General features: G+C 61.4%; 55 protein-coding genes (1 of these 55 cut by a window edge). 29 read left to right on the top strand and 26 right to left on the bottom strand.

Features of this window, described 5'->3' with window-relative positions:
- Window positions 1–32: 32 nt before the first annotated feature.
- The 5 genes from ATY76_RS10610 to hutH all read left to right on the top strand — a co-directional run bounded on the left by ATY76_RS10610 (window position 33) and on the right by hutH (window position 4710).
- Window positions 33–875, top strand: coding sequence for a transporter substrate-binding domain-containing protein (locus ATY76_RS10610; RefSeq protein ID WP_088674720.1), 843 nt, complete (start codon window positions 33–35; stop codon window positions 873–875).
- 105 nt (window positions 876–980) lie between these two features.
- Entirely contained in the window at window positions 981–1706 is a 726-nt protein-coding gene (locus ATY76_RS10605; RefSeq protein ID WP_088674719.1) for an ABC transporter permease subunit, read from the top strand.
- A gap of 10 nt (window positions 1707–1716) precedes the next feature.
- Window positions 1717–2421, top strand: a complete 705-nt coding sequence (locus tag ATY76_RS10600) for an ABC transporter permease subunit (protein WP_088674718.1) — start codon at window positions 1717–1719, stop codon at window positions 2419–2421.
- A gap of 25 nt (window positions 2422–2446) precedes the next feature.
- The gene (locus ATY76_RS10595) at window positions 2447–3223 is read left to right on the top strand and encodes an ATP-binding cassette domain-containing protein (protein WP_088674717.1); all 777 of its coding nucleotides are present in this window, start codon (window positions 2447–2449) and stop codon (window positions 3221–3223) included.
- Window positions 3220–4710, top strand: a complete 1491-nt coding sequence (hutH, locus tag ATY76_RS10590) for a histidine ammonia-lyase (protein ID WP_088674716.1) — start codon at window positions 3220–3222, stop codon at window positions 4708–4710. Before ATY76_RS10595 ends, hutH begins: the two co-directional genes overlap by 4 nt.
- Window positions 4711–4718: 8 nt before the next feature.
- Here hutH and ATY76_RS10585 read toward each other — a convergent pair whose 3' ends face one another.
- A complete protein-coding gene (locus ATY76_RS10585; RefSeq protein WP_088674715.1) occupies window positions 4719–5264 on the bottom strand; it encodes a hypothetical protein in 546 nt (181 codons plus the stop codon).
- A gap of 190 nt (window positions 5265–5454) precedes the next feature.
- On the opposite strand from ATY76_RS10585, the gene ATY76_RS10580 reads away from it, so the two are divergent.
- Entirely contained in the window at window positions 5455–6192 is a 738-nt protein-coding gene (locus tag ATY76_RS10580; RefSeq protein ID WP_088674714.1) for a phosphatase PAP2 family protein, read from the top strand.
- Window positions 6193–6293: 101 nt separating this feature from the next.
- Here ATY76_RS10580 and ATY76_RS10575 read toward each other — a convergent pair whose 3' ends face one another.
- From ATY76_RS10575 to ATY76_RS10560, 4 genes are all read right to left on the bottom strand, one after another.
- Complete coding sequence (locus tag ATY76_RS10575) at window positions 6294–8855, bottom strand: FAD-dependent oxidoreductase (protein ID WP_088674713.1); 2562 nt, start codon at window positions 8853–8855, stop codon at window positions 6294–6296.
- 258 nt (window positions 8856–9113) lie between these two features.
- On the bottom strand, window positions 9114–9353 hold the full coding sequence (locus ATY76_RS10570) for a hypothetical protein (protein WP_088674712.1): 240 nt from the start codon (window positions 9351–9353) through the stop codon (window positions 9114–9116).
- A gap of 11 nt (window positions 9354–9364) precedes the next feature.
- A complete protein-coding gene (locus tag ATY76_RS10565) occupies window positions 9365–9625 on the bottom strand; it encodes a hypothetical protein (protein WP_088674711.1) in 261 nt (86 codons plus the stop codon).
- Window positions 9626–9946 carry a helix-turn-helix transcriptional regulator gene (locus ATY76_RS10560; RefSeq protein ID WP_088674740.1) on the bottom strand — a complete coding sequence of 107 codons (321 nt, stop codon included), beginning with the start codon at window positions 9944–9946 and terminating at the stop codon, window positions 9626–9628. It abuts the gene before it with no gap.
- Window positions 9947–10223: 277 nt separating this feature from the next.
- Between ATY76_RS10560 and ATY76_RS10555 the strand changes: the two genes are divergently transcribed.
- Complete coding sequence (locus tag ATY76_RS10555) at window positions 10224–11285, top strand: class I SAM-dependent methyltransferase (protein WP_088674710.1); 1062 nt, start codon at window positions 10224–10226, stop codon at window positions 11283–11285.
- Here the strand turns inward: ATY76_RS10555 and ATY76_RS10550 are convergent, their stop codons facing one another.
- Window positions 11286–12128, bottom strand: coding sequence for an AraC family transcriptional regulator (locus ATY76_RS10550; RefSeq protein ID WP_088674739.1), 843 nt, complete (start codon window positions 12126–12128; stop codon window positions 11286–11288).
- Between the two features lie 246 nt (window positions 12129–12374).
- On the opposite strand from ATY76_RS10550, the gene ATY76_RS10545 reads away from it, so the two are divergent.
- From ATY76_RS10545 to ATY76_RS10520, 6 genes are all read left to right on the top strand, one after another.
- Window positions 12375–13841 carry an alpha-glucosidase/alpha-galactosidase gene (locus tag ATY76_RS10545; RefSeq protein WP_088674709.1) on the top strand — a complete coding sequence of 489 codons (1467 nt, stop codon included), beginning with the start codon at window positions 12375–12377 and terminating at the stop codon, window positions 13839–13841.
- A gap of 122 nt (window positions 13842–13963) precedes the next feature.
- Complete coding sequence (locus ATY76_RS10540; protein WP_088674708.1) at window positions 13964–16051, top strand: ABC transporter substrate-binding protein; 2088 nt, start codon at window positions 13964–13966, stop codon at window positions 16049–16051.
- A 173-nt stretch (window positions 16052–16224) separates the two neighbouring features.
- Window positions 16225–17232: an ABC transporter permease gene (locus tag ATY76_RS10535; RefSeq protein WP_088674707.1), complete on the top strand. Its 1008-nt coding sequence runs from the start codon at window positions 16225–16227 to the stop codon at window positions 17230–17232.
- A 1-nt stretch (window position 17233) separates the two neighbouring features.
- Window positions 17234–18370 (top strand): ABC transporter permease, encoded by a 1137-nt coding sequence (locus ATY76_RS10530; protein WP_088674706.1) that lies wholly within the window; start codon window positions 17234–17236, stop codon window positions 18368–18370.
- A gap of 10 nt (window positions 18371–18380) precedes the next feature.
- The gene (locus tag ATY76_RS10525) at window positions 18381–20048 is read left to right on the top strand and encodes an ABC transporter ATP-binding protein (RefSeq protein WP_088674705.1); all 1668 of its coding nucleotides are present in this window, start codon (window positions 18381–18383) and stop codon (window positions 20046–20048) included.
- Window positions 20049–20072: 24 nt separating this feature from the next.
- Window positions 20073–21443: an alpha-glucosidase/alpha-galactosidase gene (locus ATY76_RS10520; RefSeq protein WP_088674704.1), complete on the top strand. Its 1371-nt coding sequence runs from the start codon at window positions 20073–20075 to the stop codon at window positions 21441–21443.
- Window positions 21444–21542: 99 nt separating this feature from the next.
- On the opposite strand, the gene ATY76_RS10515 is transcribed toward ATY76_RS10520, so the two are convergent.
- Window positions 21543–21842, bottom strand: a complete 300-nt coding sequence (locus ATY76_RS10515; protein WP_088674703.1) for a hypothetical protein — start codon at window positions 21840–21842, stop codon at window positions 21543–21545.
- 203 nt (window positions 21843–22045) lie between these two features.
- On the opposite strand from ATY76_RS10515, the gene ATY76_RS10510 reads away from it, so the two are divergent.
- A complete protein-coding gene (locus ATY76_RS10510) occupies window positions 22046–22951 on the top strand; it encodes an HNH endonuclease (protein WP_088674702.1) in 906 nt (301 codons plus the stop codon).
- A 31-nt stretch (window positions 22952–22982) separates the two neighbouring features.
- Here the strand turns inward: ATY76_RS10510 and ATY76_RS10505 are convergent, their stop codons facing one another.
- Complete coding sequence (locus tag ATY76_RS10505) at window positions 22983–23744, bottom strand: endonuclease/exonuclease/phosphatase family protein (protein WP_088674701.1); 762 nt, start codon at window positions 23742–23744, stop codon at window positions 22983–22985.
- A 75-nt stretch (window positions 23745–23819) separates the two neighbouring features.
- On the opposite strand from ATY76_RS10505, the gene ATY76_RS10500 reads away from it, so the two are divergent.
- Window positions 23820–24725, top strand: a complete 906-nt coding sequence (locus ATY76_RS10500; protein ID WP_141104999.1) for a hypothetical protein — start codon at window positions 23820–23822, stop codon at window positions 24723–24725.
- A gap of 100 nt (window positions 24726–24825) precedes the next feature.
- Here ATY76_RS10500 and ATY76_RS10495 read toward each other — a convergent pair whose 3' ends face one another.
- From ATY76_RS10495 to ATY76_RS10460, 8 genes are all read right to left on the bottom strand, one after another.
- Window positions 24826–25638, bottom strand: coding sequence for an ABC transporter ATP-binding protein (locus tag ATY76_RS10495; RefSeq protein ID WP_088674699.1), 813 nt, complete (start codon window positions 25636–25638; stop codon window positions 24826–24828).
- Window positions 25635–26624 carry an ABC transporter ATP-binding protein gene (locus ATY76_RS10490; protein WP_088674698.1) on the bottom strand — a complete coding sequence of 330 codons (990 nt, stop codon included), beginning with the start codon at window positions 26622–26624 and terminating at the stop codon, window positions 25635–25637. The genes ATY76_RS10495 and ATY76_RS10490 overlap by 4 nt, the downstream gene beginning before the upstream one ends.
- Before the next feature lies 1 nt (window position 26625).
- Window positions 26626–27483 carry an ABC transporter permease gene (locus ATY76_RS10485; RefSeq protein ID WP_088674697.1) on the bottom strand — a complete coding sequence of 286 codons (858 nt, stop codon included), beginning with the start codon at window positions 27481–27483 and terminating at the stop codon, window positions 26626–26628.
- Window positions 27484–27486: 3 nt separating this feature from the next.
- Complete coding sequence (locus ATY76_RS10480; protein ID WP_088674696.1) at window positions 27487–28491, bottom strand: ABC transporter permease; 1005 nt, start codon at window positions 28489–28491, stop codon at window positions 27487–27489.
- A gap of 109 nt (window positions 28492–28600) precedes the next feature.
- Window positions 28601–30505 (bottom strand): ABC transporter substrate-binding protein, encoded by a 1905-nt coding sequence (locus tag ATY76_RS10475; RefSeq protein ID WP_088674695.1) that lies wholly within the window; start codon window positions 30503–30505, stop codon window positions 28601–28603.
- Between the two features lie 184 nt (window positions 30506–30689).
- Window positions 30690–32198, bottom strand: coding sequence for an alpha-N-arabinofuranosidase (locus tag ATY76_RS10470; protein WP_088674694.1), 1509 nt, complete (start codon window positions 32196–32198; stop codon window positions 30690–30692).
- 210 nt (window positions 32199–32408) lie between these two features.
- Window positions 32409–33335, bottom strand: coding sequence for an ArsR family transcriptional regulator (locus ATY76_RS10465; protein WP_190233628.1), 927 nt, complete (start codon window positions 33333–33335; stop codon window positions 32409–32411).
- A 135-nt stretch (window positions 33336–33470) separates the two neighbouring features.
- Window positions 33471–34229 (bottom strand): IclR family transcriptional regulator, encoded by a 759-nt coding sequence (locus ATY76_RS10460; protein WP_088674693.1) that lies wholly within the window; start codon window positions 34227–34229, stop codon window positions 33471–33473.
- Window positions 34230–34356: 127 nt separating this feature from the next.
- On the opposite strand from ATY76_RS10460, the gene ATY76_RS10455 reads away from it, so the two are divergent.
- From ATY76_RS10455 to ATY76_RS10440, 4 genes are read left to right on the top strand one after another with little or no spacing between them, the layout of a single operon-like run.
- On the top strand, window positions 34357–35064 hold the full coding sequence (locus tag ATY76_RS10455; protein ID WP_088674692.1) for a 3-oxoacid CoA-transferase subunit A: 708 nt from the start codon (window positions 34357–34359) through the stop codon (window positions 35062–35064).
- A complete protein-coding gene (locus ATY76_RS10450) occupies window positions 35061–35765 on the top strand; it encodes a CoA transferase subunit B (protein ID WP_088674691.1) in 705 nt (234 codons plus the stop codon). The genes ATY76_RS10455 and ATY76_RS10450 overlap by 4 nt, the downstream gene beginning before the upstream one ends.
- Before the next feature lie 10 nt (window positions 35766–35775).
- Window positions 35776–36981 carry a 3-oxoadipyl-CoA thiolase gene (pcaF, locus tag ATY76_RS10445; RefSeq protein ID WP_088674690.1) on the top strand — a complete coding sequence of 402 codons (1206 nt, stop codon included), beginning with the start codon at window positions 35776–35778 and terminating at the stop codon, window positions 36979–36981.
- Window positions 36982–37030: 49 nt separating this feature from the next.
- On the top strand, window positions 37031–37513 hold the full coding sequence (locus tag ATY76_RS10440; RefSeq protein WP_088674689.1) for an N-acetyltransferase: 483 nt from the start codon (window positions 37031–37033) through the stop codon (window positions 37511–37513).
- A gap of 1 nt (window position 37514) precedes the next feature.
- Here ATY76_RS10440 and ATY76_RS33670 read toward each other — a convergent pair whose 3' ends face one another.
- Both ATY76_RS33670 and ATY76_RS10430 read right to left on the bottom strand, forming a co-directional pair.
- Window positions 37515–37664: a hypothetical protein gene (locus ATY76_RS33670; RefSeq protein ID WP_190233627.1), complete on the bottom strand. Its 150-nt coding sequence runs from the start codon at window positions 37662–37664 to the stop codon at window positions 37515–37517.
- 38 nt (window positions 37665–37702) lie between these two features.
- Window positions 37703–39394, bottom strand: a complete 1692-nt coding sequence (locus tag ATY76_RS10430) for a caspase family protein (protein ID WP_088674687.1) — start codon at window positions 39392–39394, stop codon at window positions 37703–37705.
- Window positions 39395–39604: 210 nt separating this feature from the next.
- Between ATY76_RS10430 and ATY76_RS10425 the strand changes: the two genes are divergently transcribed.
- Window positions 39605–40819, top strand: a complete 1215-nt coding sequence (locus tag ATY76_RS10425; RefSeq protein WP_088674686.1) for an MFS transporter — start codon at window positions 39605–39607, stop codon at window positions 40817–40819.
- A gap of 74 nt (window positions 40820–40893) precedes the next feature.
- Here ATY76_RS10425 and ATY76_RS10420 read toward each other — a convergent pair whose 3' ends face one another.
- Window positions 40894–42168 carry an IS4 family transposase gene (locus tag ATY76_RS10420; protein ID WP_245309788.1) on the bottom strand — a complete coding sequence of 425 codons (1275 nt, stop codon included), beginning with the start codon at window positions 42166–42168 and terminating at the stop codon, window positions 40894–40896.
- Between the two features lie 390 nt (window positions 42169–42558).
- On the opposite strand from ATY76_RS10420, the gene ATY76_RS10415 reads away from it, so the two are divergent.
- The 4 genes from ATY76_RS10415 (at window position 42559) to ligD (ending at window position 47507) form a co-directional block, all read left to right on the top strand.
- Complete coding sequence (locus ATY76_RS10415) at window positions 42559–43353, top strand: SDR family oxidoreductase (protein ID WP_088674685.1); 795 nt, start codon at window positions 42559–42561, stop codon at window positions 43351–43353.
- A 99-nt stretch (window positions 43354–43452) separates the two neighbouring features.
- Window positions 43453–45609 (top strand): glycogen debranching protein GlgX, encoded by a 2157-nt coding sequence (gene glgX / locus ATY76_RS10410; RefSeq protein ID WP_088674684.1) that lies wholly within the window; start codon window positions 43453–43455, stop codon window positions 45607–45609.
- Window positions 45610–45624: 15 nt separating this feature from the next.
- Window positions 45625–46632, top strand: coding sequence for a DNA topoisomerase IB (locus ATY76_RS10405; protein WP_088674683.1), 1008 nt, complete (start codon window positions 45625–45627; stop codon window positions 46630–46632).
- On the top strand, window positions 46629–47507 hold the full coding sequence (gene ligD, locus ATY76_RS10400) for a non-homologous end-joining DNA ligase (protein WP_088674682.1): 879 nt from the start codon (window positions 46629–46631) through the stop codon (window positions 47505–47507). The genes ATY76_RS10405 and ligD overlap by 4 nt, the downstream gene beginning before the upstream one ends.
- A 12-nt stretch (window positions 47508–47519) precedes the next feature.
- On the opposite strand, the gene ATY76_RS10395 is transcribed toward ligD, so the two are convergent.
- The 6 genes from ATY76_RS10395 to ATY76_RS10365 form a co-directional block, all read right to left on the bottom strand.
- On the bottom strand, window positions 47520–48245 hold the full coding sequence (locus ATY76_RS10395; RefSeq protein WP_088674681.1) for a glutathione S-transferase: 726 nt from the start codon (window positions 48243–48245) through the stop codon (window positions 47520–47522).
- Between the two features lie 7 nt (window positions 48246–48252).
- Window positions 48253–48543 (bottom strand): DUF3175 domain-containing protein, encoded by a 291-nt coding sequence (locus ATY76_RS10390; protein ID WP_088674680.1) that lies wholly within the window; start codon window positions 48541–48543, stop codon window positions 48253–48255.
- Between the two features lie 29 nt (window positions 48544–48572).
- Window positions 48573–48887, bottom strand: coding sequence for a plasmid stabilization protein (locus tag ATY76_RS10385; RefSeq protein WP_088674679.1), 315 nt, complete (start codon window positions 48885–48887; stop codon window positions 48573–48575).
- 205 nt (window positions 48888–49092) lie between these two features.
- Complete coding sequence (locus tag ATY76_RS10380; protein ID WP_088674678.1) at window positions 49093–49272, bottom strand: hypothetical protein; 180 nt, start codon at window positions 49270–49272, stop codon at window positions 49093–49095.
- Window positions 49273–49593: 321 nt separating this feature from the next.
- Window positions 49594–49851: a DUF2934 domain-containing protein gene (locus tag ATY76_RS10370; RefSeq protein WP_088674677.1), complete on the bottom strand. Its 258-nt coding sequence runs from the start codon at window positions 49849–49851 to the stop codon at window positions 49594–49596.
- A 142-nt stretch (window positions 49852–49993) separates the two neighbouring features.
- Window positions 49994–50635 carry a UdgX family uracil-DNA binding protein gene (locus ATY76_RS10365; RefSeq protein ID WP_088674676.1) on the bottom strand — a complete coding sequence of 214 codons (642 nt, stop codon included), beginning with the start codon at window positions 50633–50635 and terminating at the stop codon, window positions 49994–49996.
- A 162-nt stretch (window positions 50636–50797) separates the two neighbouring features.
- Here ATY76_RS10365 and ATY76_RS10360 point away from each other — a divergent pair, with 162 nt between their 5' ends.
- Both ATY76_RS10360 and ATY76_RS10355 read left to right on the top strand, forming a co-directional pair.
- Window positions 50798–52261, top strand: a complete 1464-nt coding sequence (locus ATY76_RS10360; protein WP_088674736.1) for a phosphatidylserine/phosphatidylglycerophosphate/cardiolipin synthase family protein — start codon at window positions 50798–50800, stop codon at window positions 52259–52261.
- Window positions 52262–52356: 95 nt separating this feature from the next.
- Entirely contained in the window at window positions 52357–53175 is an 819-nt protein-coding gene (locus ATY76_RS10355; RefSeq protein ID WP_088674675.1) for an endonuclease/exonuclease/phosphatase family protein, read from the top strand.
- Between the two features lie 105 nt (window positions 53176–53280).
- On the opposite strand, the gene ATY76_RS10350 is transcribed toward ATY76_RS10355, so the two are convergent.
- Window positions 53281–53856 carry a hypothetical protein gene (locus ATY76_RS10350; protein ID WP_088674674.1) on the bottom strand — a complete coding sequence of 192 codons (576 nt, stop codon included), beginning with the start codon at window positions 53854–53856 and terminating at the stop codon, window positions 53281–53283.
- A 177-nt stretch (window positions 53857–54033) separates the two neighbouring features.
- Here ATY76_RS10350 and ATY76_RS10345 point away from each other — a divergent pair, with 177 nt between their 5' ends.
- From ATY76_RS10345 to ATY76_RS10335, 3 genes are all read left to right on the top strand, one after another.
- The gene (locus ATY76_RS10345) at window positions 54034–55143 is read left to right on the top strand and encodes an ABC transporter ATP-binding protein (protein WP_245309787.1); all 1110 of its coding nucleotides are present in this window, start codon (window positions 54034–54036) and stop codon (window positions 55141–55143) included.
- A gap of 187 nt (window positions 55144–55330) precedes the next feature.
- Window positions 55331–56302 (top strand): Fe(3+) ABC transporter substrate-binding protein, encoded by a 972-nt coding sequence (locus tag ATY76_RS10340; RefSeq protein ID WP_088674735.1) that lies wholly within the window; start codon window positions 55331–55333, stop codon window positions 56300–56302.
- A 55-nt stretch (window positions 56303–56357) separates the two neighbouring features.
- A protein-coding gene (locus ATY76_RS10335) for an iron ABC transporter permease (protein ID WP_088674672.1) crosses the window boundary here: on the top strand, window positions 56358–56880 show its 5' portion. 1136 nt of this gene lie beyond the right edge of the window; 523 of the gene's 1659 nt are visible here — the first part of the coding sequence; its start codon is at window positions 56358–56360; its stop codon lies beyond the right edge, outside the window.

Below are 56880 nucleotides of genomic sequence, written 5' to 3'. Positions count from 1 at the left end.
GGTCAGTTTCAACATCAGAGGAGAATTCATCGATGAAATTCAGCGCCATTTTGTTTTGCGGCGTCGCCGCTCTTTCTACCTTTGCAGCGCCTGCCTTCGCCAAGGACTGGACGAAGGCGACCATCACGCTCGAAGGCGCGTATGCGCCGTGGAACCTCACCAACGCCGACGGCACGCTCGGCGGCTTCGAGCCCGAGCTTGCCAAGGTGCTCTGCGAGCGCGCCAAGATCGAATGCACGCTCGTCGCTTCCGACTGGGACGGCATGATCCCGGCGCTCAACGCCGGCAAGTTCGACGTCATCATGGATGCGCTGTCGATTACCGAAGAGCGCAAGCAGATCATCGACTTCACCATTCCCTATGCCGCCACGCCCGCTGCCTTCGCCACGGCCAAGGACAGCCCGCTGGCCAGCGCCGCCGGCACCGGCGCCACGATCAAGATGACGACCGGCCAGACCGGCGTGAAGGAGATCGATGCGCTCAAGGAACTCTTCAAGGGCAAGACGATCGGCATCCAGGCGGCCACCGTCTACGCCAAGTTCGTCTATGACAATTTCGGCGACATCGCCGAGATCCGCGAATACAAGACCGGCGCCGACCGCGACCTCGACCTGCAGAACGGCCGCATCGACCTCGGCTTTGACGACGCCGTCTATTTCGCCAATGCCTTCCAGACCGCCAACGGCGCGCTTGCCTTCACCGGTCCGGAGATCGTCGGCCCGATCTGGGGCGAGGGCGAAGGCCTCGGACTGCGCAAGGCCGATACGGACCTGCGCGACAAGTTCAACGTGGCGATCAAGTCGGCGCTTGCCGACGGCACGGTCAAGGACCTCTCGATGAAGTGGTTCAAGATGGACGTCAGCCCGCAGCAATAAGCGTTTCGGCCTTTCGGCCGCAGACACGGGTCTCCGGCTTTATCGCCGGGGACTGCGTGTTATTGTCAATCCACAAAACACTGCCGCGGACGGGGAACGGACGATATGGCAAGTTTGGAACTGCTTGGCTTCGGCTCGACGGGGTGGGGCGCGCTGCTCATTTTCGCCGCCTTGATGACGCTGGCCGTCACCGCGACGGCGCTCGCGATCGGCGCGGTGCTGGGCGCGATCGTGGCAGGCGCGAAACTCTCCGGCAATCCCTTCCTCGTCGCGCTCGGCAATGTCTATACGACAGTGTTCCGCGGCGTACCTGAACTGCTGATCATCTATCTCATCTATTTCGGCGGCTCCTCGGCCGTCACCTCGATCGGCAAGGCGATGGGCTACGAAGGCTTCCTCGGCCTGCCGTCCTTTGCCGCCGGCGCGCTTGCCGTCGGCATCATCTCCGGCGCCTATCAGGCAGAAGTGTTCCGCGGTGCGTTCCTGGCCATTTCCAAGGGGGAGCTCGAAGCGGCCTCGGCGATCGGCATGCATCGCGCCATGCGCTTTCGCCGCATCATCATGCCGCAGGTGCTGCGGCTGGCCATTCCAGGCCTCGGCAATGTCTGGCAGCTCAGCCTTAAGGATTCGGCGCTAATCTCCGTTACCGGCCTTGCCGAACTGATGCGCACCAGCCAGGTGGCGGCGGGCTCGACGCGGCAATATTTCCTGTTCTTCATCGCCGGCGGCTGCCTTTATCTGATCCTGACCAGCCTTTCGGACCGCATCTTCAACGGCGCAGAAAGCCGCGCCAACCGCAGCATGCCGGCATCCGCCATGGGCCAGGCGTAAGGAGGCGACGATGGATTTCACCTTTCTCGCCTCGACCATGGTGACGCTGCTGAAGGCTGTGCCGACGACGCTGATCCTGTTTTCGCTGTCGATCTTCTTCGGCGGCCTGTTGGCGCTCGTCATCGTCACGATGCGGGTCAGCGGCAACCCACTGCTGTCGGGTTTCGCCAAGGGCTATATCTTCGTCTTCCGCGGTTCGCCGCTCTTGATCCAGATGTTCCTGGTGTTCTACGGCCTCGGCCAGTTCGGCGTCATCCGCTATTCCTTCCTCTGGCCCTTCCTGCGCGAGCCGATGGTCTGCGCCGTGCTGTCGCTGGCGCTCTGCACCGCCGGCTACACGGCGGAAATCTTCCGCGGCGGCATCCGCGCCGTGTCCCCGAAGGAGATCGAGGCGGCGCGCTCGATCGGCATGTCCGGCTTCCTGCTGGTGCGCCGCATCCTGGCGCCGATTGCCTTCCGCCACGCGCTGCCGGCCTATTCCACCGAAATCGTGCTGATGATGAAGTCGACGGCGCTCGCCAGCCTCGTCACCGTCTGGGAGGTCACCGGTGTGGCCCAGCGGCTGATCTCGCAGACCTACCGCACGATGGAAGTCTTCCTCTGCGCGGCGATCATCTATCTCGTTTTGAACTTCATCATCCTGCAGGGCATGGCCCTGCTCGAATATTCGCTGTCCCGGCACCGCCGTGCGATTCCGCAGGCGCTGAAGGTATAAGCGATTTGACCTGATTGGAGCTACCATGCCAGGCGTAACCCGACTTTCGGTCCGCAACATCCGCAAAAGCTTTGGCACGCACGAAGTGCTGCGCGGCATTTCCCTCGATGCCGAGGACGGCGATGTGATTTCGCTGCTCGGCGCCTCCGGCTCCGGCAAATCGACTTTTCTGCGCTGCATCAACATGCTCGAAACCGCCAGCGACGGCGAAATCTGGGTCGATGGCGAACACATCGAGATGGTTCATAAGAACGGCAAGACAAGGCCGGCGAGCCAGAAGCAGGTCGATCATATAAGATCCGAACTCGGCATGGTGTTCCAGTCCTTCAATCTCTGGTCCCACATGACGATCCTGCAGAATGTCATCGAAGGGCCGATCCATGTGCTGAAGCGGCCGCGCGCCGACTGCATCGCCGAGGCCGAAGCGCTGCTCGAAAAAGTCGGCATCGCGGATAAGCGCCATGCCTATCCCGCCCATCTTTCCGGCGGCCAGCAGCAGCGCGCGGCGATCGCCCGGGCGCTGGCGATGAAGCCGAAGGTCATGCTCTTCGACGAGCCGACGTCCGCACTCGATCCGGAACTGGTCGGCGAGGTGCTGCGCGTCATGCGCGCGCTTGCCGAGGAAGGCATGACCATGCTCGTCGTCACTCATGAGATGAGCTTTGCCCGCAACGTCTCGAACCGCGTCGTCTTCATGCGCGAGGGGCTGGTCGAAAGCAGCGGCAAGCCGGACGATATGTTCGGCGGCGGCGCGTCGCCGGCCTTCCGCCAGTTCATCGGCCATTTCGGAACAGGGCAATGACGATCACCATCGATAGAGTGCTGACCTGGCGCGATGTCGCACGCGTCGGGGCCGGGGAGGCGCTTGCGCTGTCGCCGGCCGCCTGGGCGCGGGTCGAGCAGGCAAGCCGCATCGTCGCCAGCATCGTCGAGACGGGCGTGCGCGCCTATGGCGTCAATACCGGCGTCGGGGCGCTGGCCGATACGGTGGTCGACCGTGCCTCGCAGAGCCTGTTGTCACGCAGTATCGTGCTCAGCCATGCCTGCGGTGTGGGACCGCTGCTGGCCGGGCGCGAAGTCCGCGCCATCATCGCCGCTCAGATCGCCAATTTCTCTCACGGCCATTCCGGCGTGCGCCGCGAGATCGTCCAGCATCTCGCGGCCATGCTGGAGCATGACTGCATTCCCGACGTGCCGTCGAAAGGCTCGGCCGGTTATCTCACCCACAATGCCCATACGGCGCTCGTTCTGATCGGCGAAGGCAGCGCGACGATTGCCGGCCGACGCATGAGCGGCCGCGAGGCGCTGGCGGCGATCGGCCTCGAGCCGCTGGTGCTCGGCGCCAAGGAAGGCCTGAGCCTCGTCAATGGCACGGCCTGCGCTACCGGCCTCATCGCCATGGCGCTCTCTCGCGCCGAACGGCTGCTTGATTGGGCCGATGCCACTGCGGCGCTGACGCTGGAAGCGGCTGGCTGCCAGATCGCCGCCTTCGACGAGGCTGTGCTCGCACTGCGCCCGTCTGCCGGAATCGAGAAGGTCGGAGCCTCACTGCGCGCCCGGCTGCACGGCAGCGGCTTGGTCGCCGCCGCCTTCGGCCGGCGCACCCAGGATGCCCTCAGCCTCCGCTCGGTGCCGCACGCCCATGGCGCCGCCCGCGATGTCTTCGACAACTCCGCCCGCATCGCCGATCAGGAACTTGCTTCGGTGACGGATAATCCCGCTGTGTCAGGCACGCCGGAGCAGCCGATCGTCTCCTCCGAGGCGCATGCGGTCGCCCCCGCGCTCGGGCAGGCGGCCGACAGCCTCGCCATTGCGCTGGCGCAGATCGGCGCGATCAGCGAACGGCGCATGGACAGGCTGGTCAATCCCTTGATAAGCGGCTTGCCGCCGTTCCTCGCGAGCGATGCCGGCAGCCATTCCGGTTTCATGATCGCCCAATATACAGCAGCCGCGCTCAGCAACGAGAACCGCCGGCTTGCCGCGCCTGCGGCCATGGATGGCGGCCTGACCTCCGGCCTGCAGGAGGATTTCCTCGCCCATCCGACGGCCGCCGCCGGCAAGCTGCTCGCCGTCATCGACAATGCCGAATATATCCTGGCGATCGAACTGATGGCCGCCGCGCAGGCCCATGATTTCCTGGCGGCGACGGCGCCGCGGGCGGCAGGCACCGACGTCATTTACAAGGCCGTGCGGGACCTTGTTCCTCACTACGGCGACGAGCGGCCGCTCAACGGGGATATCGAGGCGGTGCGCAACTTGGTCCGCGACACAGCGCCGCCGGCCGGCTGAGCCGAACGTCAGAAGGGCTTGCTGGTCGCTGAATCCTGCTTGGCCGTTTCGCCGGCTTCCAGCCTCTTGAGGCATTGGGAGAAGGTCGGGTAGAGCTGGTCCACTCTTGAGAGCGGCAGCGTCCAGTCGCCCTCGTCGCCGGCAAAGGTCAGTTGCACGTCGGGGGTTCCGGCAAAGGAATTCTTGATGATCTTTTTCAGGCCGGCGCTTCCCTTGCTGCCCATGGGCCAGAGGCGAAGCGTGGTCTTGTCGAAGAATTCGGCGGCGACCACTTTCGTCACGTCGCGATCGGTCAGCGTCACCTCGGTCTTGGTGCCGGCCGGAATGTCCCAGCTGTTCTTGGCGACCAGCCAGAAGGTCTCGGCCGCGCTCTGGCGGAACTCCATGGTCTTGCCAATCTCGCTGTCCCAGCGCAGGCGGCAATAGGACTGCGGGCCTTGGCCCTCAAAGCCGACCGACCATTGTCTCGCGCCGCCCATCCATTCGGTCTCGCCCAAAGCCGGGGCCGGCTGCAGGGCAGCCGCCATCAAAAGCATCGCGGTCAGAATTTTCATCGCTGAACCATCTCCAGGACAAATCGGTTCAAGCCATAGCAAAAGAAGGTTTAGCCTTTGCTACCGGGCGTTTCCGAGACCGGCCGCCGATGGCCGCAAGTTTCCTTGACCGACGCAAGGTCTTGAATTTGCGGCCCACCTTGCCGATTTGGCGAGGATCGGCATGATGTGAAGGGAGTTCGACGGCGGCATGAGCGAGATCCAACGACGCGGATTTTTGGCGCGACTCACGGCCTATGAGCCGTTGACGCTGATCACCATGGCATCGGTCGCAGGCGGGCTGTTCGTGCTGCAGCGGCTGACGAGCGAGGTTCTCGAAGGCGAGACCTTTCGTTTCGATGAGGCGATCCTGCTGGCGCTGCGCCAGCAGGGCAATCTTGCCGTGCCGATCGGTCCCGCTTGGCTGACGCATGCCGTCGATGATATCACCAGCCTCGGCGGCGTCACCGTGCTGACGCTGCTGACCGTCCTCATTACCGTCTATCTTCTGCTCGACCGGCGCTGGCAGATCGCGCTCTTCGTCTTTTCTTCGGTGCTGACTGGCTGGCTGGCAAGCACGCTGCTGAAAATCCTGGTCGCGCGACCGCGCCCGGATGTCGTGCCGCATCTCGTCGAGGTGAGCGATCTGAGCTTCCCCTCCGGACACGCCATGGTCTCAGCAGTGACCTATCTGACGCTGGGGGCGCTGGTGGCCCGCACGCAGCGTTACCGCTCGACCCGGATCTTCGTCATGGGCGCCGGCGTCTTCCTGGCCGTGATCGTCGGTCTCAGCCGGGTCTATCTCGGTGTCCACTACCCGACGGATGTTTTCGCCGGATGGTGCGCCGGCGCGCTCTGGGCGCTCGGCTGCTGGCTGATCTCGAAGCGGTTCATTCCAAGCCGCTCCTCTAGCGATGCCGCCGGAACCGGAAACGGCGACGACAGGTAAAATTGCAGCGCCGCGCATCCTTTCAGACGCGCGGCGCTGCAAAACTTTCAATCATCACTTCATGCATTGCGAAAATCGATTCCGATTTTCGGGCCGATGTATCAGGTGCGCGGCTTCAGATTTTCCGGGTCGTAGATCGGCTTGTAGCCGACGCCGACGACTTCCACCGGATAGGTCTCGTCAAAATACTCGACATTCAGCTTGCGTCCGACCTGGCAATGCGACCAGGGCAGGTAGGCCAGAGCAATGTTCTTGCCGACCGTCGGGCCGTAAGCGATCGAGGTCGTGTAGGACCGGCGGCCGAGCTCGTCGATCAGGACCTCTCCGGTGGCGGGATCGACGACCGGCAGGTTGCCGAGCGGATAACGCTTGACGCCCGCTTTGTCGGTATTCTCCGTCATCACAAGCGTGCAGAGCATGGCCGGCTGGTGTTCGCGCGCCTTGTATTCCAGATGCTTCGCCTTGCCCCGGAAATCGGCTTCCTTGACCTTCGGACGGGCGAGATCGGCTTCGATCAGGTTGTACTGGGTCAGCAGGTCGGCATTCTGCAGGCGCAGGCTCTTTTCCATGCGCCGAGAGTTTGCATAGGTCTCAACGCCGAAAGCCATCACGCCGGTCGAGCGCAGCGCATCCCAGACGGCGAGGCCGTCTTCGTACTTCATGTGCAGTTCCCAGCCCTGCTCGCCGACATAGGAGATGCGGAAGGCGGTGACAGTTTTACCGGCGATTTCGATCGGCTTGATGGCTGCGAAGGCGAAGTTTTCCTGATCGAGACCGGCGGGATCGGCCACGACCTTCTTCAGCGTGTCGCGGGCGTTCGGACCCCAGATGCCGACCGTTACGAATTTTTCCGAGACGTCGGTGATGGTGACGTCGAGGCCGCGGTCCTGGGCGACGCGCTTCATATAGTGCAGGTCGCGCGGGCCGGCATCGGCGCCGTTGACGAGACGGCAGCGGTCGGCCATGCGGAAGACCGTGAAGTCGGCGCGGACCATGCCTTCGTCGTCGAGGAAGTGGGTGTAGACGCCCTTGCCGATGTTGGCATCGCCCCCGACCTTGGCGGCGCACAGCCACTCCATCAGCTCGACATGATCAGGCCCCTCGATATCGACCATGTGGAAGTGGCTGAGATTGACGATGCCGCAATCCTCGCTCATCGCCAGATGCTCGGCATTCGACACGCGCCAGAAATGGCGGTTGTCCCATTCGTTCTCGCGAACCGGCACGCGGTCGCCGTATTTTTCCAGCAGGTGCTCGTTGGCGGCGTAGCCATGCGCACGCTCCCAGCCGCCCAGTTCCATGAAGTAGCCGCCCAGCTCCTTTTCGCGCTCGTAGAAGGGCGAGCGCTTGGCGTTGCGGCCGGATAGATAGGGTTCGCGGGTGTGAACGGCCGGGAAATAGATCTTCTGAGCAGCTTCGTAGCAGCGGCCTTCGATGAATTCTTCGGTCAACTGGTGCGGATAGAAGCGGGCATAATCGATGCTGTTGTGATCGATTTCGGTGCGTCCATCGGTCATCCAGTCGGCGATCAGCTTGCCGTAGCCCGGGCCGTCCTTGACCCAGATGGCAACGCAATACCAAAGACCGCGCACCTTCTGGCTTTCGCCGCAGGATGCGCCGCCGCCGGCGGAAACCTGCAGCAGGCCGTTGAAGGAGTGGCCTTCGTTATAGCCGAGTTCGCCGAGGATCGGCGTCAGTTCCATGGCACGCTCGAGCGGCTCGATGATCTGTTCCATCTCGAGATCGCGCTGCGAGGGCGAAAGGCGCGCTTCGTGTTTTTCGAGAAGCTCGCGCGGATGGCACATGCGCGGATTGGTGGCTTCGTAATAGCCCCACTCGATCTGGCCGCCCTCGGTCGTCGACGGGTCGCCGGTATCGCGCATATAGGCGGAGTTGCCCTGGTCGCGCAGCAGCGGGAAGCCGATTTCCTTGCCGGTGCCTTCGAACTCGTTATAGGGGCCGAAGAAGGTGAGGGGATGATCGACCGGCATGACCGGCAGGTCTTCGCCGACCATCTCGGCGATCAGGCGGCCCCAGAGGCCGGCGCAGACGATGACGTGGTCGGCCATGATGGTGCCGCGATGGGTGACGACGCCCTTGATGCGGCCGCCTTCGACGATCAGCGACTTCGCCGGCGTATTGCCGAAGACCTTGAGCTTGCCGGCCTTTTCGGCGGCATCGACCAGCTTGCCGGCAACGGTCTGCGAGCGCGGAATGACGAGGCCGGCATCCGGATCGTAAAGGCCGCCCATCACCTGATCTTCCTCGATCAGCGGGAACTTTTCCTTGATCTCGGAAGGGCTGACATAATGGGCGCGCGTGCCGAAAGCGCGGGCCGAGGAGAGCTTGCGCTTGATTTCCTCCATCCAGGCATGGTCGCCGGTGCGCGCCACTTCGAGGCCGCCGATGCGGGCGTAGTGGCCCATCTTCTCGTAGAAATCGATCGAATATTGCGTGGTCCAGACCGAGAGATAGTCGTGGCTCGTGGTGTAACAGAAGTCCGAGGCATGGGCTGTCGATCCGATATCGGTCGGTATGCCCGACTTGTCGATGCCGACGATATCGTCCCATCCACGCTCGACCAGATGGTGAGCGATGGAGGCTCCGACGATGCCGCCGAGCCCAATGATGACGACCTTTGCCTTTTCCGGAAATGCTGCCACGTGCTGTTCCTTCTACTTATGGCACGAATTAAAATAACCTAGCCGCGCTGGGTTGCGCTTCACGCATGAGATCCAGGAGCCATGTCAGCCTCGTAACGTGTCACGTTTACCGAAGCTGCAAACCCCCCAGGCCTCTTCGCATGGAAGCTGTGATGAGGGCATTATGCCTAAGGCTCATAATCGTCATTGGTCCTACGCCGCCGAGTAACGGCGCAATTACGCCAGTCCGGATCGCCGCTGAAGCAAAGTGCTTCATCGTCACGGCGCAGAAATCGCCTTGAGCCGGTCGATATCCACCAGCACGATCTCTTCCGAAACCGGCTCGCGATTGTGCAGGCGGAACCATTCCATCGCCTCCCGCACGCGCTCTCCATGAGGCGATGGATAGGCGCCCAGTCCGAGGACCCATTCGCGCACGGTTTCGCGCTCCATCCGCCCGGCCCGGTATCGGTCGCAGACGGTTTTCGCCGAGGCGACGAGATCATTGATGCTTTTCACGGGGCTGCCCCTCAATGCACGGAAGGCTCTTCATCTTCGAGAAAGGAACGGATGCCGTCGCGCGCCACCACAGCCAGGAATTCGTCGAAGGCCTCCCGATCGGTCGCAAAGGGCTCGTCCCAGCGGATCAGGTCCTCCGCCTGGGTGACGACTTCCATCGTCCAGTCCTCGTTGCTGCCGGAGGTTCGAAATATATCGACGAGCACCGTAACCCCGTCCTCGGTGAATTCCCCCGCCAGTTCGGAGTGCTCAATTTTCTGCTTCTTTGCCATTCATCCGCCAGCCCCGGGCGGGGCGTCGTTTTTGAGATGTTCTTCGTATTGAACCGTCTCGGTTTCGTTGGTGTCGATCGAGGCATTCGCGCGTTTCGCCAGGCGAACGCCGGCACCGCCGCCATTCTCCAGTATGAAAAGCACGCCCGCCGTTTCGAAGCTACGCTTCATATCCTGCAGGATTCGTTCGGGCGGGGAAAGTATCCCGGCCTCGAAATCGGCAATCGTCTGCGTGGAGATTTTCGAGGCGGAAGACAGCTCATCCAGAGACCATCCGATGAGAGCACGCGCGGCGCGGCACTGAGCTGGAAGTAGAGACAAGATAACCATCCGACATTGAAATTTCGATCTTTGCTGGGTCAGCACTATCAAGATGTGCCCGCAGGTGAAGAAGACAAGCAAACTGTCCTGCGCGATCCGGAATCGTGCTTGCTTGCCCGTTACTCACCCGTCAGGCCGGGTGAAAACCGGGCGCTGAACAGGCACGAAATTCCTGCGGCCTTGATATCTACCCTCTTTGGGCGATGGGCAGGGTTGATTGACTGAATATCATGAAGGCCTAATTTAAGGTCTCTTTGTCACGCGAGGGGAGGCTACGATGCGTGAGCCGGATATGCAGAAACTCGATGCGCTTGTCGGTCGTCTTGTCGGCGACGTCGGCGCAGCCATGTCGGGCGCCTTGGTCGTGCTCGGGGACAAGGTAGGTCTCTACAAGGCGATGGCTGACGGAAAGCCGATGAGCGTTGAGCAGCTTGCCGCCAAAACCGGGGTGAAGGAGCGTTACCTCAGGGAATGGCTGAGCGCCCAGGCGGCGGCCGATTATGTCACTTACGATGCGAAAACCGATCGTTTCAGCCTGACGGCGGAGCAGGCGATGGTGTTTGCCGAAGAAAACAGCCCGGCCTTCTTTGTGGGCGCCTTCGAGGTCGTGCAATCCATGTGGATGGACGAGCCGAAAGTGGCCGAAGCCTTCCGCACCGGCCAGGGTCTTGGCTGGCATGAGCACAGCACCTGTCTCTTCCGCGGCACCGAGCGCTTCTTCCGCCCAGGCTACAACAGCCATCTTGTCAACGAATGGATCCCGGCACTTGCCGGCATGGACGAAAAGCTGAAAGCCGGCGCCAGCGTCGCCGATGTCGGCTGCGGTCACGGTGCATCGACCATCCTGATGGCGCAGGCCTATCCCGCCTCCCGCTTTACCGGCTTCGATTATCACGGGCCATCGATCGAAAAAGCCAGGGAAGCCGCAAAAGAAGCGGGCGTTGGAGACCGCGTGACTTTCGAGCAGGGCAAGGCTGCCGAATTTCCGGGGCGCGGCTATGACATGGTCGCCATGTTCGATTGCCTCCACGATATGGGCGATCCCGTCGGCGCCGGCCGGCATGTCAGGGAAACGCTTGCGCCGAACGGCACGTGGCTGATCGTCGAGCCCTTCGCCCATGACCACCTCAAGGACAATCTCAATCCGGTGGGCCGCGTCTATTACGGCGCCTCGACGATGATCTGCACGCCGGCTTCGCTTTCCCAGGAGGTGGGACTGGGGCTCGGCGCCCAGGCGGGAGAAATGAAACTGCGGAAGGTCGCGCTCGACGCCGGATTCAAGCATTTCCGCCGGGCGACGGAGACGCCGTTCAACATGGTGTTCGAGGTGCGGGCGTGACTATCTCGGCTTGCCGATGCTGGCATACATGCCGGTCGTGCGGAATTCCGTCGGGTTGGTGCCATAGACACGGCGGAAGACCTTCGAGAAATAATTGGCGTCCTCGAAGCCGCACATGATGGCGACCTCCTTGACCGGCAGGAAGTCCGCCTTGGTCAGAAGCTTGACGGCGCGCTGCAGGCGCTGCTGCAGCACGAATTCGGCCGGCGGCACGCCTTCGCTTTCGGCGAAGCTGCGGGAGAAATGCGCGCGGCTGAGGCCGACGATGGCGGCGAGTTCGCCGACCGGCAGCGGTTTGTCGAGATTGGCGTTGATATGGTCGATCACCGGCTGCATGAGGCTGAGCTCGGCGGCAAAGGCCGGCGAGCCGAAGACATCGTCATAAAGCGCCATCGCCGCTTCATAGGCGATCGCCGAGGCAGCCCCCGGCGAGGTCGCGCCCTTGACGAGACGCAGACTGCAATCGGCGAGATGATCGACGGTCGAAGGCTGCAGCTTCAGGACCGGACCGGCTGTCGACAACACCAGCTGATGGATGCGCAGGGTTTCCTCGCCGTTCATCGAGATCCAGAAATATTCCCAGCGCTCGCCCTTCTCCAGCCAGTAACGGTGATTGTGCGGCACGAGCACCAGCAGCGTGTCGCCGCCCTGCAGGCGATAGTTACGGTTCTGGTAGCGCAGCCGGCCGTTGCCGCTGATCGTGTGCTGCAGCACGGTGAAAGGGGTCTGGCCACGCTTTCGGCCATCCCAGTCATACGGCTCGTTCTCGCGCACTTCATAGCCGGCGCTGGTCGGCATGGCGTGCAAACGCTGGCGGCCGCGGGGCAGAGAAACCGTCCTCATCGACTGTCCGTTGGCGATCAAATCCGGCAGCACAAAATTACCCCTGAAAGCATAATCCTTCTCTGGTCGGCCTGCCGAATTCGGGCATAATCCCGGTCGACAAGAAGAAGGGACGACGGCCGGGATGAGCGGCCGGGAGGAAAACAGGCAGGTTTTTCGGCTTTTTCAACCACATGCGCCGGCATGCGGCCTGATCCTCCATAACCCGTCTTTTCTCTAGCATTCCATTGGGTCGAGGTGAAGATCATGAGTTTCAAAATCGCTATCATCGGTGCGGGCAGCGTCGGTTTCACCAAGAAGCTGTTCACCGACATATTGTGCGTTCCGGAGTTCCGCGACATTGAATTCGCGCTGACCGATCTCAGCGAGCATAATCTCGAAATGATCAAGGCGATCCTCGACCGCGTCGTCGAGGCGAACGGGCTGCCGACCAAGGTGACGGCGACGACCGATCGGCGCCAGGCGCTGGCAGGCGCGCGTTACGTCATCAGCTGTGTCAGGGTCGGCGGGTTGGAGGCCTATGCCGACGACATCCGCATTCCGCTGAAATACGGCATCGACCAGTGCGTCGGCGATACGATCTGCGCCGGCGGCATCCTTTACGGTCAGCGCAACATCCCCGTCATACTCGATTTCTGCAAAGATATAAGAGAGGTCGCCGAGCCGGGTGCGAAATTCCTGAACTATGCCAACCCGATGGCGATGAACACCTGGGCCGCGATCGAATATGGCAAGGTCGATACGGTCGGCCTCTGCCACGGCGTCCAGCACGGGGCCGAACAGATCGCCGAGGTGCTCGGCGCCAAGTCGGTGCGGGAGCTCGACTATGTCTGCTCCGGCATCAACCACCAGACCTGGTTCATCGACCTGCGCCTCAACGGCCGCAAGATCGGCAAGGACGAGCTGGTCGCCGCCTTCGAGGCGCACCCCGTCTATTCCCAGCAGGAGAAGCTGCGCATCGACGTGCTGAAGCGTTTCGGCGTCTATTCGACCGAGAGCAACGGCCACCTTTCGGAATACCTGCCCTGGTATCGCAAGCGGCCGGAGGAAATTACCCGCTGGATCGATATGTCGGACTGGATCCACGGCGAAACCGGCGGCTATCTCCGCCATTCCACCGAGACGCGCAACTGGTTCGAGACCGAATTCCCGCAGTTCCTGGAATCCGCTTCGAAGCCGATCGATCCGGCCAAGCGCTCGAACGAACATGCGAGCCACATTCTGGAAGCCCTGGAGACCAACCGGGTCTATCGCGGCCACTTCAACGTCAAGAACAACGGCGTCATCACCAACCTGCCGTCCGATGCGATCATCGAATCGCCCGGCTTCGTCGACCGCTTCGGCATCAACATGGTCTCGGGCGTCACGCTGCCGGAAGCCTGTGCGGCCACTTGCATTGCCTCGATCAACGTCCAGCGCATGTCGGTGCATGCCGCCATAACGGGCGACATCGACCTGTTGAAGCTTGCCGTGCTGCATGATCCGCTGGTCGGCGCCGTCGCCACGCCGGAAGAGGTCTGGCAGATGGTGGACGAGATGGTCGTCGCCCAGGCCCGCTGGCTGCCGCAATATGCCGATGCCGTGCCGGCCGCCAAGGAGCGGCTGTCGAAATCGAAGGTGCAGACCCGCGACTGGGCAGGGGCTGCGCGGCGCAATGTCCGCTCCATCGAGGAGCTGCGCGCTGAAAAGGCGGCGCTGAAACAGGCCGTCTGAGTTCGTGGAGGACGGGCCGCCATGGCTTTCCGGGAGGGAAGGCCATGGCGCAAGCCCGCTTTCACGTCGTTCGAGGAGAAGGGAGCCGCGTGAGCCGCGCTCCGGAACAAGAGGGAGAAACGATGATGAATTTCCGCACAGCAGGCATTCTCGCCGGGCTGGCGTTCAGCGTCTCAGCCGCTGCGCTGAACGCCTATGCCTCTGAACCAACCAATCCGCCGGTGCCGCCGGAATTCCCGGCGGAAGGCAAGATCAATTACGTCGCGCGCGACTCCATTCTGGAGTTCAAGGCGCTGCCCGAATATCACGAGCCCGACTGGGTGACGAAGAATTTCGTCTCCACCGGCAAGCTGCCGCCGGTCAAGGATCGCCTGCCGAAGGAGCCGCTGGTCTTCAAGACGGGCAATATGCCTGACGGCATCGGGGTCTATGGCGATACGATGCGCCATGTCATCGGCGGCCGGCCGGAAGGCTGGAATTATGGCGCTGGCCAGACCCAGGGCTGGGGCGGCATCGATATCGGGCTTTCCGAATGCCTGACCCGCACCGCGCCACTCTTCCAGGTCGAAGCCAAGGATACCGAACCGCTGCCGAACCTCGCCAAGAGCTGGGATTGGTCCGAGGACGGCCACAAGCTGACCATGCATCTGATCGAGGGCGCCAAGTGGTCCGACGGCGCGCCGTTCAACGCCGACGACATCATGTTCTACTGGGACGACGAAGTCATCGATCCGAACGTTTCGCCGCTCGGCGGCGGCGCTTCGCCTGAGGCTTTCGGTGTCGGCACGACGCTGAAGAAGATCGACGACTATACCGTCGAATGGACCTTCAAGGAGGCCTTCCCGAAGCAATATCTCTATACGATGGCCTACCCGAACTTCTGCCCGGGTCCGTCGCATATCCTGAAACCCCAGCATCCGAAATATTCGAAGAACACCTACGACCAGTTCAAGAACGCCTTCCCGCCGGAATACATGAACATGCCGGTCATGGGCGCCTGGGTGCCGGTGGAATATCGCTCCGACGACATCATCGTGCTCCGCCGCAACCCCTACTACTGGAAGGTCGACGAGAAGGGCAACCAGCTGCCCTATCTCAACGAGTTGCACTATAAGCTCTCGACTTGGGCCGACCGCGACGTGCAGGCGGTGGCGGGCTCCGCCGACTTCTCGAACCTCGAGCAGCCGGAAAACTTCGTCGCCTCGCTGAAGCGCGCCGCTGAAAAGACCGCGCCCGCCCGTCTGGCTTTCGGCCCGCGCCTGATCGGCTATAACCTGCGCATGAACTTCTCAGCCAATGGCTGGGGCAACCCGGATGAGCGCGGCCAGGCGATCCGCGAGCTGAACCGCAACGAGGACTTCCGCAAGGCCGTCACCATGGCGCTCGACCGCAAGGCGATCGGCGACTCGCTGGTCAAGGGGCCGTTCACGGCGATCTATCCGGGCGGGCTTTCCTCCGGCACCAGTTTCTACGACCGCACCTCCACCATCTACTATCCCTTCGATCTCGAGGGCGCCAAGGCGGAGCTCGCCAAGGCCGGTCTCAAGGATACGGACGGCAATGGCATCGTGAACTTCCCGGCCGGCACGGCCGGCGGCAAGGATGTCGAAATCGTCATGCTGATCAACAATCAGTACACGACCGACAAGAGCCTTGCCGAAGGTGTCGTCGCTCAGATGGAGAAGCTCGGCCTCAAGATCGTCATCAATGCGCTCGACGGAGCCAAGCGTGACGATGCGCATTATGCCGGCCGCTTCGACTGGCTGATCCAGCGCAACACCACGGAACTGTCGTCGGTGGTGCAGAATACCGAGCAGCTTGCCCCGGTCGGCCCGCGTACCAGCTGGCAGCATCGCGCCGGCAAGGATGATCAGCTCGATCTGATGCCCTTCGAAAACGAGCTTGTCGATGTCGTCAACAAGTTCAGGACGAGCCAGGACAATGACGAGCGCGTCAATCTGATGAAGCAGTATCAGAAGATCTCGACGGAACACGTCAATACCGTCGGCCTGACGGAATATCCGGGCGCGCTGATCATCAACAAGCGCTTCTCGAATGTGCCGCAGGGAACGCCGATCATGATGTTCAACTGGGCTGAAGACTCGGTCATCCGCGAACGCCTGTGGGTGGCTGCCGACAAGCAGGGCAAATACGAGCTGTTCCCCGAGCAGCTGCCCGGCAAGCCCGGCGACAAAGGCCCGATAAACTGATGCATCGCATCAGGAAATAAAGAGCAAAAGCGTCGCATGTTATGCGACGCTCTGGAGAGCTCCCTCCCAGCTGAAGTGAGCTTCCGGCCGCGCGTGGCGCGCGGCCGGACAAGACCAACGAGCCGGCCGCGCTGACAAGGAGCGACTGGCGGCAAGGAGAAGCGAACCGTTCGATGTTACGATTCCTGCTCGTGCGCATAGCCTCCGCGATCCCCGTTCTCTTCATCCTGAGCGTGGTGACCTTCGCGATCATCCAGGCCCCGCCCGGCGACTACGCCGATTATATTAGATCGCAGCTGATCAACCAGGGCGGCGCATCTTACGCCCAGGCCGAAGCCCAGGCGCAGGCCTACAGGATCGAGCACGGGCTCGATAAGCCGCTGGTCGTCCAATACGTCAACTGGATCGGCGGGATCGTGACGCGCGGCGATTTCGGATACAGCATGTTCTACAACAAGCCGGTCGCCGACGTCGTCGCAGAGCGCCTGCCGCGGACCTTGCTTCTCGCGCTCGTCTGCCACATCTTCGCCTCGGTGCTCGGCATCGGCTTCGGCATCTGGGCGGCAACGCGCCAATACAGCTGGATCGACAGCGCGCTTTCAGCGGTTTCCTTTCTCGGCATGACGGTGCCGCGCTTCCTGATGGCGCTGATCATCGTCTATCTCCTGGTCTTCCAGTTCAACGTGACCGAAATCGGCAGCTTCTTCTCGCCGCAGTATGGCGGGGCGCCGTGGTCCTGGGCGAAATTCGTCGATCTCGTCAGCCATGTCTGGCCTGTTGTGGCGATCGCCACCTTCGGCGGGCTCGCCTACAACATGCGCGTCATGCGCGGCAATCTGCTCGATACTTTGAATGCGCAATATGTCGAGACGGCCAAGGCCAAGGGGCTGTCCGGCGGCGCCGTGGTGATGCGCCACGCCGTGCCGAATGCGCTGCATCCGCTGGTCATGTATCAGGGCGTCGTGCTGCCCTACATGCTGACCGGCGAGATCGAAACCGCGATCATCTTCGCGCTGCCGACCGTCGGCCCGGCCATCGTCGGCTCGATGGCGATCGGCGACGTCTATGTCACCGCCACTTTCATGATGGTGCTGTCGGCGACGCTGATCGTCGGCAATATCATCGCCGACATGCTGCTCGCCTTGCTCGATCCGCGCGTCCGTCAATTCGGAGGAGCCTGATATGCTTGCTTTCGACTCTTCCGACACGCCGCCGACGGCTGAACGCGCGATCAAGAAGCCGCCGCACGGCAACGAGAGCTATCTCGCGCTCGTCTGGCGCCGGCTGCGGCGCTCCTGGACCGGCATGGCCGGGCTCATCCTGGTCGGGCTGCTGCTCCTCATGGCGGTCTTTGCCGATTTCTTCGCGCCGATGGACCCGAAGGCGACCGATGTCGGTTTCGCGCCGCCGCAGGTGATGAGCTTCCACGACAAGGACGGCAACTTCGTCTTCCAGCCGCGCGTCTATGCGCTGTCGGATTCCGAGGAGCTCGATCCGGTCACCTTCCAGCCGATCGTCGGCATGGATTACGACAATCCCCGCCTGCTCGGCTTCTTCGTCAAGGGCGCGGAATACAAGCTGTTCGGCTTGATCCCCGCGAACAGGCATTTCTTCGGCTCGACCGATGGCCAGCCGGTGCATTTCCTCGGCACCGACAAGTTCGGCCGCGACGTGCTGTCACGCGCCATCATCGGCTCGCGCATCTCGCTGATGATCGCGTTGACCGTGGTCTTCATCGTCACACTCATCGGCACCACGGTCGGCATGGTTTCCGGCTATTTCGGCGGCACCTTCGATGTCTGGCTGCAGCGCTTCGTCGAGCTGGTGCTCGCCTTCCCGCAATTGCCGCTCTATCTGGCGCTGACCTCGCTCATTCCCGTGACCGCGCCGACCAACGTCTTCCTCGCCTTCGTCATCTTCGTCATGTCGGCGCTCGGCTGGGCGCAGATGTCGCGCGAGGTGCGCGGCAAGACGCTGGCGCTCGCGCGCATCGATTATGTCAGGGCGGCGATGGCGGTCGGCGCCACCGACCGGCGCATCATCATCCAGCATATCCTGCCGAATGTGATGAGCCACGTCATCGTCGCGGTGACGCTGCACATACCGAGCGTCGTGCTGCTCGAATCCTTCCTTGGTTTCCTCGGCTTTGCCGTCAAGCCGCCGCTGATTTCCTGGGGGCTGATGCTGCAGGATACGGCGACCTATTCGGTCATCGGCTCCTATCCCTGGATTCTCTCCCCCGTCGGCTTCGTGCTCGTCACCGTCTTCGCCTTCAATGCGCTCGGCGACGGACTGCGCGACGCGGTCGATCCTTATTGAGGTGATTGATATGGCTCTTGCATTGGTCAATTCCTTCGCCCCGCCCGTCCGCCATGATCATGATGGCCGCTCGGAGACGCCGATCATCGACGCCCGCAATGTGGCGGTGAATTTCAAGGTCGAGGACGGCATGGTCGAAGCCGTCAAGGATGTGTCCTTCCAGCTCTATCGCGGCGAGACCATTGCCATCGTCGGCGAATCCGGCTCCGGCAAATCGGTGACGGCGCGCACGGTGATGGGGCTTTTGTCGAAGCGCGCCGTCGTCTCGGAGAAATCGACGGTCTCCTATGACGGCAGCAATATCCTTAAATTCTCGGAGCGGGCGCGCCGCAAGCTGCGCGGCGACCGCATCTCGATGATCTTCCAGGAGCCGATGAGCTCGCTGAACCCGATCTATACGATCGGCAGCCAGATCGTCGAGGCGATCCGCGTGCATCGCCGCATGAGCCGCAGGGATGCCGAAAAGCGGGCGCTGGAACTGCTCGAACACGTGCAGATCCCTGATCCGGCCGCGCGGCTGAAGCAATATCCGCATCAGCTTTCCGGCGGCCAGCGCCAGCGCGTGATGATCGCCATGGCGCTCGCCAACGATCCCGACGTGCTGATCGCCGACGAGCCGACGACGGCGCTGGATGTCACCGTGCAGGCGCAGATCCTCAACCTGATCCGCAACCTGCAGAAAGAGCTGGGGATGGCCGTCATCCTCATCACCCACGATCTCACGGTCGTGCGGCAGTTTTCCGACTACGTCTATGTGATGCAGCATGGCGAGGTGCGCGAGCACAACGTGACCGAAGCGCTGTTCGCCAATCCGCAGCACGCCTATACAAGGCATCTGCTCGCCTCCGAACCGCGCGGCGAGGCCAATCCGCTGCCGGAGGGATCGGATATTATCCTCGATGCCAAGGGCGTGCGCGTCTCCTTCATGATGCGCCACGGCACATTCCTCAAGCCCGAGATGCGCGAGCTCGTCGCCGTCGACAGTCTCGGCCTGACGCTGCGCCGCCACGAGACGCTCGGTCTCGTCGGTGAATCCGGCTCCGGCAAGACGACCTTCGGCCAGGCGATCCTGCGGCTGAACAATGCCCAGGCCGGCGAAATCCATTTCGACCGCCAGCCGATCCATGGCCTCTCGCGCGCCGAGATGCGGCCGCTGCGCGCCCGCATGCAGGTAGTGTTCCAGGATCCGTTCTCATCGCTCAACCCGCGCATGACGATCGGCCAGATCATCGAGGAGGGGCTCGTCGTCAACCGGCTCGGCGCCACCCGTGGCGAGCGGCAGGACCGGGTGCGCGAGGCGCTTGTCGCCGCCGGCATGCCGGGCAATATCCTCTCGCGTTTCCCGCATGAATTTTCCGGCGGCCAGCGCCAGCGCATCGCGATCGCCCGCGCCGTCGCCCTGGAGCCGGAATTCATCCTGCTCGACGAGCCGACATCGGCCCTCGATCTTTCCGTCCAGGCCCAGATCATCGAGCTCCTGCGCAAGCTGCAGGACGAGCGGGGCCTGAGCTACCTCTTCATTTCCCACGATCTGAAGGTCGTGAGGGCGCTCTGCCATCGCGTCATCGTCATGCAGCATGGCAGGATCGTCGAAGAAGGACCCGTCAACGAAGTTCTCACCCATCCCAAGACCACCTACACCGAACGGCTCGTCAAGGCCGCTTTCGAGGTAGCGTGATTGACCCGCATGCCGGAGGTTATAATGGCAGCAAATCCCAAAATCACTTTCATCGGAGCTGGCTCCACCGTCTTCATGAAGAACATCATCGGCGACGTTCTGCAGCGTCCGGCGCTTTCGGGCGCCACCATCGCACTGATGGACCTCAACCCTCAGCGGCTTGAGGAAAGCGCCGTCGTCGTCAACAAGCTGATCTCGACGCTCGGCGTCAAGGCCAAGGCCGAGACCTATTCCGACCAGCGCAAGGCGCTCGCCGGCGCCGATTTCGTCGTTGTCGCCTTCCAGATCGGCGGCTATGAGCCCTGCACCGTCACCGATTTCGAGGTGCCGAAAAAGTATGGGCTGCGCCAGACGATCGCCGATACGCTCGGCGTCGGCGGCATCATGCGGGGCTTGCGCACCGTGCCGCATCTCTGGAAGGTCTGCGAGGATATGCTCGCCGTCTGCCCCGAGGCGATCATGCTGCAATATGTCAACCCGATGGCGATCAACACCTGGGCGATATCGGAGAAATATCCGACCATTCGCCAGGTCGGCCTCTGCCACTCGGTGCAGGGCACGGCGATGGAGCTGGCCCACGACCTCGAGATTCCCTACGAGGAAATCCGCTACCGCGCCGCCGGCATCAACCACATGGCCTTCTATCTCAAATTTGAGCATCGCCAGGCCGATGGTTCCTACCGCAACCTCTATCCCGATCTCCTGCGCGCCTATCGCGAGGGCAGGGCGCCGAAGCCCGGCTGGAACCCGCGCTGCCCGAACAAGGTGCGCTACGAGATGCTGACGCGACTCGGCTATTTCGTCACCGAAAGCTCGGAGCATTTCGCCGAATACACGCCCTATTTCATCAAGGAAGGTCGCGAGGACCTGATCGAGAAATTCGGCATCCCGCTCGATGAATATCCGAAGCGTTGCATCGAGCAGATCGAGCGCTGGAAGGGCCAGGCGGAAGCCTATCGCAGCGCCGACAAGATCGAGGTGCAGCCGTCGAAGGAATATGCCTCCTCGATCATCAACTCGGTCTGGACCGGCGAACCCTCCGTCATTTACGGCAACGTCCGCAACAATGGCTGCATCACCTCGCTGCCGGAAAATTGCGCCGCCGAAGTGCCCTGCCTCGTTGACGCCTCCGGCATCCAGCCGACCTTCATCGGCGACCTGCCGCCGCAGCTGACCGCGCTGATCCGCACCAATATCAACGTGCAGGAGCTGACGGTGCAGGCACTGATGACGGAAAATCGCGAGCACATCTACCACGCCGCGATGATGGACCCGCACACAGCAGCCGAACTCGATCTCGACCAGATCTGGTCGCTGGTCGACGACCTGCTCGCCACCCACGGCGACTGGCTGCCGGAATGGGCGCGCACATCCAAGAAAGTTCAGGCCGCCTGACCTCTTTCTCCCGGGTTAGGCATCAAGGAGCCCCGCGGTGTGGCAACGACCGCGGGGCTTTTGTTTGGGACAAATGCCAGCATTCAATTGCAGGAAATTCTAGATTCCGGAGCCATCGAGCTGCTGGGCGTCGTCGCCTTCCCAGGGTGAAGGCATCGAGGTGCGATTGGCCGAGGGCATCGGCATCCAACACTTCAATTCCGGCTCGGCATATTCGATGATGTGCCCAGGCGAGGAATCGGAGGCGCGCCAGCCTTCTCCAGCGAACTGATCGCCATGCGACCAATAGGCGAGATCGACCTCCGCCGGCCCCTGTTCGGACGCGCGGATCGTCACCAGAATCCGGCTGCCGTCTTTTGGTGCGCTTGCCATCTGGCGCCAGCGGTCTGGGTCGTCCATTGCTTCCTCCTGCCTTGCTGCGAGTTGAAGTGTCGCTTCGCTATCGGAAACGGTCAATTGAAACTTTGCGAACCCCCGTCGCTTGTTGATGCTCAACCGTGATGCATCCGATCGTTCCTCACCCAGCCATTGCTGATCAATTCTCTTCAAATGGAGGATGCAAGCGCGTATCTGAACCGAACTGGCCGTGCTACGCATCGGACATGGGATTCGGGGTTTTCATCCACCGCTCAGATTCGATCTATGACGACAGCCCGGCAGAACAATATCAGTTCCCGCGCCAGTATCTCGGTCGTGTGCAAGCCTGCCTCGGAGAATGGATCATTTACTACGAGCCGCGCAAGGTTGCGGCGAGCCGCGGCTATTTCGCCATCGCCAAGGTGGCCCAAGTCATTCCGGATCCGAAGGCGCCCGGCATGTATCTGGCACTTATCGAGCCAGGCAGCTACCTCGATTTCATCAACGCTGTTCCGTTCAGTGGGCCGGACGGTGTCATTGAGCGAGGCGTTTTGAATGAGGAGGGGCGGATTTCCGGTAGAGCACAAGCTGCGGTGCGCCCGTTATCCGTAGCGGATTTCAATCATATCGTGTCGATTGGGCTAGACGAGCGCGAGCTCGAACTGCCTCGGCTGCCGGGAGTAACGCTCCCTGCCTACGGATTTGCCGACGGTGCTCAAGCGCCGTTCACATTTGAGCAGGAGCGCGACCGGGTTACGCAACTCTCATCACGGATCGTTCGCAATCGACTATTTCGCCGGCTGGTTCTGCAGGCCTATGACAAGCGGTGTGCGATCACTGGTCTGAAGCTGATAAACGGTGGTGGGCGTGCTGAAGTTGATGCTGCGCATATCCGCCCCGTGGAGGCAAACGGACCTGATATCCTCACCAACGGCATTGCTCTGTCAGGCACCGCACACCGGATGTTCGACCGTGGACTAATCGGCCTCTCGGATGATCTCGATATCCTGATCTCGCGACAAGCCAACGATCCGGAGAGCATCCGAGGCCTGATCAACAAGGCTGGAAAGGCGATCGTGCCTTCACGGCCGTTCGAGCGACCCCATCCTCATTTTCTCCAGTGGCATCGCGAAAATTGCTTCAAGCATTAGATAGGAGCGGTCCGAAGCTGGTTAGCTGCGCCTAAACATCGCAGACGATATACTGGTGGTCAGAGACGCTTCCGGCGGGCTGGACGACGACCGTGGCGGGTCCTAGCCCCGGCGAGCAGATGGCATAGTCCAGCTTCGAATCGTGAGAAGGCAGTGTCGCTCCGTTGGGCGGGCAAATGGTGCCCGGCGGCGGCACGGGCCATGCCACCGCAGCTGGAGCGCGGTTGTAGTCACCAACGGCAATCCATGGGGGTGCCGCCGCAGCACCCGGGGGTAAAGGTGCAACTGATATAGCAGCCATAAGAGCGGGCGCGTCAGCTCCGCCGCCGCTCAGGGCATGTAACGTATAGATGCGGCCAATGGCGCCGCCCGCGAGCTTCACTTCAAACCCAATGGCGCCGCGCGACGATGCGACGCCCGCCCCGGGAATATAGATCATATGAGGGGTTGAGATGTCGTCGCGGATGCAGATGCACAGATTGCAGCGATGGCCTCCCGGATCAGTCTCTAGCCAAAAGACTTTGACGATCATGGGCTCTTTCCCAATCGCCCAGCTGCCAACGAACATCGGCACCGGGGGAAACGGCGCCACCCCTCCGAGCCAAGGCGGATAATTGGCGGGATTGTACGCGGTAAAGGAGCCACCAGTCGGCGGAGACGGCCCGGCTTCCTGAATGCAGACGATGTCGGCTGCGACCCTCTGGTCCAGGAAGAATTGCGAAATTACCCCAACGAACTTGCTTTGGCCCGTTCCGACATTCGAGCCTTGCATATTGATGCCGACGATCCTCATCGTTGCCAATCCAGGTAGTATTGCAATTAAATGCAATATATGGTTGTTTATTCAGAAAGGCAACGGAGGTGACGCATGCGCTCGCTCTATAGGAAAACGCTGTATAGCAGCTGGCCCGCACGACCGGCTGGTTTGCATTCGGATGGAACTCTGAATGATCCGGCGCCGCCAGTAATGGGTTTCACGGTCGTCAACGGCTTCGACATCCCCATTTATCTGAGCACAATGCTCTTGCCGATAAACAAGACATACGTCCTTCCGGGAGCTTTCGCGCAACTAACCTTTACTCAAGATGATGTCTGCATTGTACAAGCAGCCCAAACGGGTTCATTCATGTGCTCGATTGTCATGCAGACCGAAGGCGAAGCAATAACAGTCAACTACATGTTGCTGACGTCGCCTAATGACATCGGCCCGGTGCCGCAACCGACCGCAACCATGCTCGTACCGCCGGATTCCCCCCGTATATTGGTCGGCTGCTCGACGCTCGCTGACGGCAAGATCGTCGTGCGCGAACAATTCTGGGATCGGCAGGGAGATTCATGCACGCTGGCGCCAGGCGAGAAAAAGACGATCACCACCACAGTGACGACAGGCAGACAAGAAACCTCTACCCACGAAAGCACTTTAGCGGCGAGCCTTGGTATGAACGCGAACGTCGGTTTCGGACCGTTCTCGGCGAGCGTTTCGTCAAGCCTGAGCATGACTTCGCGCTCCTTCCAGCAGGTCACCGTGAGCGAGCAGAACACTGCCTATTTTGCCGACGAGCTGACCAATCCTTACACCGATCAGGCTTGCCTAGTGCTGCGCTGGCAATTGACCGACGTAATCACCATTTTTCAGCCTGAAGGCGCACCTTGCGGCTCGGTGATCATCGGAGAAAGCCCGATCATCACGGAAATCTACGGGATTAACGCTCTGCCGACGACGCTGCCGATGTTCGAACTTGCGGAAGAGGATCATGCCCTCATCTCCTATTAGGCGTGAATGGCGGGCGCTGCATTTGCCAAGTGCTGCCGGATTATGGCGCATGGCCTAGCGTCCTAGCGCCCGCAGGCATTTGCCACATCTTCCCCACCGCCTACACCGCCTCACCAAACTCCGCCGCCAGGACCGCATCCTTCAGCGCCCGTGAATACTCATGCTGCGGATCATCCAGCACCGCCCGCGCCTGCCCGCGCTCGACGATCTCGCCCTTCCTCATGATGATAATATTGTCGCTGACGTAATAAGCCGTCGCGAGATCATGGGTGATGTAGATGATCGAGAGGCCGAGTTCGTTTTTCAGGCGGCCGAAGAGGTTGACGATGGCCATGCGCAGCGATGCGTCGACCATAGAGACGGGTTCGTCGGCGACCAGCAGGCGGGGTTGGGGGATGAGGGCGCGGGCGATGGCGACGCGCTGGAGCTGGCCGCCGGAGAGTTCGTGGGGGAAGCGGCCTTTCACCTCTTCGAGGGTGAGGCCGACATGGACCAGGGCGGCGTCCGCCATGCGTTCGGCCTCCTGCTTGTCCGGCCGTTTTCCGGACGCCGAGAAATTGCGGGCGGTTTCGAAGAGGTAGCGGTCGACCCGCTTCAGCGGATTGAAGGCTTCGAAGGGGTTTTGCAGAACCGGCTGGACCTCTTTCATGAAGGCCTTGCGTTCGGCTCTGTTATGGATGGCGACGGTGCTGCCGGCGAATTGAAGCTCTCCTTCCGTCGGCTCGGTCTGGCCGAGGATCATCGCCGCGACCGTCGATTTTCCCGAGCCGGATTCGCCGACGATCGACAGGATCTCCGGCTCCTCGCCGAGTTCGAAGCTGACGTCTTTGGCCGCCGTGATCAGGCGCCGGCCGAGCATGCCGCCCTGGCGGTAGATTTTCGTGACATGCGAGAGGCTGAGCAGAGCGGTCAAACCTGATCTCCCGTAACGGCAAAACACGCCACCCGCCGCTGCGGCCCGACGGTGACGAGCGGCGGAACCTTCTGCGAGCAGATCTCCATGCGCTTCGGACAGCGCGGGTGAAACCGGCAGCCTTCCGGCGGCATGGCGAGGTTCGGCGGCCGGCCTTCCAGCGAGGGACGTGTCGTGGGGTCGCCGATCTTCGGCAGGCTGCCGACCAAATGCTGCGTATAGGGGTGGAGCGGCATGCTGAAGAGCTTGGCGGTCGGCGCTTCCTCGACGAGACGCCCGGCATAGACGATGCCGATGCGGTCGGAGACCGTCGCGTGAACCCCCATGTCATGGGTGACGAACAGGAAGGACGAGCCCATCTCGCGCTGGATGTCGCGGATCATCGTCAGCACATCGCGCTGCACGATGACGTCGAGCGCGGTCGTCGGCTCGTCGGCGATGATGAATTCCGGCGTCAGGATCGTCGCGAGCGCGATGGTCATGCGCTGGCGCATGCCGCCGGAGAGCTCGTGCGGATAGGCGTCGAGCAGCTGCGGATCGAGCTTCAGCCTCTGCAGGTGCGCGGCCACCTTTTCGAAGAAGATGCTCTTGCTCACCTTCATGTGGCGGAAGGCGAAATCGGTGAAGGAGTGGCGGATCCGGCGCACCGGATTGAGCACGTTCATCGAGCCCTGCATGATATAGGACAGATGCCGCCAGCGCAGCGCCATGCGCTCCTCCGGCTTCATCGCATAGATATCCTGGGTGCCGCCGGCAAAATGGAATTTCACGTTGCCCGAAACGACCCTAAGCGGCGGCCGGATCGCGCCGGCGATGGTCTTGATCAGGGTCGTCTTGCCGCTGCTCGATTCTCCGGCGACGCCGTAGACCTCGCCGCGGCCGATCGTCAGGCTGATGTCGTCGACGGCGCGCACCTCGCGATCGACGCCGTAAAGGAAGGCGCGGTAATAGGCTTTCAGATTCTGGATTTCGACCAAATTCTCCATGCTAACTTCCCATCCGGTTCAGCCGGCTGCGCGGATCATTGTATTCGTTCATCGACATCGACAGCAGGAAGAGCGCCAGGAAGAGGATGACGATGACGGCGACGGGGGCGGCCACCCACCACCATATTCCCGAGATCAGCGCCGAATGCGCATTGGCCCAGTAGATCATCATGCCCATGGTCGGCGTCTCGATATCGGTGAAGCCGAGCACCGAGAGCGTGATCTCCATGCCGATCGACCAGATCATGTTGTTCATGGTGGTGGCGAAGACGATCGGCAGCACATAGGGCAGGTGCTCTTCGACCAGGATCTTGCTCGTGCTCATGCCGGAATAGACGCTCTGGGTGGTGAACGGCCTGGTCTTCAGGCCGATCGCCACCGAGCGGATGAGGCGGGCATCATAGGACCAGCCGAGCGAGGCCATGATGACGATCAGCGTCACCCAGGTCATGTTATCCTTCAGCACGAAATAGAAAAGGATCAGCAGCGGAAATTGCGGGATGACCATGACGCTGTCGTTGATCGCCATCAGCACCCGGTCGACCGTCCCGCCGGCATAACCGGCGACGAGGCCGACGACCAGCGAGATGATGCGCGAGAGAAAGGCGACGCCGATGCCGAAATAGAGCGTGTTGCGCAGCCCCGTGGTCAGTTGCCAGAACACATCCTGGCCGCGCGATGTCGTGCCGAGCCAATATTCGCCGTCGGGCGGCATGTCGGGCGGCAGCAGATAGATGTCCGTCGCGCCATAAGGCGAGAAATAAGACAGGATCACCAGGCCGACGATGACGGCGAAGAGCAGCAGGCCACAGAGGAATTCCATGTTGTGGCGCGAGAGGTCGCGGACGATGGTAAACATGTTCTATTCCACCTTGATGCGCGGATCGATCAGCGGGCTGAGCACGTCGATGATGAAGACGGCGGCGGCGACGCCGACGATCGACAGGGCGCTGAGGCCGAGCACCAGGCTGTAGTCGCCGGCATGCACCGCTTCGATCAGCAGATTGCCGATGCCGGGATAACCGAAGACGATTTCGGTGATGACGGTGCCGTTGAAAATCGCGCCGAGCGACATGGCAAGGCCGGTGAACTGCGGCACCATGGCGTTGCGGGCGATGTAGGAGCGGAGAATTTTTCCCTTCGGCACGCCGCCGAGCTCGGCAAAGACGACATAGTCGTCGGTGATGATGTTGGAAACCAACGCGCGCATGCCGATCAGCCAGCTGCCGGCGCCGACCAGGATCAGCGACAAAGCCGGCAGGATGGAATGTTTGAGAATATCGAGGACGAGCGCGAAGGAGAGGTCCAGATTGGCGTTCATCTCATAGCCGCCATTGATCGGCAGCACCGGCCAGATGAAGCCGAAGACGATGAGAAGCACGAAGGCGAGGATATAGTAGGGGATGGGCAGCAGCGCGATGAAGACGAGGCTGACGGCCTTCAGCACCATATCCTTGCGGTAATAGCCGGCAAGCGCGCCGATGGCGTTGCCGAGCACGAAGGTGATCAGCGTCGACACCGTCATCAAGCCGATCGTCCAGGGGAGAGATCGCAGGATGATGGTGGAGACAGGGGTCGGAAAGGCCGAGAGCGAGGGGCCGAGATCGCCGGTCGCAAGCCGCAACCAAAAATGCAGATATTGCTCCCAGATCGAGCCCTGCATTCCATATAGCTCGCGCAGCGACTGGCGCATCAGTTCGATCGCATTCGGATCGGACTGGCCCATCTGGGTGATGGCGCCTATGCTTTCTTCGACCGGGTCGATCGGGGTCAGGTGGGTGACGAAGAAGGTGATCGTCACGCCGAGAAAAACGACGAGCAGAAACTGACCGAACCGCTTCAGCACAAAGATCAGATAGGGCGTCATAAGGCGTTGGTTCCTCTCAGGTTCCCTTTCAAAGCAAGGAAAGGATCGACGGGCATTTGCCCGTCGATAAGGGGGCCGGCGCGATGGCTGCGCGCCGGCTTTGGGAGGATTATTTCGGTTGTGCCGGCTTCAGCTTGACCATCATGAGCCTGGAATTCGCCCAATTTGGCACCGGATCGGTATAGGGATCCTTGATCGTCGGATAGCCGGTCCAATAGGTCGTATCCATCGAGGTGAAGACGTTATAGGACATCAGCGGGATCGTCGGCATTTCGCGGGCGACCAGCTTCAGATAATCCTTGCCGAGCTCGATGCCCTTGGGATCGTCGGCGCTGATGCCGCGGATGTTCTCGATGATCTTGTCGAGCTCCGGATTGGACCAGCGCTGCCAGTTGCGCGGCGGCTGAACGTCACCCTTCTTGGCGACGAACTGCGAGTGCCAGCTGTCGAGGAAGAAGGAGAGGTCGGGATCGCCGCCCCAGGTTTCGACGCTCCAGGCGATCGCTACCTGGAAATCGCCGGGCTGCAGCGCCGTCTGCCAAAGTTTCGCGGCGGGCACGGCTTTCGCGTCGATACCGAAGGCCGCCCATTGCTGGGCAATCAGCGTGCCGGCGCGGGTGAAGACCGACCGTGTGTCGCCTTCGACCGTCATCCGGATTTTGAAGGGCTGTCCATCAGGGGTCAGCCATTTGCCGCCGGATTTCTTGAAGCCTGCCTTTTCCAGAAGTTCGCCGGCCGCTTTCGGATCCGGTTTCCACCAGCCATAGCCGAAGGCACCGCTGATCGCCTGTGGGTCGGTCGGGATCTGGTCCTTGAACTTCGGCTGCTTGCGCAGGATATCGGCGATCTGCTGGCCGATGGTCGGGTCATAGGGCTTGATCTTGCTCTTGCCGGTATCGATCTCGAAGTCCTTCAGCCAATCCTGCATCGGCGCCTGATAGTCTTTCATCGTGGCCGCCGTCGGCGGCACGCCGAGCGCAGACAGCGTCGCCGCGCCGCGGTAGCTCGCCATGTCGACCGCCTTGATGTCGATCAGGAGCGCCAGCGCCCAGCGAACATCGGCATTGTCGAAGGGCGCATTCTGGGTGTTGAAGATGACGGCCGGCAGCGTCGGGTCCGGATGGGCGAAGGGGAAGCCCGGGAACCAGGTGTCGATCGTCTTCGACTTCTCCTTGAGGGTGAACATGCCCTCCGGCGTGTTGTCGTGAATGATATCGAGATTGTGCTCGAGCTGGGCGATCGTGCGCTTATCCGGCGGGCCGGGATCGGTATAGGTCACATATTTCGGGGCCGGCTCGCCGAAGCGGGCAAGCGAGGTGCGCTGCCAGTCGTCGCGCTTCTCCCAAGTATACCATTTGCCCAGAGGGTCATAGGCCTTCAGCTTATAGGCGCCGAGCGAGACCGGGTTTGCGAAATCGTAACGAAGCGGATCCTCCACCTTCTCGAACACGTGCTTCGGCATGATCCAGGCGCCGTTCCAGCGCACGGTGAAAATGGCATGGAAGCGCGAATTGGGCTTCTTCAGCTTGAACACGACCGTCTGGGGATCGGTCGCCTCGACGCTCGCCACCTGCACGGAGAAGGCCGCGCTCCAGACCATGCCGGGGTGGTCCATCTGCGTCTTGACGGTATAGACCACGTCGTCGGCCGTGAACTCGACGCCGTCGCTCCAGAAGAGCCCCTTGCGCAGTTTCACGGTCATCTCGGTGAAGTCGGCATTGTATTGCGGTTTGTCGGCGGCGAGCGAATTGTCCCAGGCCGCGCCGCCGAGCCCCTGTTCGGGGTCGATGTACCAGAGCGTATCCATGGTCAGCTGCTGCAGGCCGGTCGAAACACCGCCGCCGCCATTGACCCAGATATTGAACCAGCCGGGATTCTTGATCGTCCCTTCCGGATTTTCGACGATGAGCGTCTCCTTGCGCGGCAAGGAGGTGTAGTCATCGGCCTTGGCCGCCGCCGTCAGGCCGAGTGCGGCCAGCGCGACGCCAAATGCGAGCCTCTTCCACTGTTGCATGAACTCCTCCCTAGAAAGCGACGATCTGGCGGCCGCAAAGGCACGCGTGGGCACGTCGCGGTTGTCGGTTTGCGGAGGCATCGGGACCTTAAGTCCAGCGCTCCAGCGAACCATCCCTCCGGCCCGCCTGCCTCCTCGCAGGTGAGCCGAATCTCTCAGCCGGTCATCTATCCGGCGGCGGCTGTCACACGGACAGCCGGATGACGTTGTAGGACAGCGGCTTCAGCGCCGTCCGCAACCTTCCGTCCTCGATCTTGGCACTCTCGACATTGACGGGAGCGACCGTCTGCGGCCGTGCTGCCGTGTTGACGGCTTCGAGATCGCCATGGGTCATCTCCATCTGTTCGATCAGGCGGGCGGCGCCGAACCCTTCCAGCCGGACATCGAGGTCGAGTGCTGTCTGCGGATGGCGGTTGACGGCAAAGAAAGTGAGCGTCCTGCCGTCTTCGGAATGAACCGCCGATACGTCGAGATAGGGAACGTCGTTCTCTTCGTCGCCGTCATAGGTCGGGCTGTCGATGACCAGCTGCAGCGCCGCGCCGCGGCCATAGCGGGAGGCATAGTAGAACGGGTAATAGATGGTCTGCCGCCAGGCAGCGCCGCCATCCTCGGTCATGATCGGAGCGATGACATTGACGAGCTGGGCGATGCAGGCGATGCGCACCCGGTCGGAGCGGCGGATGAAGGTGTTCAGGATGCCGCCGACCTGCAGCACGTCCTCGAAATTATAGACGTCTTCCAGCAGATGCGGGGCATCCGGCCACTCGTCGCGCGCCAGGATCTCCTTGTCCTGCTGGTTTGAATGGTACCAGACGTTCCATTCGTCGAAGGAAATGCCGATCGTCTTTTTCGAGCGCTTCTTCGCCTTGATGTAATCGATCACGCCGCCGATCGTGGTGATGTAGCGGTCGAGCTTCGTCGCGCGGGCGAGGTAGTTCAGCGTATTCTTTTCGCGGTTGGCGAAATACATATGCAGCGAGATGTAATCGGCGCTGTCATAGCACTGCTCGAGAACCTGGGCCTCCCAATCGGGATAGGTCTTCATATCGGAATTGGACGAGCCGCAGACCACGAGTTCGAGCGACTTGTCGAAGCCGCGCATGGCCTTGGCCGTCTCATCCGCCAGCCGGCCATATTCATAGGCCGACTTGTGGCCGACCTGCCAGGGTCCGTCCATCTCGTTGCCGAGGCACCACAATTTGACGTCGTGCGGATTGGACCAGCCGTGCTTGCGGCGCAGATCCGACCAATAGGTACCGCCGGGATGATTGCAATATTCCAGGAAGTTGCGGGCGGCATCGAGGCCGCGGGAGCCGAGATTGACGGCGAGCATCGGCTTGGTATTGGCCTTCTTGCACCAGTCGACGAATTCGTTGACGCCGATCTGATTGGCTTCGCGGGTGCGCCAGGCAAGGTCGAGACGAACGGGGCGCTCGGAGCGCGGGCCGACGCCATCCTCCCAATTATAGGCCGAGACGAAGTTGCCGCCGGGATAACGGCAATAGGGCGTGTCGAGATCGCGGACCAGATCGAGCACGTCGCGGCGAAATCCGTCTTCGTCGGCCGTCGGATGTCCGGGCTCATAAATGCCCCCGTAGATCGCTCTGCCAAGATGCTCGAGGAATGAACTGTAGAGCCTGGCGTCAATGGTCGCGATGCGAAAATCGCGGTGGGCAACGACATTCGTCTTCAACGGATCCTCCCGTTTATATATCAAGATTTTTGTTTTCTTGCCTCTAACTTGATATCAGGAATGTCGTGCTGTCAACCGAGTCAGGCTTTTTATCATACTAATTTTAATTTCGATAAAAACAGTTCAATAACAATATGTTGGATCGATTTTTTCGCCGTTGAAACTTGATGGGATCGCTTTTTATAAATCAGAATTTCCGATAGTATGTGATCACACGTGCAGCCGCATGATGATATCACGGCCGTGATTTCCGAAGCCGCGGCCGAAAATATTGACGCCGCCGGTATGACCGGCATTCTCCGCGATGCCGACGCGGAGCCGAATGGACGAATGCTGACCGAGCGCGAGATCGGCGAGCGTAACATTCGACGCGGCGACACCGTCGATGAAGGTTCCGCGCGTCGAGATGCGCCAGGTCTTCATCGCCCCATATTGCGAACCTTCGAGCTTCCACCAGGCCGGCGTGAAGGCGCCGCGCTTGTCGCCGTAATCGCCGGGCGACGTCCAGGTGCCGATCGCCATGCCGTTGACCCAGAGCGTGATGTCGGACGGCCAGTCCGGATTGGTGCCGGGCACCTCAGACGACAGCTCCAGGGAAAACTCGATGGCGCGGATATCCTTGTTCAAGACCTTGGCATTGTTAGGAAATTTATACTCGACATAGCCTCTGCCGAACCAGACGAGTCCGGCCTGCATGCGCTGCGGATCAAGGAAATAGTCCGGCACATCAAGGGGACCGATGACACTCTCGGTGGAGCAAAGACCGCATGGCGCATGCACGTCGCAACTGGTGTACAGGCCCACCGGCATCTCGACTTCAATGATATTGTTGGCCCGCTGGGCGGCACTTTCCTCGAAGCTGATCAGGATTTCGCTGTAGATCGCCGAGCAGATCTTCTGGTTGCCTTTGCGGGCCTTGGCCAGTTGCGAGTCGACGAGCCGCGCATCTTCCAAAATCTGAATGCCGGTGGCGACCGTGGATTGGGGGAGGGACAGCGCGCGGGCGATATCGTTGATATTCATCGGCCCTTTGGCGCAGAGCAGCTTGAGAATCTCGATGCGCGCCGGGGCAGAAAGCGCGCGTATCGCGTCACTATTCTCGCCAGCGGCAATCGTCAAAAACGAACGTTCCATCATTTCCCCATCATTTCCGATGTTATGATGTATATCGAGAAATTTGATACATCAAGCCGTCTTCGATCGGCGCGAGGGATTCTTTTGTTATTGTCAGATCTCAAGCACCTTTTCGCTATGGCAGCGGAGCCGGCCCGGCTACCGCCGCAGCAGTGGCCGCAACGCAGCCTGCGTTTCTTTCAGCAACTTGAGATAACGCTCCTTCATCTCCGCAGCCGGGACGAGGGCGGCCGGCGCGCCGATATTGATTGCCGCAACCGTTTGGCCGCGGTCGTTTTCGACGGGCACGGCGATCGAGCAGAGGCCGATCTCCAGCTCCTGATCGATGATGGCGTAGCCCTCGGCGCGTACGCGCCGGAACTCGGCGATGAGTTCCTCAGGGTCGGTCTTGGTATTCGGTGTGTTTTGCTTCAGCCCGCTGCGGCCGAGGATGGCGCGCGCCTCGCTTTCGGGAAGGGCAGCGAGCAGCACCCGGCCCATCGAGGCGCAATAGGCGGGCAGGCGGCTGCCGGGCGTGAGATTGATCGACATGACGCGGCGCTGCGAGGCGCGGGCTATATAGACGATTTCGGTGTCGTCGAGCACCGAGGCCGAGGCGCTCTGGCCGGCCTTTTCCGAGAGAAGATCGAGATGCGGCTGCAACAGCGCCGGAAGCGGCGTCGCTGCGAGATAGGCATGGCCAAGGCGCAGGATCTTCGGCGTCAGCGTGAAGAACTTGCCGTCATAATCGGCATATCCGAGCTCGGCGAGCGTCAGCAGCGATCGGCGCACGGTGGCGCGGTCGAGCTCCGTCAGCTTCGAGGCCTCCGCAATCGAAAGCCGCTGCCGCGTCTCGCCGAAGGCTTCGATGACTTTCAGGCCGCGGGCGAAGCCGTTGACGAAATCCGTTTCGCGCATGATTCAAGTCTCCAATCAGTCGCAATTTGTGCGATATATGAACAAATGTCAAATAACGCACAAAATATCTTGCCGCTGCGGCAACCGCGTTTTATCCCTGACGTTAGAACGAGCGAGGAGACCCCACATGGACAAGACAGTCGAGAGCACGGCAGAGGCCGTCTCCGGGATCGGTGACGGCGCCACCGTCATGATTGGTGGTTTCGGTGGTTCGGGTGCGCCGATCGAATTAATCCACGCCCTGATCGACAAGGGCAGCAAGAACCTCACCGTGATCAACAACAATGCCGGCAACGGGCGCATCGGCATCGCCGCGATGATCGATGCCGGCATGGTCAGGAAGATGATCTGCTCATTCCCGCGCTCGTCGGATCCGCGCGCTTTCACGGACAAATATCTGGCCGGCGAGATCGAGCTCGAACTGGTGCCGCAGGGAACGCTCGCCGAACGCATCCGCGCCGGCGGGGCCGGCATTCCGGCCTTCTACACGCCGACGGCCTATGGCACCGAACTCGCCGAGGGCAAGGTCATCGCCGAATTCGACGGCCGCCACTATGTGCAGGAACGCTGGCTGAAGGCCGATTTCGCCATCGTCAAGGCGGAGGTCGGCGATGTCCATGGCAACCTCACCTACAAGAAGGCCGGCCGTAACTTCAATCCGCTGATGTGCATGGCGGCGGCAAAGACCATCGTCCAGGTCTCATCGATCGTGCCGGCCGGCGGCATCGATCCCGAGCATGTGGTGACCCCCGGCATCTTCGTCGACCGCGTCGTCGCCGTTCCCAATCCCCAGCAGGAAGAAGAGCTCATTCGAGCCGGAGTGGCCTACGCATGACCGTCGATACCCGCCCTATAAACACTCGTGAAGACATCAAGCTCACCAATGCGCAGATCGCCTGGCGCGCCGCGCAGGATATTGCCGACGGCGCCTATGTGAACCTCGGCATCGGCTTTCCCGAAATGGTCGCCCGCTATCAGCCGCCCGGCCGCGAGGCGATCTTCCACACCGAAAACGGCATCCTGAATTTCGGTGAGCCGCCGGCTGAAGGTGAGGAGGACTGGGATCTGATCAATGCCGGCAAGAAGGCGGTGACGCTGAAGCCGGGCGCGGCCTTCTTCCACCACGCCGACAGTTTCGCCATGGTGCGCGGCGGCCATCTCGACGTCGCCATCCTCGGCGCCTATCAGGTTGCGCAAAACGGCGACCTCGCCAACTGGCGGGTGGGCAGCAAGGGCGTGCCGGCGGTCGGCGGCGCCATGGACCTCGTGCACGGCGCCAAGCAGGTCTGCGTGATCACCGAGCACGTAACCAAGACGGGCGAGCCGAAGCTGGTGGAGAAATGCACCTTCCCGCTGACCGGCGTCGCCTGCATCACGCGCGTCTATACCAGCCATGCCGTCATCGACATCGTCGATGGGCGCTTCGTCCTGCGGGAGAAGCTGGCTGCGATGTCGCTGGAGGAATTGCAGGCGATGACCGGTGCGCCGCTGCATCTCGACGGGCCTGTTGCCGATCTCGTCGTTCCGAAACTCTGAAGGAAAAGCCATGACCGAAGCCTTTATCTGCGACTATATCAGGACGCCGATCGGCCGCTTCGCCGGCTCGCTCTCGCAGGTGCGCGCCGACGATCTCGGCGCTATCCCGCTGAAGGCGCTGATGCAGCGCAACGGCGGCGTCGATTGGGAAGCCGTCGACGACGTGATCTTCGGCTGCGCCAACCAGGCGGGCGAGGACAACCGTAACGTCGCGCGCATGTCGGCGCTCTTGGCCGGTCTGCCGATCGCCGTCCCGGGCACCACGATCAACCGGCTGTGCGGCTCCGGCATGGATGCGGTGATCACGGCCGCACGCGCCATCCGCGCCGGCGAGGCCGAACTGATGATCGCGGGCGGCGTCGAGAGCATGTCGCGCGCGCCCTTCGTCATGCCGAAGGCCGAGACGGCCTTTTCGCGCGCGGCCGAAATCCATGACACCACCATCGGCTGGCGCTTCGTCAATCCTGTGATGAAGAAGCAGTATGGCGTCGATTCCATGCCGGAGACCGGCGAGAATGTCGCCGAGGATTATAAGATCAGCCGCGAGGATCAGGATGCCTTTGCGGTGCGCAGCCAGGCGAAGGCGGCGGCCTCCCAGGCGAGCGGACGGCTGGCGAAGGAGATCACTCCGGTGACCATCCCACAACGCAAGGGCGATCCTGTCATCGTCGAGAAGGATGAGCATCCGCGCGCGACGACGGTGGAGACGCTGGCGAAACTCGCCACGCCTTTCAAGAAGGAAGGCGGCACGGTGACCGCAGGCAATGCCTCCGGTGTTAATGACGGGGCGGCCGCGCTGATTGTCGCTTCGGAGGCAGCGGCGCGAAAATACGGCTTGACGCCGATCGCCCGCATCCTCTGCGGCGCGGCTGCCGCCGTTCCGCCGCGGGTGATGGGCGTCGGCCCGATCCCGGCCTCGCGCAAGCTGATGGCCCGGCTCGGCATGACCCAGGAACAGTTCGACGTCATCGAACTCAACGAGGCCTTTGCCAGCCAGGGCTTGGCGGTGCTGCGCGCGCTCGGCATTGCCGACGACGACGCGCGGGTGAACCGCAATGGCGGCGCGATCGCGCTCGGTCATCCCTTGGGCATGTCTGGCGCCCGCATCACCGGCACGGCGGCGCTGGAGCTTCAGGAAACCGGCGGGAAATATTCGCTGTCGACCATGTGCATCGGCGTCGGGCAGGGGATCGCCATCGCGCTCGAAAGGGTTTGAGAGCGCTCGGCCCGTTGCGCGCCATGTCGGGCTTCTGTAGAAATCGGGCATGCTGATCCGACCTGCAAATAACGACGACCGAAGTGCCATCTGGAGGATCATCGGCCCGACGATCCGTGCCGGCGAGACCTATGCGCTGGACCGCGATCTCTCCGAAGCCGATGCGCTCGCCTACTGGATGGGGCCGGACCGCGAGACCTTCGTCGCCGAAGAGGATGGCGCGATCCTCGGCACCTATTACATCAAGGCCAATCAGGCGGGCGGCGGGCGCCATGTCTGCAATTGCGGCTACATGACCGATCCGGCCGCGGCCGGCCGCGGCGTCGCCCGGCGGATGCATGAACATTCCCTGGAGCATGCTCGCGCGAAAGGCTTTCGCGCCATGCAGTTCAATTTCGTCGTCAGCAGCAACCGCCGCGCCGTTGAGCTCTGGCAATCGCTCGGCTTCGAGATCGTCGGCCGCCTTCCCGGCGTTTTCCTCCATCCGAGCGAGGGTTATGTCGACGCACTGGTGATGTTTCGAACTCTGTAGCCTAGTCGAATTCGATCACGAAGCTATGCGACGAATCCGACGGTCCCATGTCGTCCCAGCTTTCGACCCGCAATTCCTTCGGATGGCGTTTTCCGGAGCTATGGTTGTAGTACATGCCGAAATCGTCGCCGCGCTTATGTTCGTTTGGCATATCTTGTAGCCATTTCGTGAACGTCATCGCTTCGCCGGTTACCAGCGCCAACCCTGTTTGGGTTCCCGGCCGTGTTCGTCCTGGATCAAGCCGATCCATGGCCCATTCTTGTATGTGCCGTTCCACGATGCTTCATATTCGGAATCGAACAAGCGCTCGTCCTTGTTGAAGAGCGAGGCGACGAAATCATTTTCCTCTTTCGAGGTAATCGTCGCTAAATGTCCGCCACAGCGTTTGGCATTGAAGTCCGCCAATTTCCACGTCGTTCCTTGCGAATATATCACCACGTACATATGCCCGAGGAACGAGCCGTAGACCTTTTCATGCCATGGATTACAATTGATTGCCTTCCAGACGCGTTCATCTGTTTCCAAGCCGACGAAATCCTTCGGCAGGTATCGCCGCGCCAAAGGCGATGAATAGAGACCATCCGCTGCGCTGACGACACCGATTCCGAGCGCCTGCGCCGTCGGTTCATTGAAGTAGCCGGTGCCGGTGAGGTTCGTGGATTTCTGGTAGTCGGTGATCGCCTTGCGGGTCTGTGAGCCAAACACGCCGTCGGCATTTCCTGTGCCGAAACCCTTTGCGGCAAGCGCGCGCTGGACTTCGCTTCTCTTCGCCCTATCGAGGATAAGTTCGTTCTCGCGCTGCTCCGGCGTCGGAAACAACAGCGAGGCAATAGCGTTCGGCTGCATCACGGATAACATCTGTCGGGCGACATCGACCTTTTCGCCGCTGCGGTGCTTCGCAAGAAAAGAGGTCCAGATGCGCGGTGTGTTGATCCGCAAGGCCTTCTGAAAATCAGCTTCGGCCGCTATTGCCTCTGGATCGATCGCCGGTGCAGCGACCGGTGCCTGCTCGGGTTGCTGCAGGGCAGGAGCGAAATAGAATTCGAGCGATAGCGACGACAGGATCTGCGGCGATTGCTTGCCGTCTGTCGCCGTTCGGACATCGCGGATCACCCGCTTGAACGCAGTGCCGATTTCAATCCCCGGGCTCGCCAGATGGTTTACCAGCGCCGTGGTGAAAGGTGAGCTTTCCCCGCGTCCGTCGGCTGCGACCTGCCCTGGTGCAGCTGCGAACGCAACCATGGTGCCTGCACTTTGCGTTTCTATCGGTGCCAGCCCCCGCGTCGCAAGGCTTCTGGTTGTGCCTTCGATCTCTTCGTTGAGGCGATTGGCCAACGGGTTGTTGCGGCAGGCGTCCAGGAAGACGAGGACGATCTTTGCTTTCCCTTCCATCGCACGCACCATGTCTTCCAGAGCGAGCGTCTCTGCCGCCACGTCGAATTCGCTGGTAAGCCGGGCGTTGGTGGCGACCAGATAATTTTCGCCGCGAAGCTGCATGCCGTGCCCCGCGTAGTAGAAGAGCGCTACGTCATCCGCGGTGATCTTACGCGAAAAACGCGCGACGGCTTCCGCAAGCTGGCTGCGGTTCGCATCGATGACGATGTCCGTGTCAAATCCCAGATTGGATAGAAACGTCCCGAACGCTCGCGCGTCGCGCGCTGCATTGGGAAGCGTGCCGGCGGCTTCGTATGCCGAGTTGCCGACCACGAGCGCCAGTCGCCGGCCGCCTTCCGCTGCGGTCCCGTCCGAAGTTCCGACCATGCTCAACAGGATCGAGGCCAGGCATGCCAGGCACATTCGCATCATGATTACCTCCCCCAAGGTCGTCACGAGATCAAACGCTCGATGTTGCTTCGAATTGGTCAACTGATAATTGAGCATTACTTTAGCATCGACTTAATATCGAGCAAAGCTGCGCGCGCGACTGCGCCCGCGGGGATGGGTGCAGCTGATAAAGGGTGCGCGAAAAAAAGATGCGGGGACGCTGTCGAAATCGCAGCGGCTCGAACGTCTTTAGATCGCGAGGCGCAGAATGCGGCAAGTTGGCCGCAGGCTTCGCGATCACTCTGTCGGCATGGAGGTTATGAAGCCATGAGTGTTCCCTATCGTTGGGTCATCGTCGCCTTGGGCGCTTTGATGTCGTGCGTTGCCATCGGCGCGATGTTCTCACTGGCAATTTTTCAGGAACCGATCGCGACCGCCACCGGCTGGTCCTATGTCGGCATCGCGAGCGCGATGACGCTGAATTTCATCGTGATGGGTTTTGGTGGCTTCGTCTGGGGCGCGGCAAGCGACCGCTTCGGCCCGCGCCCGGTCGTGTTGATCGGCTCGGTATTGCTCGGCCTGGCGCTGGTTCTGGCAAGCCGCGCCGAGACGCTCATGCAGTTTCAGCTCACCTACGGCATCCTCGTCGGACTGGCCGCCAGCGCTTTTTTCGCGCCGATGATCGCGGCGACGACGGCCTGGTTCGACGAGAACCGCGGCCTTGCCGTGTCGCTCGTCTCCGCCGGCATGGGCGTCGCGCCGATGACCATTTCGCCTTTCGCGCGCTGGCTTATCTCCGCCTATGATTGGCGCCCCGCCATGCTCATCATCGGCATCGCAACCTGGGTGCTGCTGGTGCCCGCCGCCCTCCTGGTCAAGCGTCCGCCCGCCGAGCCTGTCGATGCCAGCACCGAATTTGCCGCGGAAGGCGCCCGGCCGCAGCTGTCGAAAGTCTTTCGGTCGCCGCAATTCATCGTGCTCGGTCTGACCTTCTTTGCCTGCTGCGCGGCGCATTCCGGGCCGATCTTTCATATGGTCAGTTATGCGACGATCTGCGGCGTCGCCCCGATGGCCGCCGTCAGCATCTACAGCGTCGAGGGCCTGGCGGGACTGGGCGGCCGGCTGCTTTATGGCAGCCTTGCCGACCGGATCGGCGTTAAGCCGGTACTGGTTGCCGGCCTCACGGTGCAGGCAGCGGCACTGGCGACCTACCTCTTCGTCAGCCGGCTCGGCGAATTCTATGCGCTCGCCATCGTCTTCGGCAGCGCCTATGGCGGCGTGATGCCGCTTTATGCGGTGCTGGCGCGGGAATATTTCGGTCAACGCATCATCGGTACGGTCCTCGGCGCGGCGACGATGCTCTCCAGCCTCGGCATGGCTTTCGGTCCCCTGATCGGCGGCTGGATCTTCGACACCTACGCCAATTATTCCTGGCTGTTCATCGGCTCCGCCATGGTCGGGCTGGGCGCGGCGGCGATCGCGCTGGCCTTTCCGCCTCTCGCCGGGCGGAAGCCACAGCCGGTTCTCGGCGTAACTTCTTGATTGGATGGAGCTTGGCGAGGTCAGCCCCTCATTCGGCTGCCGCCACCTTCTCCCCGCTTGCGGGGCTATTAGATTCACACATTGTCGAAAGCGGATAAGAGGAGGTCTACGCCGCGTTTAGCGGCCTGGAACTGGTGCCATCCGTCGAGCATGACGATTGGTCCAGGCTTTCCGTAGTAGCCGGTCCATCCGCCGAGGCGGGCGCAGACCCAGGCGGCATAGGCAAGCGAGCCTTTGGGATGCGGGTTCTTCTGTCTGGCGGTGTTGCCCTCCAGCTTGGCGCAGAAGGCTTCCAGCAGCGGCCGGTCGCTTGGCGCGAAGGCGTCCTCGATGGGGCGCAAGGCAGCGCCGGGCGGGGCGCCGTCGCGGGCATGCACCAGTTGCTGTACGATGACGGCCGCGACGAAGGCGGCCATCACCAGATTGCTCAGCGCTCCCTCGTCCTCGATGCGCAGGCCTTCGATATCAAAGCCCTGTGTCTTCAGAGTGCGGAACAGTTGCTCGATCGTCCAGCGGCGGCGATAAAGGGCGATGACCGCCGCCGCCTCGTCGGCATCCGACACCGCGTAAGTCGTCAGCAGCCGCCAATGGATCGGCGTCTCGCCCGCTGGTGCGGCGGTCTCGCGCACATCCACCAGATAAAGCCGCACCCCATCCGGGGTCTTCTTGTAGATGCCGTTCTTCGGGGGCGGCAATGCCACCGGACTGAAGCGGATCGCCAGCTGCGTGTCGCGCTGCTTGCGGCCCGGCTTGGCCGGCAGGGTGAAGGCAAGCTTTGCCGCAACCGGCAAGGCATCGGCCATGGTAAACAGCGACGGCTGGTCTTTGCCGAAACTGCGGTCTTTGGCAGCGCGTACGACAAGCTCGACATTGGCAGGCCTTCGGGTGAAGGCCTCGTAGATATCGCTTTCGCGATCGGCAATGACGGTGATGTGGCGCGCCGCCGCACAAACCTTTGCCGCCTGGTCGGCGCCTTCCAGCCAGCGATAGCTCTCCTTCTCCTTGATCGGACTCGCACGTTGCGTGCCGCGCTTGCCCTGGTCGCGGCTGAGAAACTGTCCGTGGATCGCCCCGACGATCGCGCCATCGTCGGCGTCGACCCCGATCATCGCATGCAGATAAAGACCGCCACCGCCGTCGGAGCGGACCACTGTCGTATCCTGAATGGCCAGGATATGCCGATCCGTGCAGCCGCCCGCCGTGCGCAAGGCCGCCTCATCGATCATCGCCTGCGGATCAACCGCTCCATTGCGCAAGAACCGGCTCAAGCGGATCTCTCCGGCCCGATTGCCGCCGAGCTTGCGCACCCGCACGCCCTGGCCTGCCGTCGAAACAAGGCGCTCCAGCAAGAACGCCCCCCTTTTTCCAGGCGACGGTCGCCAAACCGCCCCAGTCGCAAATCATCCATCGCTCAATTCTCCTGCTTGCGGCAACAGAATCAGAACGCCATTCCATAGGCAATTCTAAATGTGTGAATGTCATAGGCTTGCGGGGAGAAGGAGACAAGCCGCGGCCTCTCCATTCCCCCGCTCCCCTCTCGCAGGGTACGTCCCCTCTCCCCGCCAGAACGGGGAGAGGGTTAGAGTGAGGGGCAATTTGCGGGACGAGCAAGACAGCATCGCATCCCCCGCATACCAATCCTCGCCTTTTCGTGCATTGCCCTTCTCGGATTTCGCCTGATAGACTTCCCCGGTCTGTTTCATCACCTATGTCCGTGATTTTGGGAGGCTATCTTAGCCATGGCAGAACTTGCTCAGTTGCTTGCATCCATCAAACTGCCGGATCTCGCCGGCAAGGCCGTGCTGATCACCGGCGCTTCGACCGGCATCGGGGCGGCGCTTGCTCGCGCCTTTGCGGCGCAGGGCGCCAAGGTTGGCGTGCATTACAATGCCAGCCGCGAGCCGGCGGAGAAGCTCGGCGAGGAAATCCGCGCTGCCGGCGGCACGGTGCATCTGATCCAGGGCGACGTGTCGAGGGAAGGCGAGACCGAGCGGGTCGTGGAGGAGACGGCGAAGACCTTCGGCCATCTCGACGGCCTCATCAACAATGCCGGCGGCATGCTCGGGCGCAAGCCGACCTCCGAATATACCGACGAACATTATGCCGCGGTGATGGACCTCAACGCCCGCTCGGTGCTGGCGGCGACGCGCGCGGCGCATCCCTGGCTGAAGAAGCAGGGCGGTTTCATCATCAACACCACCTCGATCGCCGCGCGCAACGGCGGCGGCAATGGCGCGATCCTCTATGCGGCGTCCAAGGGCTTCGTCTCGACGATCACGCGCGGCCATGCCAAGGAATTCGTCGCCGACAGGATCCGCGTCAACGCGGTGGCGCCCGGTGTCATCGCCACGCCCTTCCACGAACGTTATACCAATGACGAGCAGATGGAGCTGCAGCGCAAGTCGATCCCGATGGGCTTCGTCGGCACGTCGGAGGATTGCGTCGGCGCTTATCTCTTCCTCGCCTCGCCGACGCTTTCGGGTTACATCACCGGTCAGATCATCGAGGTCAATGGCGGCCAGCTGATGCCGTAGGACTGCCGCCGAAAGGCGTCCGTTTCTTTTCCCTTTCCGAGGGGAACTTTAGAACCACCATCACGTTTCCTGCTTGGTCATATTTTCAAGCGGGGCGCCATGAGCTTTTCATTCTCGGAACTCGACTTCCTCAAACCGGAACTCGGGGCGGAATACATTGGTTCAGGTACCCATTTCGCCGTTTTTTCGGCCCATGCGGAACAGATAGAGCTTTGTCTCTTCTCGCCAGACGGAAAGGAAGAAGTCGCCCGGCTGCCGCTGCCGAAGCGCGAGGGAGACATCTGGTCGGGTTATATCGCCGGCGTCGGTCCCGGCACGGTCTACGGCTATCGCGCCCATGGCCCCTACGATCCGCAGGCCGGCCATCGTTTCAATCCGAACAAGCTGCTGCTCGACCCTTACGCCAAACAGGTGACGGGCGATCTGGAATGGCACGACGCGCTTTTCGGCTATCGGATCGGCGAGGACGATCTCTCTTTCGATGAGCGCGACAGCGCCCCCTTCATGGTCAAGAGCGTCGTCCAGGATCCGGATTTCGACTGGGCGGGTGAAGAGGCGATCCGTCGTCCCTGGCCTGATACCATCATTTATGAGGCGCATGTCCGCGGCTTGACGATGACGCATCCGAAAGTGCCTGACCGGCTGCGCGGCACCTTTCTCGGCATGTGCAGCGACCCGATCATCGATCATCTCCTGAAGCTCGGCATCTCGGCGATCGAGCTTCTGCCGATCCAGTATTTCCTTGACGATCGTTATCTCCTGGAAAAGAACCTGAGCAACTATTGGGGCTATCAGACGCTCGGCTTCTTCGCCCCGCAATCGCGCTACATGTCCAGCGACAAGATCACCGAGATCAAGACCATGGTGAAGCGGTTCCATGCCGCCGGCATCGAGGTCATCATGGACGTTGTCTATAATCACACCGCCGAAGGCAGCGAGAAGGGGCCGACGCTCTCCTTTCGCGGGCTCGATAATGCGAGCTATTACATTCTTTCCCCCGATGATCCGCGCCACACCTTCGATACGACGGGCACCGGCAATACGCTGAACGTCGCAAATCCCATGGTCATGCGTATGGTGCTCGACAGCCTGCGTTACTGGGTCGGCGTCATGCATATTGACGGTTTCCGCTTCGATCTCGCCAGCACGCTCGGACGGCAGGATCTCGAGTTCGACCGTCAGGGCCTGTTCTTCGGCGCCATTCGCCAGGATCCGATCCTTGCCGGCGTCAAGCTGATCGCCGAACCTTGGGATATCGGTGCGGGCGGCTATCAGGTCGGTGGTTTCCCGCATCCTTTCCGCGAGTGGAACGATAAGTTCCGGGACGACGTACGCCGTTTCTGGAAGGGCGATGGCGGCATGGTGTCGGAGCTGGCGGCGCGCGTCACCGGCTCGGCGCTGCAATTCAACCATTCGGATCGAGGAGCGACCTCCTCGATCAATCTCCTCTCGGCCCACGACGGCTTCACGCTGATGGACACCGTGTCTTTCAACGACAAGCACAACGAAGCGAATGGCGAGGATAACAGGGACGGCCATTCGGACAATCATTCCGACAATATGGGCGCCGAGGGCGCGACGGATAATGCCGATATCAATGCGGCGCGGGCACGGCGGCGGCGCAACATGATGGCGACGCTGATGCTTTCGCAGGGCGTGCCGATGATCCTCGCCGGCGACGAACTCGGTAACAGCCAGGGCGGCAACAACAATGCCTATTGCCAGGATAACGAGATCGGCTGGACCGGCTGGGAAGGGCTCGACGATCCATTCCTCGATTTCTGCCGGCAGGCCGTCGCCTTCCGCAAGGCCCACCCTGTCCTGCGGCAGGAGCGCTTCCTGACCGGCGAGACCAGCGATGACGGCCGCATCGAGATTGCCTGGTACAAGCCGGACGGCAGTTTCATGGATGACGGCGCCTGGAACGACGACGAATTGCGCGTGATCGGTGTCTACGTCTCGAAGAGCGCGCAGGCGCCGGATACCGAGACGATGGATGACCTCTTTCTCGTCTTCAATGCCGGCGGCGACTGCGAGGTCCACCTGCCGGAGGTGAACGGCCTGACGCAGTGGTCACGGGTTCTCGACACCGGTGCGGAAACCGGCGCTTTCGACGTGCACGATCACGATAACCCCGTGATGGTCTATACCCAGAGCGTGGCGGTCTTTGCGCCGACAGGCCAGACCCAGCCGCCGGAGGGCGCGACCAAGGCCCAGCGCCGCCGGTGGTTCCAATTCGGTCGTCGCAGCAAGTAGCAGGTCGCGTAGAGCATGAATGCCGAAACCATCACCGAACTTGGTCTTGTTTACGTCAGCGATACCGAGCCTGGCATTCGAAGGCGAAGGAAGGGTAAGGGGTTCAGCTATGTGATGCCTGACGGCACCACGATCACGGACGAATTGCAGCGCGCACGCATCCGTTCCCTTGGACTGCCGCCGGCCTATGAGAATGTCTGGATCTGCCTTTACGAAAACGGGCACCTTCAGGCGACCGGTTTCGACGCGCGCGGACGCAAGCAGTATCGCTATCACAAGGAATGGCAATCCTTCCGCAGTGCCGGAAAATTTCACCAGCTGATCGAGTTCGGCCGGGCTTTGCCGAAGATACGCCGCACGGTGTTGCGTCATCTCGACACCGGCACGGAGGATATAAACGGCGTGCTCGCGGCTCTGACGACGCTGCTTGATGAAGCGCATTTACGCGTCGGTAACCAGGCCTATGTCAGGGAAAACGGCACCTATGGCGCAACGACGCTGCTCAAACGGCATCTGAAGATCGTCGACGGGCAGATCGAGCTGAAATTTAGAGCCAAGGGGGGCAAGCGCGTCCAGCGTAGCCTCAGGCATCCCAGGCTGCAGAAGATCCTGGAGGAAATAGCGGATCTGCCCGGCCGCCAGCTCTTCGTCTGGAAGGATGAAAGCGGCGCACTGAAGCCGGTCGATTCCGGCCGATTGAATGCCTATCTCGGCGAAATATCGGACATTCCCATTTCGGCAAAGACCTTCCGTACCTGGGCCGGATCGCTTGCGGCCTTCGGCGTGGCGCGCGAGAGGATTATTGGTGGCGGCCGTCCGACGGTCAAGGAAATGTCGGAGGCGGCGGCTGAAGCGCTGCACAACACGCCGGCGATCTCGCGATCGAGTTACATCCATCCATCGATCATTGCGCTGGCCGGCAACGATCATCCGCTGATCGAGAGCGGCAATGAACCATTGCGCGGCTTGCGTGCCGAGGAAAACAGGCTACTTGATTTCCTGACACGCGAGATCGAAGGATGAGCCCGAGCAATTCGCCCAGATCAGATGTATCGCTGACCCATCCCGACCGGCTTTACTGGCCGGACGAGGGTGTGACCAAGCAGGGGCTGGCGGATTATTACGCCGCGGTCTGGCGCTTCATGGCGCCCCATGTCGTCAATAGGCCCCTGGCGCTGCTACGTCTGCCGGACGGGATAAAGAGCCACCAGCGGTTTTTCCAGAAACATGCCTGGAAGGGCATGAACCCGCATATCGAGGAGATCGCCGATCCGCAGGATGCGGACGGCGAAAAGCTGCTGCGCATTGGCGATTTCGATGGCCTCGTGGCACTGGTGCAATCGGCCGTGCTCGAAATCCATCCCTGGGGTACGACAACAGGCAATTGGGAACAGCCGGACATGATCACCATGGACCTCGACCCCGGCGAGGACGTCGCCTGGAGCGCGGTGATATCGGCGGCGCTTGACGTGAAGGCGCGGCTGGAAACTCGCGGCCTTGCGGCTTTCGTCAAGACGTCAGGCGGCAAGGGCCTGCATGTGGTGGCGCCGCTTGCGCCGAAGGCCGGCTGGAGCGAGGTGAAGGATTTTGCCCATTCGCTTGCCGAGAGCATGTCGGCCGACGCGCCGGAGAAATATCTGGCGACCGCCACCAAAGCAAAACGCGGTGGACACATCTATATCGATTATCTCCGCAACGGCCGCGGCAACACCGCCGCCGCTGCCTATTCGACGCGGGCGCGGCCGGGGGCGCCGGTCTCGATGCCGCTCGATTGGGAGGAGTTGAGTGGCGTGAGCGGTCCGGCTGCTTTCACGCTTGCCAACGTGCCGCAGCGATTGGAGACACGGCCGAAGGACCCCTGGGGCGATTTCTTCGAAGCGGCGGTGCCGCTCGAATGAACGGCTCTCAACTCATTCGGCGCTGTCGAGTTCGGGGTAATACCGAAAGATCCCTTGTTCGTTGAAGGCGAGGCGGCGAGGGGAGGCGAGATAGCGGGCAATGTTCGGGCGCTGCGCCACCGCATCATGCAGAGCGAGCAGCCCGGGATATTCCGCTTCGCCTTTTGTCATGGCTTTGGGAAAGGCATAGCGCAGGCCTGCGATCACCTGGAAGAGCGAGAGATCGACATAGGTCAGCGCGCCGCCGACCATATGGTTCGAACCTTTCGGGTTCTGCTGCAGCACGCGCTCGAAATAGCCAAGGAATTTCGGAATGCGGTCGCGGATGAAGGCAGCGGAGCGGGCTTTCGCCTCCGGCTTCTGATCTTCGTAATAAAGCGACAGATCGATCGGGTGGTGCGCATCATGCGCTTCGGCAACGAAATCTGTAATGGTGAGCTGCAGGCCGTTGGCGACGTGGCGAAGGCCATCGTCCTCAGGCGCGAGGCCGAGCTTCGGGCCGAGATAAAACAGGATGTTGGCGACATGCGGGATGATAAGGTCGCCGTCCTTGAGGAAGGGCGGCGCAAAGGGGATATGCGGCTCGCTGTCGCTTTCCATGATCTCGACCATGGCGCCTGTGCCGCGCCTCTGATCACGGGCGACGTCGATGTAGTCGGCGCCGGCTTCTTCCAGCGCAAGGCGAACGAATTCCCCACGGCCCTGGATGCCGTCCCAGTAATAAAGCTCATATGCCATCTACGCCCTAACCTTTCGGTTTCCGACCAAAATCTTTTCGCAATTCGTCCTTGGCTTTTTCAAGTGTGTCCCGACGCCTTTGCGTCAACTGCTCACCCGCGCGATTGATATAGAAGGTCAGCATCGACATGGCGGCGCGGAAGGGGCTCGATTTGCGGCGATGGCTCTCCTCGGCGGAGTGCTTGACGGAACGGGCGATCTTTTTCGGATCGTCCGATTTGAAAACACCGTCCTTCAGATCCATCGCGTCGCTGTTTTCGGTAACGTCCTGCGACCATTTCTTCTTCGATTTGGCCATGGCTGAAATCCTTTGCCGGATCTCCCTCGTTAATGGTGGCTGTGGTGCTCGTTGCGCTTGCGGGTCGCGGCCGCCTTCTTCGCGGAGGCCGACTTCTCCTCCTTCGAGCGGGCGGCGGATGCAGCGCCGCCGGCGCGGCCGCCCTTCCTGGAGGATTGATGGGTATCCTTCTTGCCGCGGCCGGAACCGGATTTGTTGCCGCCGCCGCTTTCCTTGTTGACGGTCGCCCAGGCGCGCCGTTCGGCCTCCTTCTCGGAAACGCCGCGGTCCTCGTAGCTCTCTTCGATGTGCTCGGCTTTGCGTTTCTGCTTGTCCGTGTAGTCGGACTTGTCACCTCTCGGCATCTTCGCCTCCTCTTGCGGGTAAAGGAGTCGAACCGGCACGTCTTCCAAAAGTTCCGGCCCATGGCTGTCGGACGCAGGGGCAGGAAATTCGGAACAAAAGCCGTCAACATAGAGGCTTGCAAAGAGAGGGAAAGGGCGGGCTGGAAATATCCTTAACTCAAGGCGTTCAACAGTTTAATCGGTCTGGAGACGCCCCCTTGAGCTCTTACTTCCGATAGAGCTTTTGCGATGCAGCAAAAGCGCGCACAATATTGAACAGCGGCGGTTGTACCGGCGCGCGCGGGTCGCGGAAAATAAATCCAACGAGATTGTCGACGACCAGGATGAAGCCGAGTGCGAGACCGAAATAGAGCAGCGCGGCGACGATGAGGAGCGACATTTCCATTCCTCACATGACCGCGGTAAAAACGCGGGCGCCGATGGAGAAGCGCGGGACGGAAAGGATGTCGATACGAGCATCATTCATGGCAGCTTCCCCTGTTTGCCCATAAATAGCCATTGCCTGTTCTTGTTCCAGGGGTAGGGGCGCAGGCTCAATTTTTTTGGAAGCGTCAAAACTTGCTGCGTCATCCGGCCTCTGTTTACCCCCGTGTAGAAGCCAACCCCACAATTTAATAAAGCGCAACTAATTCAGGCATATGACAAAAAGGATCGAAGGGCGCCGCCGCGACGCCCTTTTTTGTTGATGTGGCTTGGTATTCCGGTCTCAGGATGCCGTCTTGCGGCTCGCAGTCCGCTTTGGCGCCGGCGTGACGACGCCGTTCGTCGTCTTGGTGCCGGTCACGGTGCGTTTTGCCCTGGGCTTGGCTGTCTTCCCGTCAGAAGCTCCGGCGGAACCATCGAGCGCTTCGCGCTCCTGGCGTGCCTGTTCCCAATGGATTGAATCTCGCCCTGTCGGATAACCCTCTTCTTCCCAGAGGGCATATGCACGTTTTTTGATCCACTCTTCCCGAGTTTCTGCCATCGCTGATCTCCAGTCACATGATGCCGTCGTTCGAACGCGATACTGGTTAGATGGTTCCAGAGCAGCGGGACCGATTCAAGTGAAATCACGCTGCAACCGCAAATATTTCGCGTTGCAGCATATCAGGGTTATGAATCGGCGTTCATTGCTGCCGAAACTCCGCCGCCTTGTGCAGATCTGAGACGAAATCCCGGCGCTGCCGGTGCCGGTCCGCCTCGTCGCGGATGCGCAGGAGATAGGAGGGGTGGATGGTGACGAGAACGGGCGGATGGTTCGCGGGATAAAGGATATGCCCGCGTTCCGGCGTCAGCTTCGCCTTCGGTCCGAGCAGGGCGTAAAGCGCGGTCGCGCCGAGCGACACGACGAGTTTCGGCCGCAGGATGTTGAGCTCGGCGCCGAGCCACCAGGCGCAGCGCCTGACTTCGCCGGCATTCGGCTTTGCATGCAGCCGCCGCTTGCCGCGCGGCGTGAACTTGAAGTGCTTGACCGCATTGGTGACATAGCAGCGCTGGCGATCGAGACCGGCCTCTTCAAGGCAATGGTCGAGCAGGCGTCCGGCGGGGCCGACGAAAGGCCTGCCGGTCAGATTCTCCTGGTCGCCCGGCTGTTCGCCGACAAGGACGATCTCGGCCTTCCCAGGGCCTTCGCCAAAGACGATCTGCGTGGCGTTTTTGTAGAGATCGCAGCGGGTACAGCCTTCGGCCTGGTGCCGGAGTTCGGCGATGCTTTCCGCATCCGCGACGTCGAGCGCCAAGGCGGGACCGACAATGGCTGCGATGTTCATGGGGCGATCCTCATCTCTTCGAGGTCAATCGATCCGCGCGGGGATTGTTCCCGCAGTCGAACGGCGCAGCGGAAGGTAAAATGATCACGGCGAAAAATTTCGCGTCATGGGAGAAGGGCGGCGTGATTGAACGCGGCCGTTTCCCAGCTATATTTGCCGGCGATGTTCTATCTTCTGTCGACCTACTGGCCGCATATCCTCTTTGTCGTCTCGATCGCCATGGGGGCCGCGGCGGCGATCCACGCCGCCATGACCAAGGAAGAGGTGCGCGCCGCGATCGGCTGGGTCGGCGTCATCATCCTTTCCCCGATCATCGGCGCGGTGCTCTATGCGATTGCCGGCATCAACCGCATCCGCCGGAAATCGCTGGGCATTCGCCGCGACGCGCTGTTACGCGCAGCCGAAATCGATGAACTGGAAACCTTCGACGCCGAGGCCGAGACGGTGATCAGCCAGTTCGGCCGCCGCTTTGCAGCGCTGCAGACGCTCGGCGACCGGGTCACGCGCAATCCGCTGACCTCAGGCAACACGATCGATGTGCTGGAGACGGGCGACGAAGCCTATGCGGCGATGAAATTAGCCATCGACGAGGCGCAGCGCAGCATCCTGATCGAAACCTATATTTTCGACCGCGATGTTGTCGGCCTTCGCATCGCCGATGCGCTGATCGCGGCGGTCAAACGCGGCGTGGAGGTTCGGGTGCTGATCGATGCAGTCGGCGCGCGGTATTCGGTGCCGAGCATTCTCGGCCATCTCAAGGAAGGCGGCGTCACCGTCGCCGTCTTCAACGGCAACGTCATCATGGGCTTGAGGCTGCCCTATGCCAATCTTCGCACCCACCGCAAGATCCTGATCGTCGACGGGCGCATTGCGCTGACAGGCGGGATGAACATCAGGGCCGGGTTCAGCGAAGAGGCGATAGGAGAGAGCTTCGCCCATGACACGCATTTCAGCGTCACCGGTCCTGTCGTCGCCGATCTCTTCGATCTTGCCGCCGAAGACTGGCGCTTCACCACCGACGAGCTGTTGAACGACGAGGCCTGGCGCATCGAACCGCCGCAGCGCAGCCCCGGCGATCCCATCCTGATGCGCGTCGTCGCCTCGGGGCCCGACCGCAGCCTGGAAACCAACCATAAGATGCTGATGGGCGCCTTTTCCGTGGCGCGCCAGTCGATCCGCATCATGTCGCCCTATTTCCTGCCGGACCGCGAGCTGATCAGCGCCCTGGTGACGGCGGCGCGGCGCGGCGTCGAAGTCGATATCGTCGTGCCAGCGGTCAACAACCTGCTGCTGGTCGACCGGGCGATGACGGCGCAGTTCGACCAGATCCTCAAGAATTACTGCCGCATCTGGCGCTCGACCGGCAGCTTCAGCCATTCGAAGCTGCTGACGATCGACGGCACCTGGGCCTATGTCGGCTCTTCCAATCTCGACCCGCGTTCGCTGAGGCTGAATTTCGAGGTCGATCTCGAAGTGCTGAACGAAGGCTTCGTCGCCGAGATCGACGAGCATATCGAGGAAACCCTGAAATCGGCGACGCCGGTGACGCTCGAGGGCTTGCGCGCGCGACCCTTTCCAGTGCGGCTCTTGGAGAAGGTGCTGTGGCTGGGCTCGCCCTATCTCTGAGCGGATTTTTCTGCGATGGCACATGGCAAGTTCCGCCGCTTTGCCTATACTCCCCGCAAGAAGCTTTTTGATCAACGGAACAAGTGCGCCGTCCGATGCACGCCAGAAAAGACAATCTTCCCGCCAGCATTCTCGCCTCGATCAGGAACAGGAAAAAGCGGCTCGATCCGGCCTATACGGAGGCAAGGCCGCGCAGCGCGGGAACGCTGATCGCGTCCTACAACGTGCACAAATGCGTCGGCACTGACCGGCGTTTCGATCCGGAGCGCACCAGCCGGGTGATCCATGAAATCGGCGCGGACGTGATCGCGCTGCAGGAGGCCGACACGCGTTTCGGCGAACGTACGGGTATTCTCGATCTCGGCCGGCTGGAGCGCGAGACGGGGCTGATCCCGGTGCCGGTTGCCGGCATGGCCAAGGCACATGGCTGGCACGGCAATGTCGTGCTCTTCAAGAAGGGGCTGGTGCACGACGTGCACCAGGTCAAGCTGCCGGGGCTGGAGCCGCGCGGCGCCCTCGTCGCCGAGATCGAGCTGGAGCAGGGCGGGGTGCTGCGCATCATCGCCGCCCATTTCGGCCTGCTGCGCCATAACAGAGCCCAGCAGGCTCATACGCTGGTCGAACTCATCAAGGACAGGCACGAGATGCCGACCATCCTACTCGGCGACCTCAACGAATGGCGGCTCGGCGACCGCTCCTCGCTCAACACCTTCCAATCCGCCTTCGGAGAGTTGCCGCCCGCCGTGCCAAGCTTTCCCGCCGGCTTGCCGCTGCTCGCCCTCGACCGCATCATCGCCAACCGCAAGGGGATTATCTCGACCGTCGAGGCCCATGATACGCCGCTGGCGCGCATTGCCTCGGATCATCTGCCGATCAAGGCGTTGGTCGATCTGAAGCCTATGGTGGGTGGGTGACCAAGAGTTTTCGTTCCTGCATGATGGAAGGTGCCGACGTCAGCGGGTACGAGATCGGCAAAGGGTCTTCTTAAGGTGCCTGATGTTGATCAGGTCGGCGAAGTTTCACTTCGAGCGAAATAGACCGGTGAACCGGCGAAGCCGCTGAGCCCACAGGGATGGATCGGTGGCTTCGGGCGACCAAGGCGCGACCAGCCGGTCGAGGCGAGGCAGAAGAAAGGCGGCCCAATCGTCGAGATCGGATCTGCTGAAGTAAGGCAGCCAGACGTCGGCGGGGCCATCCCATTGTCTCGGATTTGCCTTCGCCAGGTCACCGAGTTTGACCAGGACGGTTTCACCGTGGTCACCGACGACTTCAACGTCTGGATCGGGATCCGGCCGGGGAAGACGCGCGATGATGCGTTCTTCCAAAGCTTTGCCGGCGGCTCGATCCGAGTCGTAGAGCTGACGCAAGATGCGTGTGTCGCTGGCGGCCCCGGCGCCCTCGGTCATGTTGATGGTAAATTTGGCGCCGGTCACGCTGTTCGAATATTGGGATATTTGTAACCAGAAAACCCTTCTGCCAAGGACAAAGCTGCATTTGCCGGTTGCTTGCGATTCCCAGCCCAATTCCTGAAATCGCGAGGCCAGCAGCGACCGCATATGGCGGTGAAAGTCTTTGCTTTTTATATAGTCGCGCATGCTTCAGAGCCTATGTTTTGGCTGCAACTTCCGGAGGATGTCATGACCTGACCAAAGGGACAATGCCTGGCCTTCTGCAAATGCCCGGGACAATATCGAGATCGGTACAGTTGATCGCGCCCACGCCCTCAAGGGTGAACGTGGCCGCAGATTGGCGTCCTGAAGGACAGATTGCGCTTGTCCCCAATCGCCTCGGTGTGTTCTAGGAGTGTTCCAGGACTTGCACTGGAACCGCCAGCGAGCATGAAAGCTGAAATGAGCGAAATCGCAGTACGACTGGAAAATGTTACCCGCCGCTTCGGCATCACTCCAGCCGTGCGCGATCTTTCTCTTCATATTCGGCGCGGAGACGCGGTTTCGCTCGTGGGCCATTCCGGTTGCGGCAAGTCTACGCTCCTGCGCATGATTGCCGGTGTCGAGGTACCGGAATCCGGCCGCATCTTCCTCGAAGGTCGCGAGGTGGCAGGTTCGGCCGCTTTCGTCGAACCGGAGGCGCGCGGCGTCGGCTTCGTCTTCCAGGACTATGCGCTCTTTCCGCATTTGACTGTACGGGACAATATCCTCTTTGGTCTCAAGCGACATCCGAAGGGTGAAGCGATCGCCCAGGCAGAGGAGATGATCAGCAAGGTCGGAATCGAACATCTGACGCATCGCTATCCGCACACCCTTTCCGGCGGCGAACAGCAGCGCGTCGCACTCGCCCGCGCCCTGGCGCCCCGGCCGAGCATCGTTCTGATGGACGAGCCCTTTTCCAATCTGGATCAGGGTCTGCGCGGAAAGGTACGCAGCGACACCTTGAACCTGTTGCGGGCACTTGGCACGACCGTGATCATCGTGACGCATGATCCGCAGGAAGCACTTTCCGTCGGCGACCAGGTGGTCCTGATGCGCGCTGGTGAAATTGTCCAGTCCGGCTCCGCCTATGATCTGCACGACCGTCCAACGAATGCCTATGCGGCAGAGTTTTTTTGCGCGTCCAGCAAAGTTCCCGGCGTTTACCGTGGCGGATGGATCGAGACCGCGATCGGTAACTTCGCCCATACGCTCGATCGTCCGCCGGCAAGCGCGGTGACCGTTTATGTCAGGCCGCATGCTATCGCGCTGTCCTCCACCTCGGGGATCCCCGCTCGTATCGAGAATCGTGTTTTGCATGGCGAATTCGAGCAGATCACGGTGAAGGTCGATGGCCTCGAGGCGCCGCTTAAGGCGAGAGCCTTGGAGCGTCTGCCCGCTGATGCCGAGAATATCCAGATCTCGATCCTTCCTGAGCGTCTGCTGGCTTTTTGACAGCTGACGTGTGAGCGCATTCTGCTGAACTTCTCATCAAGTTTCCGTGATATCCGGGTTCAGCTTCCCGGGAAAACTTGACTCTGACGGTCATGAACTGCTGCAAGCAATGCGCATTCATTCGCGGAGGGACATAATGAATTCGCGCTCTATCCTCACATCCATACTGCTTGCTGCTTCGGCGCTGATGTCGCCTTGCATGGCTGCCGCCGCAGAAATCAACCTTTACACGACGAGAGAACCGGCTCTGATCGCACCTCTTCTGGAGGCGTTCACCAAAGCGACCGGTACGAAGGTGAATACTATTTTCCTGAAGGATGGCCTGGCAGAGCGTGTCAGCTCCGAAGGCGCCAGCTCGCCGGCTGACATCTTGATGGCCGTCGATGCCGGCAACCTTGTCGATCTGGTCGATAAAGGCGTAACGCAACCGGTGGAATCATCTGTTCTGACCTCGGCTATCCCGGAACAGCTGCGTGATGCCAAGGGCAATTGGTTTGCACTTTCGATGCGCGCCCGCGTGCTTTACGCGGCCAAGGATCTTGATATCAGCACGTTCAATTACGAGGAGCTTGCCGATCCCAAGTGGAAGGGCAAGATCTGCATTCGCTCGGGCCAGCACCCCTATAATACGGCCTTGTTTGCCGACTACATCGCCCACTACGGCGCGGAAGAAGCCGAGAAATGGCTGACGGGTGTCAAGGACAACCTCGGCCGCAAGGCAGCCGGCGGCGATCGCGATGCCGCTAAGGATATCCTCGGCGGCATTTGCGATATCGGTATCGCCAACTCCTATTATGTTGGCCTGATGCGATCCGGCAAGGGTGGCGAAGAGCAGGTCAAATGGGGCGACGCCATCAAGGTCGTCCTGCCGACCTTCAAGAACGGCGGGACGCAGGTGAATATCAGCGGCGCGGCAATCGCCAAGCATTCACCGAACAAGGCTGAAGCCGTCAAGCTTCTCGAATATCTCGTCTCTGACGAAGCGCAGAAGATCTATGCCGAGGCCAATTACGAATATCCTGTGAAGGCGGGCGTCGCGGCCGATCCGATCATCGCATCCTTTGGCGAACTGAGGATCGACAGCAAGCCCTTGTCCGAGATCGTCAGCCATCGCAAGCAGGCGAGCGAGCTCGTGGACAAGGTCGGCTTCGACAACTAAAGAACAAGGAAGGCGCCGCTGAGAGGCGCCTTCCTCCCCAAGAATGGATCGAGTGATGTTTCCCAGCCAGGCGCCCGCCCGCTCTGCAAAGCGCACTGGCAGCGCATGGCTGGCGATTGCCGCTGCTATCGCCCTCATTGCCATTCTGCCGATCGCGGGATTGCTTCTCGAAGCTTCGAAGGGCTCGGCCGGTCTTTGGGGGCATCTCTTCTCGACCATCCTTCCGGTCGCGCTTCTCGACACCGTCATCCTCCTTGCGGGGGTCGGGGTCATCACTGCTGTGGTCGGCACGACGACGGCATGGCTGGTGACGGCCTATGATTTTCCCGGCAGGCGCGCTCTGGAATGGATGCTGCTTCTGCCGCTTGCCGTTCCGACCTACATCGTCGCCTATGCCTATCTGGATATACTGCATCCGATCGGCCCGGTGCAGGATGCCGTGCGCTGGCTGCTCGGCTACGAGAGCCCGCGCCAGTTTCGCCTTCCGGACGTCCGTTCCATGGCCGGCTGCATCCTGCTTCTCGGAATCGTACTCTATCCCTATGTCTACATCCCGACCCGCGCGATGTTCCTGACCC

The organism is Rhizobium sp. R339, assembly GCF_002211395.1.
GTDB lineage: Bacteria > Pseudomonadota > Alphaproteobacteria > Rhizobiales > Rhizobiaceae > Rhizobium.
This window is presented reverse-complemented; position numbering and strand designations above follow the sequence as displayed.

Coding starts and splice junctions, on each gene's coding strand:
- ATY76_RS10610 (WP_088674720.1), top strand. CDS start 33: ATGAAATTCAGCGCCATTTTGTTTTGCGGCGTCGCCGCTCTTTCTACC.
- ATY76_RS10605 (WP_088674719.1), top strand. CDS start 981: ATGGCAAGTTTGGAACTGCTTGGCTTCGGCTCGACGGGGTGGGGCGCG.
- ATY76_RS10600 (WP_088674718.1), top strand. CDS start 1,717: ATGGATTTCACCTTTCTCGCCTCGACCATGGTGACGCTGCTGAAGGCT.
- ATY76_RS10595 (WP_088674717.1), top strand. CDS start 2,447: ATGCCAGGCGTAACCCGACTTTCGGTCCGCAACATCCGCAAAAGCTTT.
- hutH (WP_088674716.1), top strand. CDS start 3,220: ATGACGATCACCATCGATAGAGTGCTGACCTGGCGCGATGTCGCACGC.
- ATY76_RS10585 (WP_088674715.1), bottom strand. CDS start 5,264: ATGAAAATTCTGACCGCGATGCTTTTGATGGCGGCTGCCCTGCAGCCG.
- ATY76_RS10580 (WP_088674714.1), top strand. CDS start 5,455: ATGAGCGAGATCCAACGACGCGGATTTTTGGCGCGACTCACGGCCTAT.
- ATY76_RS10565 (WP_088674711.1), bottom strand. CDS start 9,625: ATGGCAAAGAAGCAGAAAATTGAGCACTCCGAACTGGCGGGGGAATTC.
- ATY76_RS10555 (WP_088674710.1), top strand. CDS start 10,224: ATGCGTGAGCCGGATATGCAGAAACTCGATGCGCTTGTCGGTCGTCTT.
- ATY76_RS10550 (WP_088674739.1), bottom strand. CDS start 12,128: ATGAGGACGGTTTCTCTGCCCCGCGGCCGCCAGCGTTTGCACGCCATG.
- ATY76_RS10545 (WP_088674709.1), top strand. CDS start 12,375: ATGAGTTTCAAAATCGCTATCATCGGTGCGGGCAGCGTCGGTTTCACC.
- ATY76_RS10540 (WP_088674708.1), top strand. CDS start 13,964: ATGATGAATTTCCGCACAGCAGGCATTCTCGCCGGGCTGGCGTTCAGC.
- ATY76_RS10535 (WP_088674707.1), top strand. CDS start 16,225: ATGTTACGATTCCTGCTCGTGCGCATAGCCTCCGCGATCCCCGTTCTC.
- ATY76_RS10530 (WP_088674706.1), top strand. CDS start 17,234: ATGCTTGCTTTCGACTCTTCCGACACGCCGCCGACGGCTGAACGCGCG.
- ATY76_RS10525 (WP_088674705.1), top strand. CDS start 18,381: ATGGCTCTTGCATTGGTCAATTCCTTCGCCCCGCCCGTCCGCCATGAT.
- ATY76_RS10520 (WP_088674704.1), top strand. CDS start 20,073: ATGGCAGCAAATCCCAAAATCACTTTCATCGGAGCTGGCTCCACCGTC.
- ATY76_RS10515 (WP_088674703.1), bottom strand. CDS start 21,842: ATGGACGACCCAGACCGCTGGCGCCAGATGGCAAGCGCACCAAAAGAC.
- ATY76_RS10510 (WP_088674702.1), top strand. CDS start 22,046: ATGGGATTCGGGGTTTTCATCCACCGCTCAGATTCGATCTATGACGAC.
- ATY76_RS10505 (WP_088674701.1), bottom strand. CDS start 23,744: ATGAGGATCGTCGGCATCAATATGCAAGGCTCGAATGTCGGAACGGGC.
- ATY76_RS10500 (WP_141104999.1), top strand. CDS start 23,820: ATGCGCTCGCTCTATAGGAAAACGCTGTATAGCAGCTGGCCCGCACGA.
- ATY76_RS10490 (WP_088674698.1), bottom strand. CDS start 26,624: ATGGAGAATTTGGTCGAAATCCAGAATCTGAAAGCCTATTACCGCGCC.
- ATY76_RS10485 (WP_088674697.1), bottom strand. CDS start 27,483: ATGTTTACCATCGTCCGCGACCTCTCGCGCCACAACATGGAATTCCTC.
- ATY76_RS10480 (WP_088674696.1), bottom strand. CDS start 28,491: ATGACGCCCTATCTGATCTTTGTGCTGAAGCGGTTCGGTCAGTTTCTG.
- ATY76_RS10475 (WP_088674695.1), bottom strand. CDS start 30,505: ATGCAACAGTGGAAGAGGCTCGCATTTGGCGTCGCGCTGGCCGCACTC.
- ATY76_RS10465 (WP_190233628.1), bottom strand. CDS start 33,335: ATGATGGAACGTTCGTTTTTGACGATTGCCGCTGGCGAGAATAGTGAC.
- ATY76_RS10460 (WP_088674693.1), bottom strand. CDS start 34,229: ATGCGCGAAACGGATTTCGTCAACGGCTTCGCCCGCGGCCTGAAAGTC.
- ATY76_RS10455 (WP_088674692.1), top strand. CDS start 34,357: ATGGACAAGACAGTCGAGAGCACGGCAGAGGCCGTCTCCGGGATCGGT.
- ATY76_RS10450 (WP_088674691.1), top strand. CDS start 35,061: ATGACCGTCGATACCCGCCCTATAAACACTCGTGAAGACATCAAGCTC.
- pcaF (WP_088674690.1), top strand. CDS start 35,776: ATGACCGAAGCCTTTATCTGCGACTATATCAGGACGCCGATCGGCCGC.
- ATY76_RS10440 (WP_088674689.1), top strand. CDS start 37,031: ATGCTGATCCGACCTGCAAATAACGACGACCGAAGTGCCATCTGGAGG.
- ATY76_RS33670 (WP_190233627.1), bottom strand. CDS start 37,664: ATGCCAAACGAACATAAGCGCGGCGACGATTTCGGCATGTACTACAAC.
- ATY76_RS10430 (WP_088674687.1), bottom strand. CDS start 39,394: ATGCTCAATTATCAGTTGACCAATTCGAAGCAACATCGAGCGTTTGAT.
- ATY76_RS10425 (WP_088674686.1), top strand. CDS start 39,605: ATGAGTGTTCCCTATCGTTGGGTCATCGTCGCCTTGGGCGCTTTGATG.
- ATY76_RS10415 (WP_088674685.1), top strand. CDS start 42,559: ATGGCAGAACTTGCTCAGTTGCTTGCATCCATCAAACTGCCGGATCTC.
- glgX (WP_088674684.1), top strand. CDS start 43,453: ATGAGCTTTTCATTCTCGGAACTCGACTTCCTCAAACCGGAACTCGGG.
- ATY76_RS10405 (WP_088674683.1), top strand. CDS start 45,625: ATGAATGCCGAAACCATCACCGAACTTGGTCTTGTTTACGTCAGCGAT.
- ligD (WP_088674682.1), top strand. CDS start 46,629: ATGAGCCCGAGCAATTCGCCCAGATCAGATGTATCGCTGACCCATCCC.
- ATY76_RS10395 (WP_088674681.1), bottom strand. CDS start 48,245: ATGGCATATGAGCTTTATTACTGGGACGGCATCCAGGGCCGTGGGGAA.
- ATY76_RS10390 (WP_088674680.1), bottom strand. CDS start 48,543: ATGGCCAAATCGAAGAAGAAATGGTCGCAGGACGTTACCGAAAACAGC.
- ATY76_RS10385 (WP_088674679.1), bottom strand. CDS start 48,887: ATGCCGAGAGGTGACAAGTCCGACTACACGGACAAGCAGAAACGCAAA.
- ATY76_RS10380 (WP_088674678.1), bottom strand. CDS start 49,272: ATGGAAATGTCGCTCCTCATCGTCGCCGCGCTGCTCTATTTCGGTCTC.
- ATY76_RS10370 (WP_088674677.1), bottom strand. CDS start 49,851: ATGGCAGAAACTCGGGAAGAGTGGATCAAAAAACGTGCATATGCCCTC.
- ATY76_RS10365 (WP_088674676.1), bottom strand. CDS start 50,635: ATGAACATCGCAGCCATTGTCGGTCCCGCCTTGGCGCTCGACGTCGCG.
- ATY76_RS10360 (WP_088674736.1), top strand. CDS start 50,798: ATGTTCTATCTTCTGTCGACCTACTGGCCGCATATCCTCTTTGTCGTC.
- ATY76_RS10355 (WP_088674675.1), top strand. CDS start 52,357: ATGCACGCCAGAAAAGACAATCTTCCCGCCAGCATTCTCGCCTCGATC.
- ATY76_RS10350 (WP_088674674.1), bottom strand. CDS start 53,856: ATGCGCGACTATATAAAAAGCAAAGACTTTCACCGCCATATGCGGTCG.
- ATY76_RS10340 (WP_088674735.1), top strand. CDS start 55,331: ATGTCGCCTTGCATGGCTGCCGCCGCAGAAATCAACCTTTACACGACG.